Genomic DNA, 57,235 nt, shown 5'->3' on the forward strand with positions numbered 1-57,235 from the left:
AGCTGATAGAAACAGAAGCCACTGGAGCACCTCAAAAACACCATCATACACTAAATCAGTAAGTTGGCAGCATCACCCAGATAGTGAAAGATACGACGCATTGACGTTATTCCTGTCATTAAAAATGGCCTCACCAACGAGGCCATTCATTTATTATCACTTAAAACGGCTTAGCCTGAAGGGGGTCAGGTCAAAGTCAGACGGTTTGTCCTGAGCGAAGTCTGCCGCAATCTCTCCCAGTACAGAAGCAAACTTAAAGCCATGTCCGCTCAGCCCGGTAATGATCAGCGTATTGTCATGTTCCGGCAGAGTATCAATTATAAAGTCCTCATCCGGTGAATTATCGTAAGTGCAGGATGCGCCGTGCAGGCAACAACCAACGCCAGGCAGAATTGTGCGCAGGAATGGGAAGGCTTCAGAACCGTCGCTGGCTACAGCGGCAAATGGCTTACGCTCTTCTGCAGAGTGAATTACCTGTCCGCCATTGTGCTTACCTATTTTCAGCTCGTCGTTTTCAGCCGGGAAACCGTAGTATTGATCGCCATTTGGCAGTTCGCCGGTGAAGGCCGGGAAGTTATTCTTAACGCTGTAGCGCCCATCGGCCTGATACCAGGCGAACACTTTGCGCACAGGTTGTATCGGTAGTTCAGGGACTAAAGCCTGCACCCAGGTACCGGCGCTGATCACTGCTTTCTTCGCGTGGTAGTCACCGTCAGCCGTTTCTACCGTGATGCCATCATCACCGTGATGAATTGCGCTGACCGGGCATTTAAACAGTTGCGCACAGCCTGCTTCTTCCGCCAGACGGATCCAGGTTTTAATTGCTAACTCACTGCGTAAAAAACCGGACTCCGCTTCAAACAGACCGATATAGTTGTCAGGTACGCGAATTTCCGGCCAGCGAGCCATGATGGCGGCTGCATCTAATTGTTCAACGTTAAGTTGCCACTGTTTTGCGCTTTGCGCTGCAGTTGCTAAGAAGGTTGACTCTGCCGGACCGAGGTTGATAACTCCGGAGCGAACAAAAATCGGTTCTTCATTATGGGTGGACAGTTCATCCCACAATGTTTGCGCACGTAGCACCAGCGGAACGTATTTTTCGCCTTCGCCATAAGCATGACGAATTAATCGAGTATCACCGTGGTGGCTGCCCTGTTGATGTGGTGGCATATGCGCATCGATCATCAGAACCTTCAGACCGGCACGAGTGGCATAGTATCCAGCTGCGGCGCCTACCGAACCGCTGCCAATAATGATTAAGTCGTATTTCATCCGCTTCTCTCTGCAATCGCGATAGTAGAAGGGTAAATAACTGACCTGGAATATTCAACCTGGAAATAAGAAAGGCACCGCTAAGGTGCCTTTTGATGGTTGGATGTATCAGGTTTAATGTCGCTGATACTCATTAACCTGGTAATCGCCAGATTCAATTTTGGCGATTCCTGCTTCTAATATCGAAATAAATTGCCTGGCAACATCAGTGGTTAACCAGAGCGTTTGACCAACTTCAGTCCCATCCGGGTCAGGGCGGTTCGGGGTTTGGTAGTGCAAACGCAGCATCAGCGCATCGTAGCTATCAACGGTGCTGATGTCCCACCCTACAAGCGGATGAGTCTGAATGACTTCATTATTCTTTTCCATCATGCCCCCTAATTCGTGTTACTAGACAACGGTTTTCGAGGTTCAATGCGTTTTTTTCTGAAGCAACTTCAGTATATCAATAAATAAGGGTATTCATTGAAAATTTAAAGAGGGAAGGGCATAAATTTTTTGTTTTCAGCGTTATCTGACTAAGAAAACGACATGTTATTCATTTTTTTTTAGTATGTTGCACAATTATTTTGCTGTTTTGGTTAAAAGATAATCGGTGGGTTAATATTAAATTAAATGCTCGTCAGAAGAAATGCGCGATTGATTACAAGATTGCGTGTATAAAAAAGCCGGGGCGACCCGGCAAACAAACATCACTGCATATCATTATTTATTCGTTGATGAACCAGTCATCCGCGCTTTCCCAGGTTTCCTGTAGGATCTCGCTGATGCGTTCTTTGTCCTCTTTGGTCGCGCCAATAACCGACAGATTGTTTGCGCCGGCATAACGGACGGTAACGTTACCTTCGTTATCCGGAAAATGGTGCTGAATACGGCGGGAGAGTTCACCTGCCAGTGCGTCAATTGCACCGGCAGGTAAAGGTGAAGTTTTGGCAATAGTGACTTCAATACGCATAGTAGCCCCCTGTGGAATATACTGTTTATTTATACAGTCATTCGCATCAGTTGGCTACACTTTTTTTAGCTTTTTACTGACCAGCGTACCGTTTCGCCACCCAGGAAAGGTACCAGCGTATCGTCTTCCAGTGCAATGCTCTCAGGAACCAGGTGCTCCACGCGTTCCAGCTCAATAAAGCTCTCATTGACCGGCAAACCATAGAACTGTGGGCCGTTGAGTGAGCAGAAGGCTTCGAAATGGTCCAGCGCATTCATCTCTTCAAACACGGTGGCATAGCTGCCTAGTGCGGTCGGTGCATTAAAGCATCCCGCACAGCCACAGCTTGACTCTTTGCGATGACGTGCGTGCGGCGCTGAGTCGGTACCGAGGAAGGCGCGCGTAAACCCGCTGGCAACCAGTTCACGCAGCGCCTGTTGGTGGACGTTACGTTTGAGGATCGGCAGGCAGTACAGGTGAGGACGAATCCCGCCAACCAGCATGTGGTTGCGGTTAAACATCAGGTGCTGTGGCGTAATAGTCGCTGCCAGAAGCTCGTTACCGTCGCGCACGTATTCGGCAGCATCTTTGGTAGTGATATGCTCGAACACTACTTTCAGCGAGGTCAAACGCTGGCGCAGTGGTTCCATCACCGTTTCAATAAAGCGCGCTTCGCGATCGAAAATATCGATATCTGCATGCGTCACTTCGCCGTGCACCAGCAGCGGCATACCCAATTTTTCCATCCTCTCCAGCACCGGCATGATGGCGTCAATAGAGGTTACGCCATGCGTCGAGTTGGTGGTGGCATTGGCCGGATAGAGTTTTGCTGCGGTGAATACGCCTTCGTTAAATCCACGTTCCAGCTCGTTGGGATCCAGCGTATCCGTTAAGTAGCAGGTCATTAATGGTGTGAAGTCGTGTCCGGCAGGTACCGCGTCAAGAATGCGCTGGCGATAAGCGATAGCCGCGTCAACCGTGGTGACGGGCGGTGCCAGGTTCGGCATGACAATGGCGCGACCATAAATTTCACTGGTGTAGGGTACGACAGTTTTTAACATGTCGCCATCGCGAAAGTGAAGATGCCAGTCGTCTGGGCGGCGGATCTTTAAAACCTGGGATGGTGCAGTCATCAATATGCTCCGGCTGAGGATAGTCTTTTTTGCCGGAAACAAAGGATAAGCGGAAACGTTTTCGTTTGCACGAAAAAAAAGGGCGCATCGGCGCCCTCAGTTTTATTAGTCGGTGAACGGGATGATGATTTCCCCCGGTTTCACCTCAATTCCCTTCGCCAGTTTTTTCGCCAGAGCTTCACCCTGACTGCTGTCATCCTGCAGAATGTAGGCTGGCTGCTGGTTGAAATAGTTACGCAGCGACTGGTTTAAATAAGGCATCAGCGTTTGTAGTACCGACTGCATTTTTTCTGGTGTAACGGTCGCATCCACGACTTCCATCTCTTGCAGATAAATTGCGCCTTTCTCTTTGTTGAATACCGGTAAGGCTTTTAACTTCAGCTTCATGGTCGCTTTTTGACTGCCAAACAGGGAATTCATGTCCAGGTTGGCGTCACCGGTCAGCGTCACTTTATTGGGTTCTTCACGGCCAATCTGACTGGCGAGATTATTTAGTACGATGTGTGCTTCAGCAACGCCGGGCAAGCCGATATCTTTAGAAAAGTTATTATGCTTTGCCAGGGCCTGATTAATTTCTTGCTCGCTAACCGTGTATTGCGTGAGTTGATTACAACCAACCAACAGGCCGCTGACAATCAGTGCAGCGGCAAAAAAAAACTTTTTCATGGGGTTCCTCAACATGATGCATGTGGCGTAATCGTGACACAAAGCATCATCGAGTACCAGCGCCCCGGACGCCAGCAGAAAAAACTGAAAAGCGCCCGGAAGCAGGCTCGGCTATCAGGCGTCTGGCTCCAGCATGCCTCGCGTTGGGCGTTTGAGACTGAACTGCCAGCCCAGTGCCAGGAAGGTGATGAGGCCGATAATACCGAGCATCATCCAGGGCAGTTCAGGCTGTGCCAGGGCCTTGCCCATGTCAAACAGCCAGCCGCCGCCGATATAACCAATCGCGCCACCGATAGCGAGTCCCAGTCGGCTGAAGCCCATATAGCTTCCTCTGGCCCGAGCGTTCGCCAGTGAGGCGCTCAGGGTTTCACGCGCGGGTTCGGCGATGATCGAGCCAATATAGAACGTGCAGATTAGGGTGAATAACTGCTGCAAATTCCCGACCAGACCGATCGGCATCATGCTCAGAGACATCACCAGCAGACCGGCCATCAGGCGATGCTCAAGGCGAAAACGTTTTTCACTCCAGCGGGCAATTGGATAGAGCAGCGTCAATGAGAGGCACGCCTCGATGGCATACATCCATTTCACGGCGGCCGGTGAACCTGCGATGTCGTTCACCATGATTGGCAGCATCAGCATCACCTGTACCGCCAGCATGTAATAGCCTGCCAGCGTCAGCACATAGGTGACAAAGCGCTTGTCATGCATCACGTGGCTCATCCCTTCGCGCACTGGAATTTTCACCGTCGACAGCTTCCATGCCGGGAGCAGCCAGGCGTTAAACGCCGCGCACAGAACGAACAAAATTGCGCCGGTGGCACAGACCAGACGGAAATCGTATTGCAATAACCAACTGCCAAGCAACGCGCCAACCACGGCCCCGGCGCTATCCTGCATCATCAGAATAGAGAAAAAGCGCCCGCGCTTTTCCGGGCGGATCAGTTTAACCACCAGCGCCGAGCGGGGTGGGTCGAATAGTGTACCGCCCAGTCCGGAGAGAAAGCAGGAAAACCACAGCAGCCACGGCTCATGGGCAATGCCCATGGTGGCGAACCCGGCAGCGCGCATCAGCATGCCGGTGACTATCATCGGTTTTGCACCAAAACGGTCCGCAATAGCGCCGCCGAAAATACCCAACCCCTGCTGGATAAATTGACGTAATCCTAGTGCAATACCGACCATCACGGCGGCCCAGCCCATTTGGTCGACGAAACGAATTGAGATCAGCGGGAAAACGACGAAGAAACCCAGCACGACCAGCATATTATCGATGAGAAGGAAGTATTTACCCAGGTTCCTTGCCTGCGAGACTTGCGACATTTCCCCTCCAGGGAAAAACTCGTCACTCTGGATAGAGTTTAAAAGATAAGCACCTCCTATTCTGCGGTGTCGTCATCGCTTTTCCCACCCTTCGCGGGACAATATTTTTTTATCAAAAGTCCGTCTTGATAGAGAGTTTTCATCAAAATGTGTGAATAATTCAAAAAATGGCATTTTGCTCTTTTCACAGGGTGTATTCGCACAGGTATAGTAATGCGAATAGCGTATTGAAGACGTTACGGGAAGGAGTAGGTATAGAATGTTTGGCTATCGCAGTAACGTGCCAAAAGTGCGCTTAACCACCGACCGCCTGGTCGTGCGTTTAGTGCATGAGCGTGATGCCTGGCGTCTGGCAGATTATTACGCAGAAAATCGTCATTTCTTAAAACCCTGGGAACCTATTCGCGATGAAAGCCACTGCTATCCGTCCGGCTGGCAGGCGCGTCTGAGCATGATCTCTGAGTTTCATAAACAGGGCACCGCCTATTATTTTGCGCTGCTCGATCCGGACGAAAAAGAAATTATCGGCGTTGCGAACTTCTCAAACGTGGTGCGGGGATCCTTCCATGCCTGTTATCTCGGCTACTCCATTGCGCAGAAGTGGCAGGGGCAGGGGCTAATGTATGAAGCCTTAACCTCGGCCATCCGTTATATGCAGCGCACGCAACATATTCATCGCATTATGGCTAACTACATGCCACATAATAAACGCAGCGGTGACCTGCTGGCGCGACTGGGTTTTGAAAAAGAAGGGTATGCCAAAGACTACCTGCTGATTGACGGGCAGTGGCGCGATCACGTGCTGACGGCGTTGACCACATCAGAATGGACCCCCGGCCGCTAAGTTTCAGATGCAGCCATGATTAATGGAGAAGACGATGAAATACGAATTAACCGCCACCGAAGCACGAGTGATTGGCTGTTTATTAGAAAAACAAGTGACCACGCCGGAACAGTACCCACTCTCCGTTAATGGAGTCGTAACAGCCTGCAATCAAAAAACGAATCGTGAACCGGTGATGAACCTGTCGGAATCGGACGTGCAGGAGCAACTGGATAACCTGGTTAAGCGACATTTTCTGCGCACGGTGAGCGGCTTTGGCAATCGCGTCACGAAATATGAGCAGCGTTTCTGCAACTCTGAATTTGGCAATCTGAAACTTAGTGCCGCAGAGGTGGCCATAATCACCACACTGCTGCTGCGGGGCGCTCAGACGCCTGGTGAACTGCGTAGCCGCGCATCCCGTATGTACGAATTCAGCGACATGGCCGAAGTGGAGTCGACGCTGGAAAATCTGGCGAACCGGGAAGATGGGCCTTATGTGATCCGCCTGGCGCGTGAGCCGGGCAAACGTGAAAGTCGCTATATGCACCTGTTTTGTGGTGAGGTTGATGAAGCCATTGCCGCGGCAGATGAACTCCCTGCAGCCTCCGGCGATCTGCATGCGCGCGTGGAAGCGCTAGAAACGGAAGTCGCAGAACTTAAGCAGCGACTCGATTCCTTGCTGGCGCACCTGGGAGACTAACGTGAATAAATTACGTATCGGTGTAGTCGGCCTTGGCGGTATTGCACAAAAGGCCTGGCTACCCGTGCTGGGCACCTCCGCGGACTGGACGCTGCAAGGCGCCTTTTCACCTTCGCGCGATAAAGCACAGCGTATCTGTGACACCTGGCGAATACCCTACGTGGATTCATTGAAGAATCTGGCGCAAACCTGCGACGCGGTTTTCGTCCATTCCAGTACCGCGACGCACCATGCGGTAGTTAGTGAATTGCTGAATGCCGGAGTCCACGTGTGCGTGGATAAACCGCTGGCGGAAAATCTGCACGAGGCTGAGCAACTGGTCGAGCTGGCCGCGCGGAAAAAACTCACGCTGATGGTCGGGTTTAACCGTCGATTTGCACCGCTGTACCAGGATCTCAAAACCCAGTTGGGCAGTGCAGCGTCTGTACGTATGGATAAGCACCGTACGGATAGCGTTGGGCCGCACGATCTGCGCTTTACTCTGCTGGACGACTATCTGCACGTGGTCGATACCGCTTTGTGGCTGGCGGGAGGGCAGGCGCAGTTAAATAACGGCACGCTGCTGACCAATGAATCTGGTGCGATGCTCTACGCCGAGCATCATTTTTCTGTCGGTCAAATGCAGATAACGACCAGTATGCATCGCCGTGCCGGTAGCCAGCGCGAGAGCGTGCAGGCGGTGACGGACGGCGGCCTGATTGACGTAACTGATATGCGGGAATGGCGGGAAGAGCGTGGGCAAGGTGTTATTCATAAGCCGATAGCGGGCTGGCAAACGACCTTAGAACAGCGTGGTTTTGCCGGATGTGCGCGTCATTTCATTGAGTGCGTGCAAAATCAAACGGTTCCCCAGACGGCAGGCGAGCAGGCGCTACTGGCCCAGCGTGTTGTTGAAAAGCTGTGGCGGGAGGCGATGGCTGAATAATCCCCTGTAACATCTGGCGGTAGTAATTCATTGTAATCCAGGTACTATATGCCCACTCAAAATAACACCTCTTTTCAACCATAGGCTGGTTTGTCGGCCTGATAAGGTGCCAGGGTGTCGCCATCAGGCACAGCAAAAGTGTCGGATGGCGGCGAGAATGCCTTATCCGACCTACGGGCAGGTTTGTCGGGGTTTTGCCTCAGAGTCTGGAATACAACATAGATGAATTTATTAAAGTCGCTGGCAGCCGTCAGCTCGATGACGATGTTTTCACGTGTGCTGGGTTTTGCGCGTGATGCGATTGTCGCCAGAATCTTTGGTGCAGGGATGGCGACAGATGCCTTTTTTGTGGCATTCAAACTTCCTAACCTGTTGCGCCGAATTTTTGCCGAAGGCGCATTTTCGCAGGCATTTGTGCCGATTCTTGCTGAGTACAAAAGCAAGCAGGGGGAAGATGCTACCCGCGTGTTTGTTGCCTACGTTTCCGGACTGTTGACGCTGGCGCTGGCCGTGGTGACGGTAGCCGGGATGTTGGCTGCGCCATGGGTGATATTAGTTACCGCGCCGGGATTTGCCGACACAGCGGATAAATTTGCGCTGACCACTCAACTGCTGCGGATCACTTTTCCCTATATTCTACTGATTTCACTGGCCTCACTGGTTGGTGCGATCCTTAATACCTGGAACCGCTTTTCCATTCCTGCATTTGCCCCGACCTTTCTGAATATCAGCATGATCGGCTTCGCGCTATTTGCGGCACCCTATTTTAACCCGCCGGTGCTGGCGCTGGCGTGGGCCGTTACGGTTGGCGGCGTGCTACAGCTGATTTATCAGCTTCCGCACTTGAAGAAAATTGGCATGCTGGTGCTGCCGCGCGTGAACTTCCGTGATGCAGGGGCGATGCGTGTCGTCAAGCAAATGGGGCCAGCGATCCTTGGGGTATCGGTCAGTCAGATTTCACTGATCATCAATACGATTTTCGCCTCGTTTCTGGCCTCTGGCTCAGTTTCATGGATGTATTATGCTGACCGTCTGATGGAGTTTCCGTCCGGTGTTCTGGGCGTGGCGCTGGGGACTATCCTGCTGCCATCGCTGTCCAAAAGTTTTTCCAGCGGTAATCATGATGAATATTGTCGCCTGATGGACTGGGGCCTGCGTTTGTGTTTCCTGTTGGCATTACCGAGTGCCGTAGCGTTGGGTATTCTGGCCAAACCGCTGACGGTGTCTCTGTTCCAGTACGGTAAATTTACCGCCTTTGATGCCGCGATGACCCAGCGTGCGCTGGTGGCGTACTCGGTAGGTTTGATTGGCTTGATCGTGGTGAAAGTGTTGGCTCCGGGCTTTTACTCGCGCCAGGATATTAAAACGCCAGTGAAGATTGCCATTGTGACGCTGATTATGACCCAGGTGATGAACCTGGCGTTTATCGGGCCGTTAAAGCATGCCGGATTGTCGCTGTCGATTGGTCTGGCGGCATGTCTGAACGCTTCACTGCTGTACTGGCAACTGCGGAAACAGAAAATCTTTACCCCACAACCGGGCTGGAGCTGGTTCCTGGCGCGTCTGGTGATTTCCGTGCTGGTGATGTCTGCGGTGCTGGTTGGGATGCTCTACATCATGCCGGATTGGTCGCAGGGAACGATGTTGTGGCGTCTGCTGCGTCTGATGGCGGTCGTGGTGGCAGGTATTGCCGCTTACTTCGCAGCACTCGCCGTACTGGGCTTTAAAGTAAAAGAGTTTGTGCGCCGGACGGCGTAATGGATCAATGCCGGATGGCGGCATAACGCCGTATCCGGCCTACAAAAGGCGTAGGCCTGATAAGCAAAACGTTATCAGGCTGATATCAAATAGAGAATTTTTTCCCGCCGCGGTGCGCAGCAGAGGTTTGACCGTTTGCGCCATACAACGCCGGTTCCTGGTGCGGTTTCAGCACTTGTATTGCTTGTTGATTACGCTCGATCTGCCCTTCCAGCAGCCAACCGTTGTGCTGGTTGAGGTCGCGTAAATGCTGTGTTTTCTTGGTGATAGTCTGCCAGCGTTCAGCAATCTCATCATTGGCGCTGCGCGTGGCGTCATGCTCCAGGCGGCGCTGCTGCTCAAGATAATCAAGGGTTGCCAGCAAGGAGCTTTTTTCTTCTGTAATACGCTGTAGCTGGCTGCCGTTGATATGCCCTGCGGAAAGCTGCTGCTGTTCAGCATCCATTACCGTTTTCAGGTCATTGAGGACAGTCGTCATCTGGTCAAGTATTTCTGACAAACGAGTCATACTTTATTTACTCTGTAGGTAGCTCTGCGCCTCGCGAATCAGCGAGTCGGCAATTTTTCCGGTATCCATTTTCAATTCACCGTTACGGATTGCGGTTTTCAGTGCTTCCACGCGTTCCATATTGATGTCATTGGTGCCAGGCTGCATCAGTTTGGCCTGGGCGTCGCTCAGCATGACGCTGGTGCTGGTGGTCGCGGTGGTTTTTTCCTTCCGCGCTTTTTGTACCGGCGCATCGCTGGTTTCACGCGGCTGAACGGTGCTTACTGGCTTCAATGGTGAGGTACGATCAATGCTCATTTTATTTTTCCTCATCGAGGGGTTACGCTATAGCGGCCCGCTGTAATCATTGGTTGTTTATCTATCGGCACACGCTAAAAAATCTTTAACCTATTATAGGTTAATAAGAATATTCCCATCAGAATCGACGACGCCGCTCACCACCTGGCCTGAAATCATCCGCACTCGCGCATTCTGTGCGACAGCGGCGTTGTTCAGCGCTTTACCTTCGGCATTGACCCGAAAGCCATCTCCGTTGGCAATAACCAATACGCGCTGACCGGCCTTGATCCGCCATGCCTGGCGCAACATCGAAAGCTGTATCGGTTGGCCCGGCACCAGATCGCGCAGGCTCACTGCATCCTGCACCTGACTCATATCCAGCACCGCGCGCGGCGGTAGTTGGTCCAGTCGACCACGTTTCAGCGTTACGCTGGCCGGGGTCAGGGTGCTACCTCGCGCTACGGACGCAGCGGCAACAACGTAGTTTCCCGTCGCCTGCACGTTCACCTGCAGATAACGTTTTTCGTTGGCACAGCGAGCCAGCACATTCACATTACCCCACAGTTTTGCGCTACCTGACACGCTTAATGCTGGTTGCTCACAGCTCGGCAGTAAGTTAGGTGACGTTCGGATAGTGACCACCACCTCATCGCTAAATCCGGCCAGGCGCTGGGAAAACCATGCCGTTAGCTGCGAATTCAGGTCTTGTGCCAGCGTCATAGGGCTGAACAGCAATGCTGCCACGACTATTCCACGTTTAAACGTTTGCATCAAAACCTCGCGCTTTTTCAGGTAGTGGCAGGATTTTACCTGTGTGACGCAGTCATCAACGCAACAAATAGCGACGCATTTTGCGTTTATTCCGGCGATAACGCGCGCGTAATGGGATTTAAGCTGTCGGCTGAATTTTGTCATTTGCGGAGGAGATATGCTCGATAAGCTCGACGCCGCCTTACGTTTTCAACAGGAAGCGCTGAATTTGCGCGCCCAACGCCAGGAAATATTGGCGGCCAACATTGCCAATGCCGACACGCCGGGGTATCAGGCGCGCGACCTGGATTTCGCCAGTGAATTAAAAAAAGTCATGGTGCGAGGACGGGAAGAAACCGGCGGCGTTTCGTTGACGCTGACCTCTGCACAACACATTCCGGCCCAGACCGTTTCTGCGCCGTCTACGGAGCTGCTCTACCGTATTCCTGACCAGCCATCTCTTGATGGCAACACGGTAGATATGGACCGGGAGCGCACGCAATTTGCAGACAACAGCCTCAAATATCAAATGGGGCTGACGGCGCTGGGTGGACAAATCAAAGGCATGATGAACGTGCTGCAAGGAGGGAACTAATTCGTGGCGCTGTTAAATATTTTTGATATCGCAGGTTCTGCGCTGACGGCTCAGTCTAAACGCCTGAACGTCGCGGCCAGCAACATGGCGAATGCGGATAGCGTCAGCGGACCCGACGGTCAGCCGTATCGCGCGAAGCAGGTTGTTTTTCAGGTAGATGCTGCGCCAGGTGCGGCAACCGGTGGCGTAAAAGTCGCTGACGTCATTGAAAGTCAGGCGCCGGATAAGCTGGTTTATGAACCCGGTAATCCGCTGGCCGATGCGAATGGCTACGTGAAAATGCCGAATGTGGACGTTGTTGGCGAGATGGTCAACACCATGTCTGCCTCACGTAGCTATCAGGCAAACGTCGAAGTGCTCAACACCGTGAAAAGCTTGATGCTTAAAACGTTGACGCTAGGCCAGTAAAGGAGGCGCACATGTCTATTGCTGTAAAAATGAATGACCCGAGCACGACGGGGGTTAATGCCGCCACGGGGAATAGCTCACTGACGGGCAGCAACGCCGCTGACCTGCAAAGCAGCTTTCTTACGCTGCTGGTTGCACAACTGAAAAACCAGGACCCTACCAACCCGCTGCAAAACAACGAACTGACTACCCAGTTGGCGCAAATCAGTACCGTGAGCGGGATTGAGAAGCTGAACACCACGTTAGGGTCAATCTCCGGGCAGATCGACAACAGTCAGTCGCTGCAGGCCAGTACGCTGATTGGCCACGGGGTCATGATCCCGGGTACCACCATCCTGACCGGTAAAGGGACAGAAGAAGGTGCCAAAACCACGACAACACCATTTGGCGTTGAGCTGCAGCAACCGGCAGATAAGGTTACCGCAACCATTACCGATAAAGACGGCAAAGTGGTGCGCACCATTGACATTGGCGGGTTGAAAGCAGGCGTTCATACCTTTACCTGGGACGGCACCATGACCGATGGCACGGATGCACCAAGCGGTTCTTACAACGTGTCAATTGCTGCCAGTAATGGCGGAACGCAACTGGTGGCCCAGCCGCTTCAGTTTGCGCTGGTGCAGGGCGTTATTCGCAGTAACGGCGGTAATACGCTGGATCTGGGCACCTATGGAACCACCACCCTCGACGAAGTACGGCAGATAATTTAAGCCTTCACACTTATCAGGAGTAAGTCATGGCCTTTTCTCAAGCGGTCAGCGGTCTGAACGCTGCAGCGACCAACCTCGATGTCATTGGTAACAACATCGCCAACTCCGCCACCTACGGTTTTAAATCTGGCACGGCATCTTTTGCCGATATGTTTGCCGGTTCGAAAGTCGGTTTGGGCGTTAAAGTTGCGGGTATTACTCAGGACTTTACCGACGGTACGACCACCAACACCGGACGTGGTCTGGATGTTGCTATCAGCCAGAACGGTTTTTTCCGTATGGTAGACAGCAACGGTTCCGTTTTCTACAGCCGTAACGGTCAGTTCAAACTCGATGAAAACCGCAATATCGTTAACATGCAGGGGCTGCAGCTGACGGGCTATCCGGCTACCGGTACACCGCCAACAGTTCAGCAGGGTGCGAACCCGGCACCGATCACTATCCCGAATACGCTGATGGCGGCTAAATCCACCACCACTGCGTCAATGCAGGTCAACCTGAACTCCACTGACAAGGTCCCTACCAAGACCCCGTTTAACCCAAGCGATGCCGATTCCTACAACAAAAAAGGCAGCGTTACCGTTTTCGATAGCCAGGGTAACGCCCATGACATGAATATTTTTTATGTCAAAACAGGCCCTAACAAATGGGATGTCTACACCCAGGACGCCAGCGTTACGGGTTCAGTTGCCAGCAAGAATGCGGTGATGAACTTTAGTGCTAACGGTACGCTGACTTCTGTGAATAATTATGTTGCAGGGACGGTGCCAGTCGATCCAGCAGATCCGGATGGACCAAAAATCCCCGTTGAAGGTCCAGCTAATGCCCAACCGCAAATTCAGATCTCCACCGGTACGATCAATGGCGCAGTTCCTGCGAACTTCTCTCTGAGTTTCCTGAACTCCATGCAGCAGAACACCGGTGCCAACAACATCGTCGCCACGAATCAGAACGGCTACAAGCCGGGCGATCTGGTGAGCTACCAGATTAACAATGACGGTACGGTGGTCGGTAACTACTCCAACGAACAGCAACAGGTTCTGGGGCAGATCGTGCTGGCAAACTTTGCCAACAACGAAGGTCTGGCGTCTCAGGGCGACAACGTCTGGGCGGCGACTCAGTCTTCCGGCGTGGCGCTACTGGGTACCGCAGGCGAAGGTAACTTCGGCAAGCTGACCAACGGCGCGCTGGAAGCGTCAAACGTGGATTTGAGTAAAGAACTGGTGAATATGATTGTCGCCCAGCGTAACTATCAGTCGAACGCGCAGACCATCAAAACCCAGGATCAGATCCTCAACACGCTGGTCAACCTGCGCTAAGCGCCTGACGGGATGGCTTAATGGATCACGCAATTTATACCGCCATGGGCGCGGCCAGTCAGACGCTGAATCAACAGGCGGTGACGGCCAGCAACCTGGCAAACGCCTCCACGCCAGGGTTTCGTGCGCAGCTCAATGCGCTGCGCGCGGTTCCTGTAGAAGGATTGTCTTTACCGACGCGTACGCTGGTGGTGGCCTCCACGCCGGGGGCCGACATGACGCCGGGTCAGATGGACTATACCTCCCGCCCGCTGGATGTGGCGCTGCAACAAGATGGCTGGTTGGCTGTGCAGACCGCAGACGGTAGCGAAGGGTATACCCGTAACGGCGCTATTCAGGTAAGCCCTACGGGTGAACTGACTATTCAGGGGCATCCGGTAATTGGCGAAGCTGGACCGATAGCCGTACCGGAAGGTTCAGAAGTCACCATTGCGGCGGACGGGACAATTTCTGCACTTAACCCTGGCGATCCGGCTAATACGGTCGCGCCAGTGGGGCGGCTGAAGCTGGTGAAGGCAACAGGGCTTGAAGTGCAACGTGGTGATGACGGTATGTTCCGCCTGACCCAGGCCGCACAGGCTACCCGTGGTGCAACGTTACAGGCTGACCCCAGCATTCGCGTGATGTCGGGCGTGCTGGAAGGCAGTAACGTTAAACCGGTTGCTGCGATGAGCGACATGATCGCCAACGCCCGCCGCTTTGAAATGCAGATGAAAATTATCAGTAGCGTGGATGATAACGCGGGTCGCGCCAACCAACTGCTGTCGATGAGTTAATACAGGACATTTTATGATCAGTTCATTATGGATCGCCAAAACCGGCCTGGATGCGCAGCAAACCAACATGGATGTGATTGCCAACAACCTGGCAAACGTCAGCACCAACGGATTTAAGCGCCAACGTGCCGTATTTGAAGATCTGTTGTACCAGACGATTCGTCAGCCTGGTGCACAGTCTTCTGAGCAGACCACACTGCCGTCTGGTTTGCAGATTGGTACCGGCGTACGTCCGGTTGCGACCGAGCGTTTACACAGCCAGGGTAACCTGTCGCAGACCAACAACAGTAAAGATGTGGCGATTAAAGGCCAGGGCTTTTTCCAGGTCATGTTGCCCGATGGTACGTCCGCTTATACCCGCGACGGTTCTTTCCAGGTGGATCAGAACGGTCAGTTGGTGACGGCGGGTGGTTTTCAGGTTCAGCCTGCCATCACTATTCCGGCTAACTCGCTCAGTATCACCATTGGACGCGACGGTATTGTCAGCGTGACCCAACAGGGGCAGGCGGCGCCTGTTCAGGTCGGGCAGCTTAACCTGACAACCTTCATGAACGATACCGGTCTGGAAAGCATTGGTGAGAATCTGTACACCGAAACGCAGTCATCCGGTGCGCCGAATGAGAGCACGCCAGGGCTGAACGGCGCGGGTCTGCTGTATCAGGGCTATGTTGAAACCTCTAACGTCAACGTGGCGGAAGAGCTGGTAAACATGATCCAGGTTCAGCGCGCTTACGAAATCAACAGTAAAGCGGTATCGACCACCGATCAGATGCTGCAAAAACTGACGCAACTCTAAAGTGGAGTCCGGTGGGGTGAAAACCTCACCGGCACACTGATTTTGAAGATGACCGCAATGCGAAAATACGCGCTTCACCCATACCCAATTTTAGCCCTGCTGGTGGTTTCACTAACAGGATGTGCCTGGATCCCGGCCACGCCGCTCGTGCAGGGAGCAACGTCTGCCCAGCCCGTTCCAGGTCCAACGCCGGTGGCGAATGGCTCAATCTTCCAGTCGGCACAACCGATTAACTATGGTTATCAGCCACTCTTTGAAGACCGTCGTCCACGCAATATTGGCGATACGCTGACCATCGTATTGCAGGAAAACGTCAGCGCGAGCAAAAGCTCTTCGGCGAACGCCAGCCGCGACGGCAAGACAAACTTTGGCTTTGATACCGTACCGCGCTATCTGGAAGGATTGTTCGGTAACGAACGTGCCGACGTAGAAGCCTCCGGCGGTAACTCCTTTAACGGTAAAGGCGGCGCGAACGCCAGAAATACCTTCAGTGGTACGCTGACCGTAACGGTCGATCAGGTACTGGTGAATGGCAACTTACATGTCGTGGGTGAAAAACAGATCGCTATAAATCAGGGCACTGAATTCATCCGCTTCTCCGGGGTTGTAAACCCGCGCACCATCAGTGGCAGCAACTCCGTACCGTCAACCCAGGTTGCGGACGCGCGTATTGAGTACGTCGGTAACGGCTACATCAATGAAGCGCAGAATATGGGCTGGTTGCAGCGTTTCTTCCTTAACTTGTCGCCGATGTAAGCGAGGTACCCAGTGTTTAAATCTTTTGTTGGAATGGTACTGGTGCTGATAACCACCTTTGCGCATGCTGACCGTATTCGTGACCTGACCAGCGTTCAGGGCGTGCGGGAAAACTCGTTGATAGGTTATGGGCTGGTAGTCGGTCTGGATGGTACGGGTGACCAGACCACACAGACGCCGTTTACAACGCAAACGCTCAATAACATGCTTTCGCAGTTGGGGATAACCGTGCCAACTGGCACCAATATGCAGCTGAAAAACGTGGCGGCGGTGATGGTTACCGCGTCATTTCCTGCATTTGGTCGTCAGGGACAAACCATCGACGTAGTGGTCTCCTCTATGGGGAATGCCAAAAGCCTGCGCGGCGGTACGCTGCTGATGACCCCGTTAAAAGGGGTCGATAGTCAGGTATATGCGCTGGCTCAGGGGAATATTTTGGTGGGTGGTGCGGGCGCGGCTGCAGGTGGTAGTAGCGTACAGGTTAACCAGCTCAATGGTGGACGCATTACCAACGGTGCGATTATCGAACGTGAATTACCCAGCCAGTTCGGCGGTGGTAACACCATTAATCTGCAGCTCAATAATGAAGATTTCACGATGGCGCAGCAGATTACCGACACCATCAACCGCTCGCGTGGCTTTGGTAGCGCAACGGCGTTGGATGCCCGAACCATTCAGGTGCGCGTGCCAAGCGGCAACAGCTCGCAGGTGCGTTTCCTCGCTGATATCCAGAATATTGAGGTGAACGTCACGCCGCAGGATGCGAAAGTGATTATCAACTCGCGCACCGGATCTGTTGTCATGAACCGCGAAGTGACGCTGGATAGCTGTGCCGTGGCACAAGGCAACTTGTCGATTACGGTGAACCGCCAGGCGAACGTCAGCCAACCGGACACACCGTTTGGCGGTGGACAAACCGTGGTGACGCCACAAACCCAGATTGACCTGCGCCAAAGCGGTGGTTCACTGCAAAGCGTGCGTTCCAGCGCCAACCTGAACAATGTGGTGCGTGCGCTGAATGCGCTGGGGGCAACGCCGATGGATCTGATGTCCATTCTGCAATCGATGCAGAGCGCGGGTTGCTTACGCGCCAAACTGGAAATCATCTAATGATTGGTGACAGCAAACTGCTGACCAGCGCTGCCTGGGATGCGCAATCACTGAACGAACTGAAAGCGAAAGCGGGTCAGGACCCGGCGGCGAATATCCGTCCGGTCGCCCGTCAGGTTGAAGGGATGTTCGTGCAGATGATGCTGAAAAGCATGCGTGAAGCTCTGCCGAAAGATGGCGTATTTAGCAGCGATTCAACGCGCTTGTATACCAGTATGTATGACCAACAAATTGCGCAGCAAATGACCGCAGGCAAAGGTCTGGGGCTGGCTGAAATGATGGTCAAGCAGATGACTGAAGGGCAAGCGCAACCTGCGGATGACGCGCCGCAGGTGCCGATGAAGTTTTCACTGGAAACGGTGACCAGCTATCAAAATCAGGCACTGACGCAACTGGTCCGCAAAGCCATCCCCCGGGCGACAGAAAGCAATGATGAGCCATTGTCAGGTGACAGCAAAGATTTCCTCGCCCAGCTATCGCTGCCGGCTAAGCTGGCCAGCCAGCAAAGCGGGGTCCCGCATCATCTTATTCTGGCACAGGCGGCGCTGGAATCCGGATGGGGGCAGCGACAAATTCGCCGTGAGAACGGTGAGCCGAGCTTTAACATTTTTGGCGTGAAGGCTTCGGGAAGCTGGAAAGGTCCAACCACTGAAATCACCACAACTGAATATGAGAACGGTGAGGCGAAAAAGGTGAAAGCCAGATTCCGCGTCTATAGCTCTTACCTTGAGGCGTTGTCGGATTATGTCGGTCTGATATCACGTAACCCGCGCTATGCGGCAGTGACCGCTGCCGCGACCGCCGAGCAAGGGGCGCAGGCATTGCAAAATGCGGGTTACGCCACGGACCCTAACTATGCGCGAAAATTAACCAGCATGATCCAGCAGTTGAAATCGATGAGTGAAAAAGTGAGCAAAACCTACAGCACGAACATCGATAATCTCTTTTAAATAGCTCAAGTCTACCGACCTGCTGCCGATAATAACGAGTATTGAAGGATTACAAGGAACCTCCATGTCCAGCTTGATTAATAACGCGATGAGTGGACTCAGCGCAGCGCAGGCCGCGTTGAATACTGCCAGTAACAACATCTCCAGCTATAACGTTGCCGGATATACCCGACAGACGACAATTATGGCGCAAGCGAACAGCACGCTGGGTGCGGGGGGCTGGGTAGGCAATGGTGTCTATGTTTCTGGTGTACAACGTGAATATGACTCCTTTATCACTAACCAGTTGCGAGCAGCGCAGAACCAGAGCAGCGGTCTGACGACACGTTATGAGCAAATGTCAAAAATCGACAATCTGCTCTCCAGCAAAACCAGTTCTATTTCGACCTCCATGCAGGACTTTTTTACCAGCCTGCAAACGCTGGTCAGCAACGCCGAAGATCCGGCGGCACGCCAGGCGCTAATCGGTAAAGCTGATGGATTGGTCAATCAGTTTAAAACGACCGACCAGTATCTTCGCGATCAGGATAAGCAGGTCAATACCGCGATTAAAGCCAGCGTTGATCAGATCAACAACTATTCGAAACAAATTGCCAGCCTCAACGACCAGATTTCTCGTATGACAGGCGTCGGCGCAGGTGCGTCTCCTAACGACCTGCTTGACCAGCGCGATCAACTGGTCAGTGAATTGAATCAGATTGTCGGTGTTGAAGTCAGCGTTCAGGATGGTGGCACTTACAACCTGACCATGGCGAACGGTTATTCGCTGGTACAGGGTAGCAATGCACGCCAACTGGCGGCAGTGCCTTCCAGCGATGATCCTAATCGTACAACTGTGGCCTACGTTGATGGCGTTGCCGGAGCTGTTGAAATTCCGGAGAAACTGCTGAATACCGGTTCACTGGGCGGACTGCTCACCTTCCGTTCTCAGGAGCTGGATCAGACGCGTAATACCCTCGGCCAACTGGCGCTTGCATTTGCCGATGCGTTTAACACCCAGCATAAAGAAGGTTTTGATGCCAACGGCGATCAGGGTAAGGATTTCTTTGCTATCGGCAGCCCGGAAGTCTTCAACAACGCGAAAAATACGGGTACAGGATCGTTAAGCGCTAAGATCACTGACAGCTCCGCCGTGCAGGCGACAGATTATAAAATCGTTTTTGATGGGAAGGACTGGCAGGTTACTCGCCTGGCGGATAATACCAGTTTCAAAGCCACCGTTACCGGTGGAAAAATGTCCTTTGACGGGATGGAAATCACCGTTAATGCTGGCGCGAAAGCTAATGACAGTTTTACTGTAAAACCCGTGAGTAACGCTATCGTTGATATGAAAGTTATGGTGACCGATGAGTCGAAAATCGCCATGGCTCAAGTGTCTAAAAATGATACGGACCCCACCATCGATAAAGGCAAGAGCGACAACCGTAACGGTCAGAAACTGTTAGATCTGCAAACCAAAGCGACTGTCGGCAATAAGACCTTCAACGATGCATATGCCACGCTGGTAAGCGATGTCGGGAACAAAACCGCTACGCTGAAAACCAGCGCCACCACCCAGAACAACGTGGTGACACAGCTTTACCGGCAGCAACAGTCTATTTCCGGCGTTAACCTCGACGAAGAGTACGGTAATTTACAGCGTTTTCAGCAGTATTACCTGGCTAACGCTCAAGTGCTGCAGACCGCGAATGCGTTGTTTGATGCACTGATTAATATCCGCTAAGGGAGAGGGACACAATGCGTATCAGCACCCAGATGATGTACCAGCAGAATATGCGTGGCATCACTAACTCTCAGGCTGAATGGATGAAGTTTGGTGAGCAGATGTCAACGGGCAAACGCGTGATCAACCCATCAGACGATCCGATTGCCGCCTCGCAGGCCGTGGTACTTTCTCAGGCTCAGGCGCAGAACAGCCAATATACGCTGGCACGCTCATTCGCGACGCAAAAGGTGTCGCTGGAAGAGAATGTTTTGAGCCAGGTGACGACGGCAATTCAGGCTGCACAGGAAAAAATCGTTTATGCCGGGAACGGAACGTTAAGTGATGACGACCGTGCATCGCTGGCCACCGACCTACAGGGGATCCGCGATCAGCTGATGAACCTGGCAAACAGTACCGACGGTAATGGTCGCTATATTTTCGGTGGATATAAAACAGAATCCGCACCGTTTGCCCAGGCAGATGGCGCTTACAGCGGCGGTACAACAAACGTTACCCAACAGGTCGATGCCTCCCGAACCATGGTGATTGGTCATACTGGCGATAAAGTATTCGCCAACCTGACCAGCAACGCTGTACCGGAACCTGGTGGCGGCACTCAGGAAAAGAACCTGTTTAAAATGCTGGATACCGCTATTGATGCGCTCAAAACCCCTATTGCGGGTGATGACGTTGCAAAAGCTACCGCCGCTGCTGCCATTGATAAAACCAACCGTGGTTTAAAGAATTCACTCAATAATGTTTTGAGCGTCCGTGCAGAATTAGGTACGCAGCTGAGTGAACTAAGCTCGCTGGATTCACTGGGCGCCGATCGTGCATTAGGCCAAACTCAGCAGATGAGTAATCTGGTGGATGTTGACTGGAACGCCGCGATCTCGTCTTATGTCATGCAGCAGGCTGCGCTACAGGCATCCTATAAAGCGTTCACCGATATGCAGGGAATGTCGTTGTTCCAGCTCAATCGTTAACGCCTCGTTTTGAAACATATCTTGAAACTGGGTATGTTTGTCTGCCCGCTCCTTTAACACCCCGGAGCGGGCATTTTTTTAGGCAACCGACGTCTTACTAAGCGACGGGTTCCCCGTCAGTCTTATGACCAACGCAATTGCACTGCTGAAGGTAGCCAACACAACGACACCTTCCCAATTTGCCAGGGCGTAGACCTGACTTCCGAGAACTGAACCCAGCGCCATACCGATAAACACCATCGTAAACAGCAGAGCGTTCAGTCGTCCTCGTGCCAGAGGCTCCAGGCTATAGACCAGATTCTGGTGGGCAACCAGGCTGGATTGCAATCCGAGATCAAAACCTACAGCCGAAAGGGCGATGAGCAGCCACTGCCCCTGAACGGGCAGGGCGGGTAACAAAAACATCAGTGCGAAAGATACCGTTACCAGCAAAGCACCCAATTGCGTCACTTTTGCCGCACCCACTTTATCGGCAAGATGGCCCGCCATCGGTGCGGCAAGCGCTCCGGCTGCTCCCGCGATACCAAAAGCACCCGCTATAGCGCTACCCATGTGGTAATGCTCAGATAACATCACCGCCAGCGTAGACCAGAAGGCGCTAAAAGCAATGGACAGAAAGCCTTGTGCCAGTGCTGCGCGGCGCAAGGTGGAATATCGTTGCCAAAGTTGCGCCATTGAGAGCATTAATGATGGATAGCTCAACGTGGAATGGACCGTAAAGCGAGGCAGTACTTTCCACATAATCGCGGTAATTACGGCAATGCTGACGGCAGCGAGTTGGTACATCTCGCGCCAGCCAAACGCTTCGCCCACCAGTCCACTGACGGTACGTGAGAGTAAAATCCCCAACAGAAGGCCCGTCATCACTGTGCCCACCGTTTTTCCCTGCTTGCCTTCGGGCGCCAGTATTGCCGCCGCAGGCACAATATCTTGTGCCATGGTTGCCGCCATTCCCATCAGCAGGCTCACCAGTAATAGCGAATGCAACTGACCGGTAAAGCTACAGGCCAGCAGCAGCGCGGCAAGAGAGATGCTTTTCAGCAGGATTAATGTCCGGCGGTCATAACGATCGCCTAATGGCAATAAAAACAATATACCTAACGCATATCCCGCCTGGGTCAGCGTCGGGACCAACCCCATACCGGTGAGACTTAAGGCCAGATCCTGACCCATTAAAGGCAGAAGAGGCTGGGCGTAGTAGATAGCGGCCACGCTGAATCCGGCGCCCATTGCCAGAACAAAAATGACCCAACGGGAAAGTGCGGTATGTGTGTTCACAAATGATTCCTCAATCACAGGATGTGCGGTTATTTTTATCCTTCAGCGAGTGGCGCGGTAGCGAGCGCAGTGGTAAAACAGTTATACGTCAGACGTATGATGAAACTGAAAATGATAAAAAATGAGCGTATAGACAGGGTGGAGCTGATGCGTACGTTTGTACGTATTGTCGAAGCAGGATCGCTTTCGGCAGCGGCAAAACAGATAGGGACGACGCAGGCGACCGTTAGCAGACGGCTGCAATCGCTGGAAACGCTGCTGGGTGTGAAACTGCTTATGCGTACCACGCATGCGATGAAATTGACCGACGATGGTGAAAGAGGCTATCAGCATGCTAAGAAGATTATTGATGCCTGGCTGGCGCTGGAAGATGGACTTAATGTCACAGAAGATGAACCGGTGGGGACGTTGCGAGTCCGCGCACCGCATGCGTTCGGGCAACAACAACTACTTGAGCCGCTTTTGCAGTTTCTTTCGCGCTATCCCCAGTTGGCAGTCGAGTGGATGCTCAACGATAAAACCGTTGATTTTCTGAGCGATAATATTGACTGCGCGATCAGGGTTGGTGCTGAGGTGGATCCGGCCACGGTTTCCGTTTTACTGGCTGAAGTTCCCCGTAGTATGGTAGCGAGTCCAGGACTGCTGGAGCAATATAGCGAGCTTTCTCATCCTGAGCAGTTATCAGCGCTGCCCTGGATTGCCGTGAACACGTTTTTTCAGCATAGCGTTTCGTTGTTGCACCAATTGCGTAATGAGCCAGTCACGTTGAATATTTCACCCAGGTTAAGTACCGACAGTATTTATGTCGCCAGAAATGCCGCGCTGGCAGGGTTGGGAGTGACTATTGTTTCAAGCTGGATGGTGGCGGAGGATATTGCCAATGGACGTCTGGTTGCGTTGCTACCTGAGTGGCATGCGGCGCCGTTGCCTGTACATTTGGTTTATCCATGGGCGCGTTACTATCCGACCCGCTTACGCAAGTTTCTGGCCCTAATGAAGGATGTTATGCCGCAGCTGACGGGGATGAAAGGCGTAGATCAGATATAAAAAAAAGCCGACCCGAAGGCCGGCTTTGATATTGATTATGGCTTACTCAACAGGCTGTGGACGTGTTGCTGGCGCAGTCGCTTGATGCGTTGCGCTGTGTCCACCAGCGGCACCTTTGCCTTCAAAGGCGAATGCCGGACGCTGCCAGTCGCTATGACGCGGCGCTTCTGGCACATATTCCGGTGCAGGAGCGCGGGTCATTGGCGCGGTTGCATGGCTGTGCAGGTGTTCAGCATCAGCGCTTGCTGCGACAACTTCAGCCTTAACGACTTCAGTTTCGACGACAGGCGCGGCAACAACGTCTTTCGGCGCTGCAACCTCTTCAACAACTGGCGCTGTTTCCACAACTTCAGCAATCTCTTCAACCACTTCTGGCTGGGGAATAACAACCTCTGCAGGCTCTTCGGCAACCGGTGCAGTCACAACGTCAGCCACAGGTTCGGCTTCAGCGGCGATTTCTTCTGCTACGGGCGCATCAGATGCAGCGATAATTTGCGGTTGTTCCTCGACAGGGGTCGCAATCACTTCCGGATGCGTGGTTTCAACCTGTGTGGTTTCAACAACGGCGGCCTGAGGCTCAGCTACGACAACCTCTGGTCGCACGGCTTCAACCGGCGCAGGGGCATCCACAATGTGTTCAACGGCAGCGGCAGCAACCTGAGGCTCTACGGCGACAGGTGCAGCTTGCTGCTGGACCATTTCCTGTTCGCGCTGTTCTTCAACCTGCTGATCCTGAGGACGTGCAACAGGGTAGCGGATCCAAACTTTACCGGACGCTAATTCAGGAGATGCGCAGGCGACCGTTAACGGCATCGGCGACTGAACCGGATAACGCTCGTCACGGTAACGACGACGACGCTGTCCACTGACGCGCAGATGGCGAGGAGAGCGGCGAGAACGACGCGGCATACCGTTGGAGTCACGAGCTTCGCTGTTGTCTTCCTGCTCAGTCGCAACGACGGCTGGCAGATCAACTTTCGCCAGTTCGGTGCGCTGTGCTGGTACCGGCTGTTCTGTTGGTTGAGCAACAGCAGTTTCAGCGATTGCAGCAACAGTAGCCACTTCGGCTTCAACCGCCGGGCTGTCTGTGAAACGAACTTTCTGAGTCAACTGACGCTGTTTGCGGCGGGTTTGAGGCTGACGTACGCGCTCTTCCTGCTCGGTATCTTGCACAGGTTGTTCAGCCTGGTTCAGCTCTTTAACTTCCTGCTGAGCCTGACGCTTGTCATCGTTACGACGGCGGTTGCGTTCGCGACGCGGCGCCTGCTGTTCATCACCGGATTTCGCTTTGTCTGCAACATCAGTGGTTTGCTGGCGGTTATCGCGAGCTTCCGCATTTTGCTGCTGGGACTGACGACGATTACGGCGGTTATCTTCACGGTTTTCGCCGTTTTCTGAACGTTCGCTACGGTTGTCGCGGTCACCGCGATTATCACGGTTATCACGACGATCGTTACGGTCGCGACGATTGTTCTGACGCGGTTTACGACGATCCTGCTGGCGTTCGGTTTTCTCTTCAGCTTTCGGCGCAGGTTGTTCAACCGGTTTCACTTCTTCGCTACCACCGAAGATGGACTTCAGTGCGCCAAAGAAACGGCTAATCAAACCGGGTTGTGCGGCAACGGCTGCGGTTGCTGCTGCAGCTTTAGGCGCGGTGGCTTTCGCGGCAGGTTCCTGCAGAGCAGGGGCTGGCGGAACGTCTGGCATGGCGAAGGTGGCCAGCGCCGGTTGCTCAGGCTGTTTACGCTCGACGTACTCTTCTTCCGTCGGCAATGCCATTGCCTCTTCATGCAGTTTCGGCAGCAGGTAGCTCAGGGTCGGTGTTTCTTCCCCTTTACGTACGCGCAGCACAGAATAGTGCGGGGTTTCCATCTGATCGTTTGGCACGATCACACAGCGCACGCCATTCTGACGCGTTTCGATAGCATTAACCGCGGTACGTTTTTCGTTGAGCAGGTAAGAGGCGATCGGCACAGGAACAATAGCGTGAACTTCTTGCGTATTTTCTTTCAGTGCTTCTTCTTCGATCAGACGCAGAATAGACAGCGACAGTGATTCGTTATCACGTACGGTACCGGTGCCGGAACAACGCGGGCACACGTGATGGCTGGATTCACCCAGAGACGGGCTCAGACGCTGACGAGACATCTCCAGCAGACCGAAGCGAGAAATATGACTGATCTGAATACGCGCTCTGTCCTGGCGTACGGCCTCGCGCAGACGGTTTTCAACCGCGCGCTGGTGGCGAACCGGCGTCATATCAATGAAGTCGATTACAATCAGACCGCCGAGGTCGCGCAGACGCAGCTGACGGGCAATTTCATCGGCTGCTTCAAGGTTAGTGTTGAACGCTGTTTCTTCGATGTCGCCGCCGCGAGTTGCGCGTGCGGAGTTGATATCGATAGCGGTCAGTGCCTCTGTGCTGTCAATAACGATTGAGCCGCCGGACGGCAGACGTACTTCGCGCTGGAACGCGGATTCAATCTGAGACTCGATCTGATAGTGGCTGAACAGTGGGATTTCACCGGTGTACAGTTTGATTTTGCTGCTGAAATCCGGACGACCCAGTGCGGCGATGTGCTGACGCGCCATCTCCATCACTTTCGGGTTATCGATAAGGATTTCGCCGATGTCCTGACGTAAGTAGTCACGGAAAGCGCGAACGATAACGTTGCTTTCCTGGTGGATCAGGAATGGAGCAGGGCGGCTGTCAGCGGCTTTTTGAATCGCTTCCCAGTGCTTCAGGCGGAAGCTCAGGTCCCACTGCAGTGCTTCGGCGGATTTGCCGACCCCTGCGGTACGCACGATAAGCCCCATGCCATCAGGCAGTTCCAGGCTTGCCAGCGCTTCTTTTAATTCGGTACGGTCGTCGCCTTCAATGCGACGGGAGATACCGCCCGCGCGTGGGTTGTTCGGCATCAGAACCAGATAACTACCCGCCAGGCTGATAAAGGTAGTCAGCGCAGCGCCTTTATTGCCGCGTTCTTCTTTATCGATCTGAACGATGACTTCCTGACCTTCGCGCAACACGTCTTTAATGTTGGGACGACCATGGGAGTTGTAGTTAGCGGGGAAGTATTCGCGGGCAATTTCTTTTAACGGGAGGAAACCGTGACGTTCAGCGCCGTAATCAACAAAAGCAGCTTCCAGACTCGGTTCAATACGGGTAATTTTGCCTTTATAGATGTTGGCTTTTTTCTGTTCGTGTCCAGGACTTTCGATATCCAGATCGTACAGACGTTGCCCATCTACAAGGGCGACACGCAACTCTTCCTGCTGAGTTGCGTTAATTAACATTCTTTTCATCGTAACTTACTCATTATTCTTACATTGACGACTAAGCTGCGGGCAGAGTAATGCCTTTCCGGGTGTGAACCGATGGCCTCGTGTCTATTCGCGTCGCCAACCTCACGGTTATCGTCAGCTCAAAGAGGCGCAGAGTGTCGGTTGCCTGCATTTCATACGGAAACACAGCGCAATTATCAGGGGAACAGTCTGGGTGTTACTCTCCAGAAAAGCTTCCATATTACCGGTAAGGACTGCAACCCGCAGCCCGCTAACTGCCTGAAAGATCAATACGTCTTACGCCATTGCTGCGTTGATGATCGGTCGGGCAAAATTGGGTCATTCCGGAAAAGTTCTTGTTTTAACAAGATTCAACACGGAAACAACTTCATTATTCCACTGCTAACCTTGTTATAGCAAGATGACTTTTGCCATTTATCACCCGGTTACTCACAGTTTTTTCACTTCCGCGTAGTGATTGCTTTAATAACCACCAAATCGGCTATGTCAAACTTAAGTAATAAGGTATAGCAGTTAATATAAGCATAGAAAAATGTGTGGCGCGAATCTTGATGGCTATTTAAAATCGGCCCCCATGAAAACAGAGACTCCAGCCGTAAAAACAGTTGCCATTACTGCAGACGAAGCAGGGCAACGCATCGACAACTTTTTGCGCACCCAGCTTAAGGGCGTGCCAAAAAGTATGATTTATCGCATTTTGCGTAAAGGCGAAGTGCGGGTGAACAAAAAACGCATTAAACCCGAGTACAAACTCGAAGACGGGGATATTGTGCGTATTCCACCTGTGCGTGTCGCTGAACGTGAAGAAGAGGCCATTTCGCCAAACCTGCAGAAGGTCGCGGCGCTGACCGACGTCATTTTATATGAAGATGACCACATTCTGGTGCTTAACAAACCTTCAGGTACGGCCGTACATGGCGGAAGCGGGTTAAGCTTTGGCGTCATTGAAGGATTACGTGCGTTGCGACCGGAAGCGCGTTTCCTTGAACTGGTGCATCGCCTCGACCGGGATACCTCCGGCGTTTTGCTGGTGGCTAAAAAACGCTCAGCCTTGCGTTCATTGCATGAACAACTGCGTGAAAAAGGCATGCAGAAAGACTATCTCGCGCTGGTTCGAGGCCAATGGCAGTCGCATGTCAAAACCGTGCAGGCGCCGCTGTTAAAGAACATTCTGCAAAGCGGCGAGCGTATCGTGCGGGTGAACCAGGAAGGCAAACCGTCAGAAACACGTTTTAAAGTGGAAGAGCGCTATGCGTTTGCCACGCTTGTGCGCTGTAGCCCGGTGACCGGACGTACGCACCAGATTCGTGTGCATACCCAGTATGCCGGTCATCCAATTGCTTTTGACGATCGCTACGGTGACCGTGAGTTCGATAAGCAACTGGCGGATACGGGGTTGAATCGGCTTTTCCTGCACGCCGCAGCGTTGAAATTTACCCATCCGGGAACGGGTGAAGTGATGCGTATTGAAGCGCCGATGGATAAGCAATTGAAGCGCTGCCTCGAGGTTTTACGCAGTAAAGCCTGATGCGCGTTGCTTATCAGGCCTACAATCGTGTGATGCACCGTAGGCCTGATAAGACGCATCGCGTCGCCCATCAGGCAGATCAATCAGGCATTCAACGGGTTCATCTCTTCCCGCCGCAGCATTTGACACAACGCGATAAGCGGCAAACCGATCAAGGTATTTGGGTCACGACCCTCCAGGCGTTCAAAGAGTGCAATACCTAACCCTTCACTTTTGAAACTACCTGCACAATGGAGCGGACGCTCTTTGCGCAGATAATCATCAATTTCCGCCTCGCTTAAATGACGGAAATGGACGTCAAAAGGTTCTACTTCAGTTTGTAAATGTCCGGTCGCAGAATTATACAGCGCCAGTCCAGTGTAAAACGTCACAATATTGCCACGGGCTTTGAGTAATTGTTGGCGCGCATTTTCTTCAGTTAATGGTTTGCCGGTTATTTCACCATCAAGAACACAAATTTGATCGGAGCCAATAATCAGATGCGATGGGTAACGGTGGGCGAGAGATTGCGCTTTTTTCTGCGCCAGTCGCAAGACTAAATGGCGTGGTGCTTCGCCGGGCAACGGCGTTTCATCAACCTCTGGCGCTGCGCATTCAAACGGGATTGCCAGTTTTTCGAGTAAAGCGCGACGCCAGGGTGAGGTAGAAGCAAGAATAAGTTGAGGCATATTTTTTCCCTCGCATATAGCGTATTGATGAGAGCCATTTTAAACTATGGACTTCGACCTACAAGCTGGCTGTAGTGGCTTGTCTTGAGCGATTTTAAGTCGATGACCCGCAATGTGTGCGAATTATTGGCAAAAGGCAACCACAGGCTGCCTTTTTCTTTGACTATATGACGTTACAAAGTTAATATGCGCGCCCTATGCAAAAGGTAAAATTACCCCTGACTCTTGATCCGGTTCGTACGGCTCAAAAACGCCTCGATTATGAAGGTATCTATACTTCTGATCTGGTTGAGCGCGTCGCCGATTCTGTAGTCAGTGTGGACAGTGATGTGGAATGCTCCATGTCGTTCGCTATCGATAACCAGCGTCTCGCCGTTATAACCGGTGATGCGAAGGTATCGGTTACGCTCGAATGTCAGCGTTGCGGGAAACCGTTCCCACTTCATGTTCACACAACATATTGTTTTAGTCCTGTCCGTTCTGACGAGCAGGCTGAAGCACTCCCGGAAGCGTATGAGCCGATTGAGGTTAACGAATTCGGTGAAATCGATCTGCTTGCAATGGTTGAAGATGAGATTATCCTCTCCTTGCCGGTAGTTCCGGTGCATGATTCTGAACACTGTGAAGTGTCCGAGGCGGACATGGTCTTTGGCGAATTGCCTGATGAAGCGCAAAAACCAAACCCATTTGCCGTATTAGCCAGCTTAAAGCGTAAGTAATTGAGGAGTAAGGTCCATGGCCGTACAACAGAATAAACCAACCCGTTCCAAACGTGGCATGCGTCGTTCTCATGACGCTCTGACCGCAGTCACCAGCCTGTCTGTAGACAAAACTTCTGGTGAACAACACCTGCGTCACCACATCACTGCCGACGGTTTCTACCGTGGCCGTAAGGTAATCGCTAAGTAATCACGCATGACTCAATGGCTTTCCCACTTCTGGTGAGAAAGACAAAGAGTGAACGCGTGATGAAGCTTAGTGAGGCTTTCCCCGGGTGACTGGGGAAACACCTAACCGGGCAGCGACGATACCTTGACACGTCTAACCCTGGCGTTAGATGTCATGGGGGGAGATTTTGGCCCTACCGTGACAGTGCCTGCAGCATTGCAGGCACTGAATTCTAATTCGCAACTCACACTTCTTTTAGTCGGGGATCCCGATACAATCACGCCATTACTTGCCAAAGCTGACTTCGAACAACGTTCGCGTCTGCAGATTATCCCTGCTCAGTCAGTTATTGCCAGTGATGCCCGGCCCTCGCAAGCTATTCGCGCCAGTCGTGGAAGCTCAATGCGTGTTGCCCTGGAGCTCGTGAAAGAAGGTCAGGCACAAGCTTGTGTCAGCGCCGGTAATACGGGCGCACTCATGGGACTTGCGAAGTTATTGCTCAAACCTCTTGAGGGGATTGAGCGTCCTGCGTTGGTGACGGTGTTACCCCATCAGCAAAAGGGCAAAACGGTGGTGCTGGATTTGGGCGCCAACGTAGATTGTGATAGCACGATGTTGGTGCAATTTGCCGTCATGGGTTCCGTGCTGGCAGAAGAGGTTGTTGGCATTGCCAATCCTCGCGTAGCGTTACTCAACATCGGCGAAGAAGAAACGAAAGGTCTCGACAGTATTCGAGATGCTTCAGCTGTGCTAAAAACGATCCCTTCCATTAATTATATCGGCTATCTTGAAGCCAATGAGTTACTGACTGGCAAAACCGATGTGTTGGTCTGTGACGGTTTTACAGGTAATGTCACATTAAAGACGATGGAAGGTGTTGTCAGAATGTTCCTTTCACTGCTGAAATCTCAGGGTGAGGGCAAAAAACGGTCGTGGTGGCTTCTGTTATTAAAACGTTGGTTACAAAAAAGCCTGACAAGGCGATTTAGTCACCTCAACCCCGACCAGTATAATGGCGCCTGTCTGTTAGGATTGCGCGGCACGGTGATTAAGAGTCATGGTGCGGCCAATCAGCGAGCATTTGAAGTCGCGATTGAACAGGCAGTGCAGGCGGTGCAGCGACAAGTTCCTCAGCGAATTGCCGCTCGCCTGGAATCTGTATACCCAGCTGGATTCGAACTGCTGGACGGTGGCGAAAGCGCAAAATCACGAGCACACAGATAACGGTGCGTTTGTGAATGTGGCCAACGTATCAGCGATTTGCTCGTAGCGGTATATAACCAAAAAGTGACTGAGCGTACATGTATACGAAGATTATTGGTACTGGCAGCTATCTGCCTGAACAAGTGCGTACTAACGCCGATTTGGAAAAAATGGTTGAGACATCTGATGAGTGGATCGTCACTCGTACAGGTATCCGTGAACGCCATATTGCAGCGCCAAATGAAACAGTTGCGACGATGGGCTTTGCCGCCGCAAACCGTGCGATTGAAATGGCGGGCATCGACAAAGAACAAATTGGTCTGATTGTGGTTGCTACCACATCATCCACTCACGCATTTCCAAGCGCGGCGTGCCAGATCCAAAGTATGCTGGGGATCAAAGGCTGTCCGGCGTTTGACGTTGCAGCCGCTTGTGCTGGCTTCACTTACGCCCTGAGCGTTGCCGACCAGTACGTTAAATCTGGCGCAGTTAAGCATGCTCTGGTCGTTGGCTCCGATGTCCTGGCCCGTACCTGCGATCCAACCGATCGCGGAACGATCATCATTTTCGGTGATGGGGCTGGTGCGGTTGTACTGAGCGCATCAGAAGAGCCAGGCATTCTCTCCACGCATCTGCACGCTGACGGTCGCTACGGCGAACTGTTGACGCTGCCTAACGCCGATCGCGTGAACCCGGAAAACCCGATCCACCTGACGATGGCGGGTAACGAAGTATTTAAAGTCGCGGTGACCGAGCTTGCGCACATCGTTGATGAAACGCTGGAAGCCAATAATCTCGACCGTTCTGCGCTGGACTGGCTGGTGCCGCATCAGGCTAACCTGCGCATTATCAGCGCGACAGCTAAAAAGCTGGGTATGTCGATGGATAATGTTGTCGTGACGCTCGACAGACATGGTAATACCTCTGCTGCCTCCGTACCGTGCGCGCTGGACGAAGCCGTCCGCGACGGGCGTATTAAAGCTGGGCAGTTGATATTGCTTGAAGCCTTCGGGGGTGGATTCACCTGGGGCTCCGCGCTGGTTCGTTTCTAGTATAAGGATTTAAACATGACGCAATTTGCATTTGTGTTTCCGGGGCAGGGTTCCCAGGCCGTTGGGATGTTGTCTGAAATGGCAGCAACCTACCCAATTGTTGAAGAAACATTTGCTGAAGCATCAGCTGCACTGGGCTATGATCTGTGGGCGTTGACTCAGCAAGGTCCGGCTGAAGAACTGAATAAAACCTGGCAGACGCAGCCCGCGCTGTTGACCGCATCCGTTGCGCTTTATCGCGTATGGCAGCAGCAGGGGGGTAAAACACCTGCGCTGATGGCGGGTCACAGCCTGGGCGAATATTCTGCGCTGGTATGTGCGGGTGTTATCGGTTTTGCCGATGCCGTACGTCTGGTTGAACTGCGTGGCAAATTCATGCAGGAAGCGGTTCCGGAAGGCACTGGCGGCATGTCTGCTATTATCGGTCTGGACGATGCCGCTATCGCTAAAGCGTGCGAAGAGTCTGCCGAAGGCCAGGTGGTTTCACCGGTAAACTTTAACTCACCGGGTCAGGTGGTTATTGCCGGGCATAAAGAAGCCGTAGAACGTGCTGGTGTTGCCTGTAAAGCCGCGGGCGCTAAGCGTGCGCTGCCGCTGCCGGTCAGCGTTCCTTCTCACTGCGCGCTGATGAAGCCTGCTGCTGAGAAACTGGCCGTTGAGCTGCAGAAAATCACCTTTAACGCACCGACTGTTCCGGTTGTGAACAACGTTGATGTGAAGTGTGAAACTACGGCAGACGCAATTCGCGATGCGCTGGTTCGTCAGCTGTATAGCCCGGTTCAGTGGACTAAAACCGTTGAATTTATGGCATCCCAGGGCGTAGAGCACCTGTATGAAGTCGGTCCGGGTAAAGTTCTGACCGGTCTGACGAAACGTATTGTTGATACCCTGACTGCTTCGGCACTGAATGAGCCGGCGGCACTGTCTGCGGCGCTAGAGCAATAAAAGAGGAAGACCATGAGTTTTGAAGGAAAAATCGCGCTGGTTACCGGTGCAAGCCGTGGCATTGGCCGCGCAATTGCTGAGACACTCGTTGCCCGTGGCGCGAAAGTTATCGGTACTGCTACCAGCGAAAGCGGCGCGCAGGCCATTAGCGATTACTTAGGTGCAAATGGTAAAGGTCTGATGTTGAATGTGACCGATCCGGCATCTATCGAATCTGTTCTGGAAAATATTCGCGCAGAATTTGGTGAAGTCGATATCCTGGTCAATAATGCCGGGATTACTCGTGATAACCTGTTAATGCGCATGAAAGATGACGAGTGGAACGATATCATCGAAACCAACCTGTCATCTGTTTTCCGTCTGTCAAAAGCGGTAATGCGAGCTATGATGAAAAAGCGTCATGGGCGTATTATCACTATCGGTTCTGTGGTTGGTACCATGGGAAATGCGGGTCAGGCTAACTACGCTGCGGCGAAAGCGGGTCTGATCGGCTTCAGTAAATCACTGGCGCGCGAAGTTGCGTCTCGTGGCATTACTGTAAACGTTGTTGCTCCGGGCTTTATTGAAACGGACATGACGCGTGCGCTGTCTGATGATCAGCGTGCGGGTATTCTGGCGCAGGTTCCTGCGGGTCGCCTCGGCGGCGCTCAGGAAATCGCCAGTGCGGTTGCATTTTTAGCTTCTGACGAAGCAAGTTACATCACAGGTGAGACTTTGCACGTCAACGGCGGGATGTACATGGTTTAACCACGATGAAAAATATTTGCGTTATTGTAGGTCTTGGCCTCAAAATAACGTAAAATCGTGGTAAGACCTGCCGGGATTTAGTTGCAAATTTTTCAACATTTTATACACTACGAAAACCATCGCGAAAGCGAGTTTTGATAGGAAATTTAAGAGTATGAGCACTATCGAAGAACGCGTTAAGAAAATTATCGGCGAACAGCTGGGCGTTAAGCAGGAAGAAGTAACCAACAATGCTTCCTTCGTTGAAGACCTGGGCGCAGATTCTCTTGACACCGTTGAGCTGGTAATGGCTCTGGAAGAAGAGTTTGATACTGAGATTCCGGACGAAGAAGCTGAGAAAATCACTACCGTTCAGGCTGCCATTGATTACATCAACGGCCACCAGGCGTAAGTGAACATCTCCAGGCGGTCATTCGACCGCCTGAGTTTTATCTTTTTATCCCACTTGAATTATTTTCCCTCCCTGGAGGACAACCGTGTCTAAGCGTCGTGTAGTTGTGACCGGACTGGGCATGTTGTCTCCTGTCGGCAATACCGTAGAGTCTACCTGGAAAGCTCTCCTTGCCGGTCAGAGTGGCATCAGCCTGATCGACCATTTCGATACTAGCGCCTATGCAACGAAATTTGCTGGCTTAGTAAAGGATTTTAACTGTGAAGACATTATCTCGCGCAAAGAACAGCGCAAGATGGATGCCTTCATTCAATATGGAATTGTCGCTGGCGTTCAGGCCATGCAGGATTCTGGCCTCGAAATTACGGAAGAGAACGCTCATCGTATTGGCGCCGCTATCGGCTCTGGTATTGGCGGTCTCGGTCTTATCGAAGAAAACCATACCTCACTGGTAAACGGTGGACCGCGTAAGATCAGCCCGTTCTTCGTTCCGTCGACGATTGTTAACATGGTGGCTGGTCACCTGACCATCATGTACGGCCTGCAAGGGCCAAGCATCTCCATCGCGACCGCCTGTACTTCAGGCGTGCATAACATCGGTCATGCCGCACGTATCATTGCATACGGCGATGCAGACGCGATGGTTGCGGGTGGTGCTGAAAAAGCCAGTACGCCGTTGGGTGTGGGTGGCTTTGGCGCGGCACGTGCACTGTCTACGCGTAATGATAACCCGCAAGCGGCAAGCCGCCCGTGGGACAAAGAGCGTGACGGCTTTGTGCTGGGCGACGGCGCTGGCATGGTGGTACTGGAAGAGTACGAGCATGCAAAAGCGCGCGGTGCAAAAATCTATGCTGAAGTCGTTGGCTTCGGTATGAGCAGCGATGCTTACCACATGACGTCGCCACCGGAAAACGGTGCAGGCGCTGCGCTGGCAATGGTCAACGCACTGCGCGATGCGGCTATTGAAGCGGGTCAGATCGGCTATGTCAACGCACATGGTACGTCTACGCCTGCAGGCGATAAAGCTGAAACCCAGGCAGTGAAATCTGTCTTTGGCGATGCGGCAAGCCGTGTGATGGTAAGCTCCACCAAATCCATGACCGGACACCTGTTGGGTGCGGCGGGCGCGGTAGAGTCTATCTTCTCTATCCTGGCGCTGCGCGATCAGGCTATTCCGCCAACCATCAACCTGGATAATCCGGATGAAGGTTGTGACCTGGACTTCGTACCTCACGAAGCGCGTCAGGTTAGTGGTCTGGAGTATGCGCTGTGTAACTCCTTTGGCTTCGGTGGTACCAACGGATCTTTGATCTTTAAAAAGATTTAAGTCCGTCAGGTGATGCGCTAGCATCGATAGCAAATTGAAAAGGTCCGCTTGTCGGGCCTTTTTTTATTCGGTTTTCCGCCCTTGTCCTGTGTTACTCATCCTGCCAAACTAGCGGACCAGAAATAAGGAGCCACCATGTTCTTAATTAATGGCTGCGAGCAAGATATGCTGGCCGCAAGCGATCGAGCGGCCCAATTTGGTGATGGCTGTTTTACCACTGCCTGTATTATCGACGGTGAAATCCCTCTCTTTGCAGCGCATCTTGAGCGTTTACAAGACGCTTGCCAAAAACTGCTGATCTCTTTTGAAGATTGGTCCGAGCTGCAAAATGAAATGAAAATGCTGGCGAAAGGGCACGTACGCGGTGTGTTGAAAGTGATTATCAGCCGTGGCAGTGGAGGCCGGGGTTACAGTGGCAAAAATTGTCATAGTGCCACACGCATCCTCTCCGTTTCAGCCTGGCCCGATCATTACCATCGTTGGCGGCAAGAAGGTATTACGCTGGCGCTAAGCCCAGTGCGGCTGGGACGTAATCCACTGCTTGCCGGGCTTAAACACCTGAATCGACTGGAGCAGGTGTTGATTCGCTCTCATCTTGAACAGACGGACGCCGATGAAGCGCTGGTTCTTGACAGCGAGGGATGGGTTACGGAATGCTGTGCGGCTAATTTGTTCTGGCGTAAAGGCGATGCTGTTTACACGCCCCGGCTGGATCAGGCCGGAGTGAACGGTATTATGCGACAATTCTGTATCCGGATGCTGGCACAATCGCCATTCAGTATTGTCGAAGTGTATGCCGGGTTGGAGGAGGTAATGCAGGCTGATGAAATCGTCGTCTGTAACGCGTTAATGCCCATTATTCCCGTGCGTGCCTGTGGCGACACGTTGTTGTCTTCACGTTTGTTATTCGATTATTTAGCCCCACTTTGTGAGCACCCGAATTAGTCATGAAAAAACTGTTACTTGTTGTCCTGTTATTGCTGGTTGTGCTGGGCATTGCCGCTGGAGTGGGAATGTGGAAAGTTCGCCATCTGGCGGACAGCAAATTATTGATTAAAGAAGAAACGATTTTTACGCTGAAAGCGGGGACGGGCCGTCTGGCTCTCGGCGAACAGCTGTATGCAGACAAAGTTATCAATCGTCCGCGCGTGTTCCAGTGGCTGCTGCGTGTGGAGCCCGAGCTGTCGCATTTTAAGGCCGGAACATATCGCTTCACGCCTGACATGACGGTGCGGGATATGCTGCAACTACTGGAAAGCGGCAAAGAGGCGCAGTTCCCGTTACGTCTGGTTGAAGGGATGCGCCTGAGCGATTATCTCAAACAGCTGCGTGATGCCCCGTATATCAAACATACGTTAAGCGACGATAGCTATGAGACCGTGGCCGAGGCACTTAAGCTGGAAAACCCGCAATGGGTAGAAGGCTGGTTCTGGCCAGATACCTGGATGTATACCGCCAATACTACTGACGTAGCGTTGCTAAAACGCGCGCATCAGAAAATGGTTAAAGCGGTGGATACTGTCTGGGAGGGGCGCGCTGATGGCCTGCCTTATCAGGACAAAAATCAGCTAGTAACCATGGCTTCTATTATTGAAAAAGAAACTGCGGTCGCCAGCGAGCGCGACCAGGTGGCTTCGGTCTTTATTAACCGCTTACGTATCGGTATGCGTTTACAAACCGATCCGACCGTGATTTACGGGATGGGTACACGGTATAATGGCAAATTGTCGCGTGTGGATTTAGACACCCCGACCGCCTATAACACCTATACCATTACGGGACTGCCGCCTGGCCCGATTGCCATGCCGGGAGAGGCTTCATTGCAGGCCGCGGCGCATCCGGCAAAAACGCCGTATCTCTATTTTGTGGCTGACGGTAAAGGCGGCCACACGTTTAACACCAATCTTGCCAGCCATAACCGGTCCGTGCAGGATTACCTGAAAGTGCTTAAGGAAAAAAATGGGCAGTAACTATATCGTCATTGAAGGCCTGGAAGGCGCCGGAAAAACCACCGCGCGTAACGTGGTGGTGGAGACACTTGAGCAACTCGGTATTCGTGACATGGTTTTCACCCGTGAACCTGGTGGAACGCAGCTGGCTGAGAAACTAAGAAGTCTGGTGCTGGATATTAAATCGGTCGGTGACGAGGTCATTACCGATAAAGCCGAAGTTCTGATGTTTTACGCGGCGCGTGTACAGTTGGTCGAAACCGTTATTAAACCTGCACTGGCGAAAGGCGCGTGGGTAATTGGCGATCGTCACGATCTGTCGACCCAGGCGTATCAGGGCGGCGGACGCGGTATCGATCAAAACATGCTGGCAACCCTGCGTGATGCGGTGCTTGGTGATTTTCGTCCGGACCTGACGATCTATCTGGATGTGACGCCAGAAGTCGGGTTGAAGCGTGCCCGTGCCCGCGGTGAGCTGGATCGTATTGAGCAGGAATCTTTCGACTTCTTTAATCGCACTCGCGCGCGTTATCTTGAGCTGGCAGCCAAAGACGTCAGCATTCGTACTATAGACGCTACGCAGCCGTTGGAGGCTGTGATGGCTGATATCCGTCATACCATCACCCAATGGGTGAAGGAGCAGGGCGCATGAAATGGTACCCATGGTTACGACCGGATTTTGAAAAACTGGTAGCCAGCTACCAGACGGGTCGTGGTCACCATGCGTTACTGATTCAGGCGTTACCCGGAATGGGCGACGACGCGCTGATTTACGCCCTCAGCCGCTATTTAATGTGCCAGCAGCCGGAAGGGCATAAAAGCTGTGGACAGTGCCGCGGCTGTCAGCTAATGCAGGCGGGGACGCACCCTGACTACTATTCGCTGCTGCCGGAAAAAGGCAAAAGCACGCTGGGGGTTGATGCGGTACGCGAAGTCAGTGAAAAGCTGTACGAGCATTCGCGTCTCGGCGGCGCGAAGGTCGTGTGGATCCCGGATGCTGCCCAGTTAACTGATGCCGCCGCCAACGCCTTGCTGAAAACGCTGGAAGAACCTCCGGCACAAACCTGGTTTTTCCTCGCCAGCACAGAGCCAGCTCGCTTGCTGGCGACATTACGCAGCCGTTGTCGGTTACATCATCTTGCACCACCGCCGGAGTCGTATGCGATTTCCTGGCTTGCTCGTGAAGTGACTGCGTCGTCAGAAGCGCTGCTGAGCGCGTTACGCCTGAGTGCAGGTTCGCCAGGCGCGGCACTTACGTTGTTACAGGCTGAAAGCTGGGCGCACCGCACAGATTTTTGTGCGGCACTGGTGAACACATTAAACACAGGCGACTGGTATATACTGCTCGCGGCGTTAAACCACGATCAGGCTGCCGCCCGTTTACACTGGCTGGCAACGTTGTTGACCGATGCGTTGAAACGTCCGTATGGCGTTTCCCATTTAACGAATCCTGATGCGCTGGACCTGATATCTTCTATCGCAGAACGGTTATCCGTTGCCCAGATACAGGCGATACTCGGTGACGTTTGTCATTGTCGTCAGCAACTGCTGAACGTGACGGGCGTAAACCGTGAGCTGGTGTTAACCGATCTTATTCTTCGTATTGAGCATTACCTGCAACCAGGCTCCGTACTGCCTGTTCCCCATCTTTGAGAGAGACATTATGTTTTTAGTCGACTCACACTGCCATCTTGATGGCCTGGATTATCAATCTCTGCATAAGGACGTGGACGACGTGCTGGCGAAAGCGGCCGCACGCGATGTGAAATTCTGTCTTGCCGTTGCGACCACTCTGCCAGGATACCGCAGTATGCGCGAACTGGTCGGTGAGCGTGACAATGTGGTTTTTTCCTGCGGCGTGCATCCGTTAAATCAGGATGAAACCTATGATGTTGAGGACCTGCGTCGTTTTGCCGCCGAAGAGGGGGTTGTGGCGATGGGAGAAACCGGGCTGGACTATTTTTACACGCCGGAAACAAAGGTGCGCCAGCAGGAATCTTTTATCCACCATATTCAGATCGGCCGTGAGTTACAGAAGCCGGTTATCGTGCATACCCGCGATGCGCGAGCCGATACGCTGTCTATTCTGCGCGAAGAAAAAGTGACGGATTGTGGCGGCGTACTACACTGTTTTACAGAGGACAGAGAAACGGCGGGCAAATTGCTGGACCTTGGATTCTATATCTCGTTTTCCGGCATCGTCACGTTCCGAAATGCAGAGCAGCTCCGTGATGCCGCCCGCTATGTTCCTCTGGACCGGTTATTGGTCGAGACGGATTCTCCCTACCTTGCGCCTGTACCGCATCGTGGAAAAGAGAACCAGCCCGCCATGACTCGTGACGTTGCAGAGTACATGGCCGTAGTGAAAGGTGTTGCCGTTGAAGAAGTGGCGCAGGCAACCACTGATAACTTTGCCCGCCTGTTTCACATCGACGCTTCTCGCCTGCAATCTGTTCGTTAACTGACTTTTTTTAAAGCTCGTAATTAATCACTAATGCGAGTAAAGTTCACCGCCACAAAATGGGCGGTGAATAATCAGTTTGACACATTCAGAAACTCATTTTATCGGAATGTGCGGATTTTGCGGCCATTCACGACTGAACTGTGATAGCCGTCAAACAAAAACAAACTGAATTATTTTACTCTGTGTAATAAATAAAGGGTACTTAGATGCCCTGTACACGGCGAGGTTCTCCCCCCTCGCCAATGCGTGAGAACGTAGAATACACAAAGTCAATCAAGCTGCATCAAGGCGGCAAGTGAGTGAATTGCAGGAGCTTACCAGAGTAAGTGACTGGGATGAACGAGCGCAGCCCACCCTGAGGCGGTTTGAAGGATGAAGTGTATAAGCACAAATACTCAGGAGCACTCCTAATTATGTTTAAGAATGCATTTGCTAACCTGCAAAAGGTCGGTAAATCGCTGATGCTGCCGGTATCTGTACTCCCGATTGCAGGTATCCTGCTGGGTGTCGGTTCCGCTAACTTCAGCTGGCTGCCAGCCGTTGTATCGCACGTAATGGCAGAAGCAGGCGGTTCTGTTTTTGCGAACATGCCGCTGATTTTTGCTATCGGTGTTGCGTTAGGCTTCACTAATAATGACGGTGTATCTGCACTGGCATCCGTTGTTGCTTACGGCATCATGGTTAAGACCATGGCTGTTGTTGCGCCGCTGGTTCTGCATTTACCTGCTGAAGAGATCGCCGCTAAACACCTTGCTGATACGGGTGTTCTCGGGGGGATTATCTCCGGTGCGATTGCAGCGTATATGTTCAACCGTTTCTACCGTATCAAATTGCCTGAGTATCTTGGCTTCTTTGCGGGTAAGCGCTTCGTTCCTATCATTTCTGGTCTGGCTGCCATCTTCACAGGTGTGGTTCTGTCCTTCATTTGGCCACCGATCGGTACTGCTATTCAGACGTTCTCCCAGTGGGCTGCATACCAGAACCCGGTCGTGGCGTTCGGTATCTATGGCTTCATTGAACGCTGCCTGGTACCGTTTGGTCTGCACCATATCTGGAACGTTCCATTCCAGATGCAGATCGGTGAGTACACTAACGCTGCGGGTCAGGTGTTCCACGGTGATATTCCTCGCTACATGGCGGGTGACCCGACTGCGGGCAAACTGTCCGGTGGCTTCCTGTTCAAAATGTACGGTCTGCCGGCTGCCGCTATCGCTATCTGGCACTCTGCTAAACCAGAAAACCGCGCGAAAGTGGGCGGTATCATGATCTCCGCGGCGCTGACCTCGTTCCTGACCGGTATTACCGAGCCGATCGAGTTCTCCTTCATGTTCGTGGCGCCGATCCTGTACATCATCCACGCGATTCTGGCTGGTCTGGCATTCCCGATCTGTATCCTGCTGGGTATGCGCGACGGTACGTCGTTCTCCCACGGTCTGATCGACTTTATCGTTCTGTCCGGTAACAGCAGCAAACTGTGGCTGTTCCCGATTGTCGGAATCGGTTATGCGATTGTTTACTACACCATCTTCCGTGTGCTGATCAAAGCGCTGGACCTGAAAACGCCAGGTCGTGAAGATGCTACCGAAGACAGCAAAGCAGGTGCGTCCGGCGAAATGGCTCCGGCTCTGGTTGCGGCATTCGGCGGTAAAGAAAACATCACTAACCTTGATGCGTGCATCACCCGTCTGCGTGTCAGCGTGGCTGACGTTGCCAAAGTGGATCAGGCTGGCCTGAAGAAACTGGGTGCGGCAGGCGTTGTGGTAGCTGGTTCCGGTGTTCAGGCTATCTTCGGGACTAAGTCCGATAACCTGAAAACTGAAATGGATGAGTACATCCGTAACAGCTAAGCAGTAAGAAGTTGGGGAGAACTAAGGCAGCCTGCGGGCTGCCTTTTTTATTGCATTAATTAGCCTGAACGTGAATCGGTGCGGTGGCAGCGAACAGCCATGGACGTGCCTCTGCGTTCACGCGCGGGGATAACGTCTCTCTGACCTGCTGGTGGTAATCATCAATCCACTGTTTCTCAGCATCACTCAGCAGATGCAGTTCAACCAGATTCAAATCAATCGGTACCAGCGTCAGCGTTGAGAAACGACAAAAACCAGGACGACTGTTGATAATCTCCACCTGATTCTCAATACGGATCCCATACTGTCCGGCCAGATAATAACCCGGCTCGATGGTGATGATATTGCCTGCGACCAGTGGCCACGGGTTTACTTTTTTGGCGATGCGATGGGGTTGCTCATGAATAAGCAACTGGTGACCCACGCCGTGTCCCGTGCCATGATCAAAATCCAGTCCCAGCTCCCACAATGCCCGGCGGCTAAAGGCATCCAGTTGATGGCCCTGAGTCCCGCTGGGAAACTGCAGCGAAATAAGCGACAAAAAGCCTTTCAACACGGCGGTGTAATGTAGGCGACGTTGCGGATCCTGTGGGCCAAATGCGAGGGTACGCGTCGTATCCGTCGTACCATTGTGGTACTGGCCTCCGGAATCATTCAGATACATGGCCTGCGAGGTAATTGGCGTATTGGTCTTTTCACTGGAGTGGTAATGGCACATTGCGGCATTGCTGGCAGAGGCCGAAATAGTGCTGAAACTTTGCTCGATAAATCCCGGCTGCTGTTGGCGAAATTCCAGTTGCTTGGCCTGCGCTTCCAGCTCGGTGACCGGATTGCCTGCCGCTTCGCGCAAAGGAACTTCATGGGCCAGCCAGGCAAGGAAGTTTACCCAGGCTGCGCCATCTTGTTCATGGCATTCCCGATAGCCTGCCAGTTCAACGTCATTTTTGTGGGATTTCATCAGAGTGATGGGATCGGGCGCCCAAAGAACGTTGCCACCGTGTTCTTCAATGGCAAAACGCAACGCGACCGGGGCGTAGTCTTTATCGACCAGGAAACGCTTCCCATTAGCTAACTGCTGGCAGCGAGTCAGAAAATTCTCTTGCGGGGCAAGAGTAAGCGTATCCAGCAGTGATGCGGGAAGCTGTTGCGTTTTATTGCTATCCACAAACCATTCCAGCTCACCGCTGCGATGGAGCAGGGCAAACGAAAACGGCACTGGCACCATGGCCAGATCCGAACCGCGTACATTCAATAACCATGCAATGTTATCCGGCAGGGTAATTGCCAGCACGTCAGCCTGGTGTTGAGCGAGTTGTTCCACGACGCGGGCACGCTTTTGCGTGCTGCTTTCCCCGCTGATTTCAATGGGCATTTCACGAATGATGCCGCAGGGGGCTGCCGGTCGGTCTAGCCATACCTGGTCAAAAGGATCTTGCTCAAGAGGCACCAGCTTGCAATGTGTTGCCGACAAGGCTTCAAACTGGCTGTTGACCATCAGCATTGGTTCAAAGCCGATACGTGTACCCGCTGCAGCGTGAGACTGCAAATAGTCGGCCAGCGGCTCATCGTGTAAATGATGAATTTCAAAATCATCCAGCGAGACTTCATTGCGTACCTGGACCTGATAGCGTCCATCGACAAACATTAACGCGCGATCCCGAAGGACCAACGCGAGGCCGGCAGAGCCGCTAAAACCGGTCAGCCAGGCCAGTTTATTGTCATGCGGCGTACAATCTTCACTTTGATGAGCATCGGCGCGCGGAACAATCATGCCATCCAGCCCCTGCGCTATCAGCAGGTTGCGCAGGGCGGAAAGAGGAGTTGAGTTGTGCATAGTTACCTTCAGGTCTTAACGGAACGGCGGTTCGTTGAATGTACGTAATTTACGGGAGTGCAGTCGGTCGCCTTCAGCACGCAGACGATCGATAGCCCGGATACCTATTTGCAGATGCTCAGAAATGGCACCTTCATAAAAACGGTTGGCCTGACCAGGCAGTTTGATCTCACCGTGCAGTGGCTTGTCGGAAACGCACAGCAGCGTGCCGTAAGGAACGCGGAAACGGTATCCCTGGGCGGCGATGGTGGCGCTTTCCATATCGATAGCCACCGCTCGGCTGAGGTTAAAGCGTAGCGCAGAAGCGGAATAGCGTAGCTCCCAGTTACGATCGTCGGTGGTGACGACGGTACCGGTACGCAGGCGCTGTTTAACCTCTTCGCCGGGCATACCGCTGACTTCTTTGGTGGCGTCATACAGTGCGCGCTGCACTTCCGCTATGCTCGGAATTGGAATATCTGGCGGCAGTACGGCATCCAACACGTGGTCGTCACGCAGATAAGCGTGGGCCAGAACATAGTCGCCAATCGCCTGGCTTTCACGCAGTCCGCCACAGTGACCAATCATCAGCCAGACGTCAGGACGCAGTACGGCCAGATGATCGCAAATGGTTTTGGCGTTAGACGGGCCAACGCCGATATTGACCAGTGTGATCCCCTGACCGTCGGCGGTGATTAAATGCCAGGCGGGCATCTGATGTTTCTTCCAGGCGAGATCGGAGATCGCTTCTTCAGGCGCTTCAGTTTCAGCGGTGATCCAGATCCCGCCCGCGCAAGAAAGCGCGATATACGGGCTGTCCGGGTCGAGGATCTGGCTGCACCCCCAACGCACAAACTCATCGACATAGCGGGTGTAGTTGGTGAACAGCACAAACGGCTGAAAATGTTCAACCGGCGTTCCCGTGTAATGACGCAGTCGTGCCAGCGAAAAATCGACTCGTCGGGCGTCGAAGTGCGACAACGGGGAGAATTCCGCCGGATGATAGGTACCGTCGGCTGTTTCATCGCCAATCTGTGACAGCTCGGTTGTGGGGAAATGGCGCGTTAGGCCGGCGCTCATCGAGCGGTCGAGCGTCAGTTCAGAACCGTCAATGACATACGGATAGGGGATTTCATGCTGCGACGGCTCGACGGAGATATGCGCATCATAATCCTGATACAGCAGCGTGAGTTGTTCTTCAAGATACGGACGAAAAAGCGACGGACGGGTAATCGTAGTGGTGTAGCAGCCCGCATGGGTAAAACGACCATAGGCGCGGGTTTTCGGGGGATTGGTGGCGCTGCCATCCCAGGTGACACACAGTGATGGGTAAACAAAAAGACCGTTATGGCGGGCGATTACGTCAGGGAGCGTCCCTGTTTCAATATACTTACCAATGGCGCTACGCAGTGCTTTAACCGACTGCTCGTACAGCGCGTCCAGTTTATCCAGTGCCTGAGCCGGGGTCAGGCTGGAGCCCTTATTGTTCATGTCTGTCTCCTTGTTCCACAGATGTACTGCTCTCCCGATAGTATGTCACAGGAATGTGAAACAAAAGTCAGACGTTGAAGAAGATTGTGCGAAGACCGGACGGCCTCCGCACCCGGGCTTAACCGTGCTGCTTATCCCGCATCAGCAATGCTGTAGTGGCGGAAATAAGACAACCCGCCATCAGATAAATGGCCACACTGTGCCAGTCTCCGCCGGAGAATGTTACCAGTGCAGCAGCAATGAAGGGGGTAAAACCGCCGCCAACCACGCTTGCTACCTGATAACCAACGCCTGCGCCGCTGTAGCGATAGCTTGCGCCAAACAAACCGGTAAACATAGGTTGCTGCACGCAGACCACCATATCGTGTGCAATGTTGGCCAACATAATCGCGAAGAACACGATCCAGAAAATGGATTGCGCTTCTAACGCCATAAAGAACGGGAATGCGCTGAGCGTCCCGACCAGTGCGCCGGTAATGTAAACGCGCCGGCGACCAAAACGGTCGGCGAGCCAGGCGAAGCAGGGGATGGTCAGACAGCTCAGCCCACCCACCAACAAGCCGATATTCAGAAAAAGTTCACGGGGTAAGCCCAGATTCTGCGTGGAGTAATTTAGGGCAAACGCGGTGACGATATACATCGTCAGCAGTTCACACAGGCGCAGAGCGATAATTTTCAAAAAGGCACATGGATGACGGATTAACGCCTCGACTACCGGTAGTCTCTTTTTCTCTGGTTGCGGTGCCTGCTGCTGCTGTTCGAATTCGGCTGATTCATCCATTCGGTTACGCATCCACAACGCGCCCAATACCAGCACGATGCTGAACAGGAATGGAATACGCCAGCCCCAACTCAGGAACTGCTCATCGGTGGTTTGCGAGCTAATCAGCGAGACCAGACCGGTAGAAAGCAGTAGCCCGACGCCATAACCGACCTGAACACCGCTGCTGTAGAAGGCTTTTTTATTTTTCGGCGCACTTTCGACCGAGAGCAACGCCGCGCCGCCCCATTCACCGCCAACGGCGAACCCCTGAATAGCACGCAGCGTCACCAGCAGAACGGGAGCCCACCAGCCAATGGTGTCAAAGGAAGGAATAATCCCTATCAGTGCAGTGGCGATCCCCATCATCCAGACGGTGAGCATCAGCATACGTTTACGCCCCAGGCGATCGCCGAAGTGGCCAAAGATCACCCCGCCTAACGGGCGGAACAAAAATCCGACGCCAAAGGTAGCAAATGCGGCTAGTGTTCCCATCGCCGGGCTGACTTGCGGGAAGAACTCGCGGTTAAAGACCAGTGCGGCAGTGATGCCGTAAAGCAGAAAATCATACCAGTCGACCACGGCACCCGCGAAGCTACCAAGCGCAGCGCGTCGGGCGCGGTTAAGTGAAGAGGCGTCCTGTTGGGGACCCGTGGAGGTGAGGGAGGAATCCATAGTTATCCTGTCTGTACTGTTTTTTAGTTATTAGTATTTGAGTTGGGTTACACACATTGCAGTCGCAATATTAACGACCGTATGAGATTACCGCGACAGACGGGAAGTGAAAACGATTATCTCCCTCATCTGATGGCAACATGAAAAATAAGATGAATGAGAAATCTGAACCTGGTGGAATCGTGGCCTGTCAGGAGTGTTCTGATTTCAGGCGGAGCATTAGGAGCGCTGTATTTGGGGAAGTTATAAACCCACTTTCATAATGGTATACGGAGATTCGGTGAAACCACATCGCTCATAAGCACGAATCGCACGCCCGTTATCTCCGTGGACTTATAAGCGAAGCTCCAGTGCCTTTTCTGATTTAGCTTCTTTTGTAAGATGTTTGATGAGCTCATCAGCTAATCCCATCCCACGATACTCCGGGGCGATATAAAAGCTTTGGATCCACCAGTAGTCATTTCCATGAACATCACTCCATTCTTTTACGACAGAGGTATTGGCGATCACTGTTCCTGAAGAATCTTCCATGACCCAATATTTTGAACGTGGGTTTTCACAAAACGCCGAGGAAACGCCACGCTCCATAGCAACAAGGTCAATCACTGAACCTTCAGATTCTTGTGCTTCCTGAGTGGTGAATTCGATGATTTTGTTGATATCGTCAGGGGTAGCTGGTCGAATAAAGTAGTTCATAAGTCTGGCTCTCATTAGCGTTGCATCGACCCGTTGAACTCACAGCACGGAGCGGACATTGCTGACTGAGCTGAAGGTCCGCTGTGAGCGAGAAGCTGACGCTCACTCCATGCCAGATATGCTGTAATGCAAATAAGAGCGTCCATAAAACCCTAATCATTCAGGAAGGAAAGAGTATTTATTTTTGAGTTAGCGTAAATATAATATCCAGAAGAAATAAAATCGTTATAAATATAGTAGTTAAAATAACAGTCAGGCGCTCTTTCTTGATTGGTATCGACACGATTAATCCCCTCAGAGGAAAATGAAGTCTAATAATGTTTTTGACATCTTTGCAAATTAATTAATCAGAAACTTCACCCAAAATAATGACGTAATATAAACGCAGCTAAAACGCCACTGATTACCGTTATAGGCATTGAAAATCGCATTGCGATAAATAACGTTATGCCTAACGCGATCAGGTCGGCAGGTGCTCCGGATGCAAAAAAAGGAGCGATAAATGCCAGCATGACGCAGCCTGGTGAGGATTTCAGCACCACCATCGCCCTCGGGGTGAGAACCCTGTTGTGTAATATCAGGTAGGCTGTTACACGGGTTGCATAGGTGGTCAATGCCATCAGTACAATAGCAATAACGGTCTGATAATTAAGCATCATCACCTCCCATTAAGGCAGCCGTCATTAGCCCTGCCAGTGGACCGGCAATGACATACCAAAGGCCGGAAACAAAATGGCACACCGCAACTGAGACGAGCAAACTGATTATCCATGGCACGGCTTTTCGCCAGCCATTCCACATACCTCTGACCAATACAAGAAAGACAGCCGGGAAGGCCATATCAAAACCATACTGATGAACGTCGCCGAGTACTGGGCCAATTAACGCCCCGACGGTGGTGCAGAAAACCCACATCGAATAAAAAGACAACGAAACGCCCAGATAATAGGGCATGCTAAAATACACTGTGTTTTTATATTTTTTGCTGTGTGCGTCATTATAACTCAACGCCCAACTCTCATCCGTCATTAAAAAAAGCGCCGGTAAGACTTTTCGTTTCGGAAAGCGAGAAAGCAGCGGGACCAGCGTTGCGCCCATTAAAATATGGCGACTGTTAACCAACAGTGTCACCGCCATAATCAGTAGAAAAGAGGGTGGAGATGTCCAGATTTGTATCGCAGCAAACTCCGATCCTCCCGCAAAATTCAGTCCTGTCATCAGCGGGACTTCCAGACTATTGAGTCCCTTTTGGCTTGCCTGAGCGCCCAGCACCAGAGCAAAGGGGACCACACCCAGCAGGACTGGCAGGCCATCTTTCAGGCCGCGACGAAACTCTTTTGCCGTACTGCCAGCCTCATCCTGAAAGGGAATGTCAGTCCTTACATCAACTTGCTGTTCACTCATTCTTTTGGCTCATTTCAACATTTCAAAACCTGGCGTCAGAATAAATTATGTGACACTATGAGTAAATATAAATAGTGTCACATTACACTTTTGGTGATTTTATGCGTGAACGCTCCCCATGGCAGCCCAGACTTGCACAAAACAGCACATCTCCCACTGACCAGTTGGTACAGGCGTTGTCAGAAGATATCCTTTCGGGCTTACTGAGCCACGGCGCGCGCTTACCGGCACACCGTAATTTAGCGGATACACTAGGCATCGCGCTGGGTACAGTAACCAAAGCGTACGGTATCCTGGAGAAACGCGGACTCGTCAGAAGCGTTAAGGGTAGCGGCATGTTCGTTGCCCTGGCCAATTCACGGAACAGAACATTTATCGACCTGTCACAGAACACGCCTCCAGCAGCATTAACTTCCCGCTCACTGAGCACTACGTTAACTACCATCGCCCGTCGACCTGACATGGATATGTTTAATACTTACGCTCCGGCCGCAGGACATGACGAGCATCGGCGATTGCTTGCACAGTGGTTTAACGGGTTGGGGATCCCGGCAGATTATCAACAACTCATTTTAACCAACGGTGCTCAACACGCGCTTTCTGTGGCACTCTCGACCGTCTGCGAACCCTTTGGCCGACTGTACGTGGAGGCCCAAACCTATTCAGGTCTGATCCAGCTTTCACGGTTACTCAAGCTCACGCTAGTGGGGATCCCTATGGATGACGAAGGCATGGACGTATCCGCTCTGGAACGCAGTCTGGATGAACATGCAGAAAAAGGCGGTGCGGTGTATGTCACGCCACTGCTACAAAGCCCTTCGACGCGCATCATGAGCCTTGCCCGCCGTCTGGAACTGATCCGGGTTTGTCGGGAGAGAGGAATAACGATCATTGAGGATGACGTGTACCGACTGGGACGTGATGCCGGATTGCCGCAAATAGCCAGATTAGCCCCTGATATCACTTTGTACGTTAACAGCTTATCTAAAATTCTAAATCCGGCACTGCGGATTGGTGGGCTGCTGGTACCGGAGGCGTTATATTCACGCGCGGAATCCATGCTAAGAGCCACGGCGATGATGGTCTCCCCCTTAAGCAGCGCCATCATGGAGCAATGGTTGATCGATGGAACGGCAGAAACTGTCACACTGGCCATTGAACAAGAAACGAAGCGTCGCTACGAACTTGCGACAGACATTCTGGGGGCGCATGTCTACCGTTCAGGACAGCCCAGCTTTCATATCTGGATGCCGTTTTCACGAGAAGAAGCGCAGTCGTTCTACAAAGCCGCGCTGGCGGCAGGTATTAAAGTGACGGCACCGGCGTCTACTGAAGTGAGTGAACAGTCGGATCAGTCCGGGATCCGTTTGTGTATCGGAGGAACAGAGTTTGACCAGCTAACTCAAGCTCTGTTAACGCTCAGGGGAATTGCCGAACAGCTTAAACAGCAACCAGACCCTTTCCCTCTTTTCAGGTTATGAATGACAGATGGCCTTAAATAAAAAACCGATGACGGTGGTTAGTATTGGTCTTATAAGTCTGCCCTCTCTGTTCCTCATCATCCAGGCATGGATAATGCTCTTGGCAACTTCCGTTCCTGGCACGGAGCGGACGTTGTTGACTGAGCTGAAGGTCCGCTGTGAGCGAAGAGCAGACTAAACCCGGCCAACTGACTCTTAACGGGGCCGCAGAAATTTTGCGTCTGAGCTTTCGAAGCCCCTTCCCTGAAGACAGAAAATTTCTGTGTGCTGTGGAGACATTATATCTTTGCCTTAGGTATAAATAATTTTATTCCACATGAAATTTACATTATTTTATTTATCTGCTTTTCTAACTCAGACTGCACTCCTTACTGAAATCAGGAGGCAGTCATGCCATTTGTTATTTATGTGTTCACTATCAGTGCCTTTGCGCTCGGACTCGCGGAATTTGTCCCTATTGGACTGACCGACGTCATGGCTCAGGGGTTGGGGGTGGGTGTGGAGCAGACCGGTGCAGCGGTTACGACCTATGCGCTGGGGGCAACGTTCGCGGCACCCGTACTGTCTGCGCTGACCGCAAGCTGGAACCGTAAGAATGTGATGCTTACCACCGCCGTTGTGTTTACCGCCGGTAGTCTGGCGGCCGCGTTTGCCGCCACATTACCTCAGCTACTGTTGGCGCGGTTCATTGCTGGTCTGGGACACGGCCTGTTTCTGGCTGCGGCATCCAGTACCGCTGCTCGTCTGGCTGGACCAGGTAAAGCAGGCAGAGCGGTGGCTGTGGTATTTGGTGGCTTTACTCTGGCGATGGCAATCGGCGTGCCGCTAAGTACATGGCTGGGAGGCGTGGTCTCATGGCGTCCAGTTCTCGGCGCTATTGCCGCTTTCGGCGCGTTCGGATTCCTTGGACTGTTGTTCGGTATGAAAGACCCCGTACGCAGCGTGCCCGGTGAACATAGTGGCTCAGCAATGCAGAATATTAGCATGCTGTTTAACCGTAAGTTGCTGGTCGGCGCGCTGGTTACGGTGCTGGCGTATGCAGGCTCGTTTACGGCTTACACCTTTATCGCACCTATTCTGACGCAGGTGACAGGCGTAACCGGAGCAACGGTGAGTCTGTTTATGCTGGTTTATGGTATTACCGCTGCGGTAGGCAACATTCTGGGTGGAAAACTCACCGACAGCATGGGGGTGAATCGTGCCAATATACTCATTATTAGCGGCATTGTTATTGTCGTGCTGGGTATGTGGCTGCTGGCTTCCTCACCAGCGAGCATGGGTATTCTGGTTGCGCTGCTGGGTATGCTGACATTTGCCGCAGTGCCGGCACTGCAGGCCCGTCTGATTGGTGTTGCTGAGCAGCATGCTCCTCATGCGCATGGCGTTGCTGCCGGCCTGAATATCGCGGGCTTCAACTCCGGTATCGCGCTGGGTTCGGTACTGGGCGGTCTTACCATCACACACGCCGGTATTGTGTATACCGGTATCAGCGGTGCGATTGTTTCTCTGCTCGGCCTACTGTTGCTGCTTGCACAAATCCGTCGCCGTCACAGCAGTAAATTTCAGCAGGCTTAAATCCTGTGCCAGGAAAGGGAGTTAATATGCTTACCCGTGAAAATATGCTCAATGGCGCATTTGTCAGAGCGCATGAAACGCTGCTCCCGGCACACATGCGCTGGGACGCTGAAAAAATACGGGCATCAATGTACTCCACTCTGGAGGAGCGCCCGATGGGCGCTCCTGTGTGGATATTTGCCTACGGGTCATTGATGTGGAATCCCGTGCTGGCGATTGAAGAAATGCAACGGGCCCGTCTGAAAGGATGGCAGCGCAGTTTCTGTATCCGGCTGATATCCGGACGAGCCACCCCTGATATCCCCGGCAGAATGTTATCTCTTGACGAGGGCGGAATAACCGACGGTATGGCGTTCAGACTGCCGGAATCGACCCTGATACATGAGCTGGAAATGGTCTGGACGCGAGAGATGATTACCGGCCTATACCGTCCGGTCTGGGTAGAAATTTCGCTCGGAAACGGTGAGGAAATTCAGGCGCTAGCTTTCGTATCAGACAGATTGCATCCGCATTATGAACAGGACAATCTTACTGCGACCGTGGCGTCGAGCATCGCATCTGCCCGTGGAGACATTGGCACGAATGCAGATTATGTATGGAAACTGCAGGCCACTCTGGGTGCGTTGGGAATACGGGATAATTACGTGAGTGAACTAGCCCTTGCTCTGTATGAGGCTCCCTGTAACGATAAACTTCATCAGCGAGGCGCTTCACTATGAGCCATCTGAGCCACCTGCGAACGTTTCTTGAGGCCTATCGCTCTGGCTCCTTTTCAAAGGCGGCAGAGCTACCGGGCATCACTCAGCCCGCGGCGTCACAGCATATCCAGTCTCTTGAGACTCTGGTTGGTAAGCGTCTGTTCATCAGGCAGGCCAGAGGCGTGACGGCAACCGAAGCTGCGGATGAGCTTGCTCGCTCCGTTTCACCCTTCATTGATGGTCTGGAAGAAAAACTATCGTCTTTCCGGTCAGGCCCTGTGCGTGGGGGAACAATTAATCTGGCAGGACCTCCGGATTTTATTCATTCCCGGCTTGGGGCTGTAATGGCTCCATTGATGAAGGAGGGGTATCGCCTACGCTTTCATACCGGCAATAAGCAACGTATTTATTCCCTTTTGCATGACGGGAGCGCCGATCTCGCTGTTACCGCCTCCATGCCTGATGACCGTCTGTACGGCTATGCACATCTTCTGACTGAACGCATGCTTCTTGTTCATGCTCCTGCCATGTCAGAGGTCATCGGATCAAAACCTGGTGCTGAAACGCTTGCCTCATTACCGCTGATTGCTTATGACGAAGAGTTGCCGCTGATTAGAGCGCTCTGGGCCACAATGTTTCAGAGAGCTCCTGAGATACAGGCTGCGTTTACCATTCCGGATTTACGTATTATCCGCGACCTGGTCTGCGACGGACATGGATGGACGGTGTTACCGGATTATCACTGTGAAAATGACCTGAAAAGCGGGCGTCTGATTTCAGTTACACCTGCAGATCTCGCCCCGACTAATCATCTTTATCTGGTCTGGAACAAAAGGACGGCTAATAACAGCCGAACCGCCTATGTCCGGGATTACATACTTAAAGCGTTTCCGCGTTGATGTATGAGGCGAATGATTGACGACGCGTATCATAAGTTACGTATGTCCGCTCCTGGCAGGGAGCAGACAGGCGTGCTGGACTAGAAGGTCTGCTTTGAGCGAGGAGCGGACTCTTTCGTGGTAATTCCAGCACTCATAATGCCGGATTAAAATTTATCAGTTGGTTTGAGACGCCTCAATTAACCTAACTTCAGACTTCAATCTCGGCATCATGGCTTCCAGTCCGTTTGGCAGCATTTTCCGGCCTTATACAGGGCTTCAAGTGGCATTTCCGGCTGGCTTTCCAGGAAGCCACATTTGCTAGTTCTTACGCCCTGTCGCCAGTTCCAGCGATGACAGGTGACGCCCGTGTCGTCACACCAGATTACCTCCCCAAGCCTCGGAGCTCTCCACGTATGGTTGACCCTCTTTCAGGTGTCAAACGGTTCACAGCCATCGGCAACAATGAGTCGTGGTGAACCACAATAGGCTTCCAGATTTTCATTACCATCAGGAATTGCATAGCGGAGACTCACTGCGTTATAAAGGTCTATCACAGGGTCAATTGTTGCCATAAAACCGTCGCGTATCACTCGTTTACCGGGAGTGACGTATCTGCCTGGGTCTCACAGAGTTATGTCTCCCTGTTCCGCATGCTGATTGACTTTATTTTCTGGTACAAGAAGCTCGCAACTGGGGGAATTGCTGCCGTTGTCCAGCTACAACTTCTTCAACCGTTCTTCGGGCTTGGTCTGTCAGCCACGCTTCTGCATGAGGCCATTAGCCCCCTCATGGTGTTCATTACGCTGGGTGTAATCCTCTGCGTTATGGGCACCCGTAAAGTTTCCCGGTAATCTTTTGTCTGCTAAGCGCTGGCAGACCAGACTCTTTTTGAATAAGGAACCACTATGTTTACTGGCCTGAGTGCATTTCCGCTGACCCCCCTGGATAACGGCGATATCGATGAAAGCCGATTCACATCTCTGATTGAAAATCTGGCTGACGCCGGAGTTGATTCAATTGGCGCTCTGGGATCTACTGGGAGCTATGCTTATCTGACCCGCGAACAACGTTTCGCTGCGACAAAGCTTGCCGTTAGTGCAGCAGGGGATATCCCGGTAATAACAAGCATTGGATCTGTTCGTACCGAGGATGTTATGAGTCTGGCGGAAGACGCACAGCGGGCAGGTGTCAGTGGAGTGTTGCTTGCCCCCGTAACCTATCAGCCACTTACCGATGCGGAGGTTTTCCGTCTATATCAGCGGGTGACAGCAGAGTTATCGGTCCCGCTTTGCATTTATGATAACGCGGCAACCACTGGATTCAATTTCAGCGATGACCTGCTGATAGCTCTGTCGCACCTTGACAACATAGGCTCCATCAAACTCGGGGAATTTCCTGCCGATCCGATTCAGGCTGGTCAGCGTGTTCAGCATCTGAAAAGCCAGATGGCAAAGGGGGTGACGCTAGGAATAAGTGGCGATGCTCAGGCGATTGCTGGCTTGTTAGCTGGTTGTGATACCTGGTACTCGGTACTAGGCGGGTTGTTCCCACATTATACGCTGGATCTTACCCGTACCGCTTTACGCGGGGATGACTCGGAGACCAGACAGATGAACATAGCACTTGAGCCATTGTGGACGTTCTACCGCCGCCACGGCAGCCTCCGGGTTATTGCCAGTGTCGCCGAGATTAAGGGAATCGTTCAGGCCCCCTGTCTGCCATTCCCCCTTCAGACGCTAACTGGAAAAGAACGAGCATCTCTCGAAGCTCTGATGGAACAATTTAGTTTCCTTGATCTTTCGAATGGACAGGGCCTACCTGTTATACCAGTTAGGCCAGAAAGCCATTAGATAATATTTAAATCATGAACGTCCGCTGTTGGCACACCGCGGACGTCGGTATGGAACAACCCAGCGCCCGTTAATATTAAGCGGAAAGATGAATTAGCGTGTCTCCCCGTTTCGTCATCCTCTTCGCGTTTTACTTAATCCTGCCTTTGTTGCTGTGCATACAGCGACGTGTTATCACTCGGTAAACTGCATTTCACGGGTTGCTATGGTGCAGAGAGTAATCCCTGAACACCGTTGTCTGCGGTTTATGAACCGATGATTCATATGGTTTTGACTGGTTCTAAACGCATGATGGTTGATGACAGAACGCTGCAACATGATCCAGCCCAGAACCGTTGAAATGTTACCTGGGCGGAGTGAAGTCATCGTAGCACGAGTGATATAACCGGCGACCTGTTGAAGCCATGGTACCATTACAGACTGTATCATCTACCTCACTACACACATCGGCCTGCCAGATACCGGTTCGGGGTGTATCTCCGTATCCACGCTGAATACGGTTCTCAGCAATCCAGGGTTCATCACCACTTCTGGTGTGCCTTGCGCCATAACATGTCCGTTCGCCATGACCACCAGATGGTCGCAGTACCGGCTGGCCTGATTAAGGTCGTGCAGCACGGCGACTACCGTTTTCCCCTGAGCCCGGAGTTCCCCCATTAGCCGCATCAGTTCCACCTGGTGATTGATATCGAGATAGGTGGTTGGCTCATCGAGTAGTACAACGGGCGTATCCTGCGCCAGGACCATCGCCAGAAATGCGCGCTGTCGCTGACCGCCAGAAAGATCAGTTAACCGTCGTTCGGCAAGATGTTGGATCCGCGTCTGGCTCATAGCATCATGGACCCGCGTATTGTCTTCAACGGAGAGACGCCCCCAGAGTGACAACCACGGGTTGCGACCGTACGAAACAAGCTCCTGGACGGTGATCCCCTCGGGAGTTAAATGGTGCTGGGGCAGCAGCGCCAGCCTGCGGGCTAGCTGGCGTGATGAGAGCGTATTGATGGCACTATCGCCGAGAAATACGCCACCGGACTGCGGTGTTAACAGTCGTGAAAAACAGTTTAACAACGTTGACTTCCCGCAGCCGTTAGGGCCGAGCAGGGCAGTTGTCTTCCCCGCTGGTAGGGCGAGTGAAACGCCATCAAGCACCTTGTTTGTTCCGTAACAGACCGTCAGATTTTCAGTTCGTAATGTCATTTATCGCATTCTCACAAGCAGCCAGACAAACCATGGTGCACCGATAATGGCGGTCAGCACGCCAGCCGGAAGCTCCAGCGGAGGATGAATAATTCGCGCCAGCAGGTCGGCAACCACCAGCAGCAACGCACCTGTCATGGCTGAAACGGGCAGCAGCCAGCGGTGACGTCCACCGGTAATGCTGCGCACCATGTGCGGCACCACAAGACCAATAAAGCTAATTGGGCCGCAGACGGCCACGCCGGTCGATGTCATGGCTACGGCCAGTAGCAAAGCCTGGATCCGAATACGCGGCACCGACACACCGAGCGTGGCGGCGCGCGCATCGCCCAATGCCAGGAGGTCGAGATCGCGGCAAAAACGCAGACTCAGCGGCAGAAACAAAATCAGCAGTGGGGCGGCTATTTTCACAAAGCTCCAGTCACGGCCCCATAAGCTGCCGGTCAGCCACAGCAGGGCGCTGTTCACATCCTGCGGGTGCGAGAGCATCAGATAATCCGTCAGGCTGGCCCAGCAGGCAGAGAGCGCAACACCCGTGAGCGCCAGCTTCATCGGCTGGCTGGTGTTCGCCAGTATTCTCAGCAGGATCAGGCCCGCCATGCCACCGGCAAAGGCCAGCAGCGGCAGAGCAATCACCGGTAGTGACGGTAAAAGAAGCAGTGCGCCTATAGAGGCAAGACTGGCGGCATGGTTTACGCCGAGGATATCCGGTGATGCCAAAGGGTTACGCACGATCCCTTGCACCAGCACGCCTGCCACCGCGAGGGCTGCACCGACAAGCAGCGCCAGTAGCAGTCGCGGCAGGCGGTACGCCGTTAATACGTAATGATATTCGCGCCCGGTCTGCCAGTCGCTCAGCAGAGCACGCCAGGGAATGGCGATCACCCCC

Annotated in this window: 57 protein-coding genes and 2 pseudogenes (1 of these 59 only partly in view); 38 read left to right on the forward strand and 21 right to left on the reverse strand. The window is 52.6% G+C overall.

Annotation, left to right across the window (positions count from 1 at the left end; all coding sequences use genetic code 11):
• Positions 1-156: 156 nt before the first annotated feature.
• The 6 genes from solA to mdtH all read right to left on the reverse strand — a co-directional run bounded on the left by solA (position 157) and on the right by mdtH (position 5,328).
• On the reverse strand, positions 157-1,272 hold the full coding sequence (gene solA, locus OGX92_RS20305; protein ID WP_003832138.1) for an N-methyl-L-tryptophan oxidase: 1,116 nt from the start codon (positions 1,270-1,272) through the stop codon (positions 157-159).
• Positions 1,273-1,386: 114 nt separating this feature from the next.
• Positions 1,387-1,641, reverse strand: coding sequence for a biofilm formation regulator BssS (gene bssS, locus OGX92_RS20310; protein WP_003036154.1), 255 nt, complete (start codon positions 1,639-1,641; stop codon positions 1,387-1,389).
• A 340-nt stretch (positions 1,642-1,981) separates the two neighbouring features.
• Entirely contained in the window at positions 1,982-2,227 is a 246-nt protein-coding gene (dinI, locus tag OGX92_RS20315; protein ID WP_003036157.1) for a DNA damage-inducible protein I, read from the reverse strand.
• A 65-nt stretch (positions 2,228-2,292) separates the two neighbouring features.
• Positions 2,293-3,339, reverse strand: a complete 1,047-nt coding sequence (gene pyrC, locus OGX92_RS20320; RefSeq protein WP_148362129.1) for a dihydroorotase — start codon at positions 3,337-3,339, stop codon at positions 2,293-2,295.
• Between the two features lie 105 nt (positions 3,340-3,444).
• The gene (locus OGX92_RS20325) at positions 3,445-4,005 is read right to left on the reverse strand and encodes a lipoprotein (protein WP_020996498.1); all 561 of its coding nucleotides are present in this window, start codon (positions 4,003-4,005) and stop codon (positions 3,445-3,447) included.
• A gap of 114 nt (positions 4,006-4,119) precedes the next feature.
• Complete coding sequence (gene mdtH / locus OGX92_RS20330) at positions 4,120-5,328, reverse strand: multidrug efflux MFS transporter MdtH (RefSeq protein WP_003832142.1); 1,209 nt, start codon at positions 5,326-5,328, stop codon at positions 4,120-4,122.
• Between the two features lie 259 nt (positions 5,329-5,587).
• Between mdtH and rimJ the strand changes: the two genes are divergently transcribed.
• The 4 genes from rimJ (at position 5,588) to murJ (ending at position 9,537) form a co-directional block, all read left to right on the forward strand.
• Positions 5,588-6,172: a ribosomal protein S5-alanine N-acetyltransferase gene (gene rimJ, locus OGX92_RS20335; protein WP_003832145.1), complete on the forward strand. Its 585-nt coding sequence runs from the start codon at positions 5,588-5,590 to the stop codon at positions 6,170-6,172.
• A 34-nt stretch (positions 6,173-6,206) separates the two neighbouring features.
• The gene (locus OGX92_RS20340; protein ID WP_126318503.1) at positions 6,207-6,854 is read left to right on the forward strand and encodes a YceH family protein; all 648 of its coding nucleotides are present in this window, start codon (positions 6,207-6,209) and stop codon (positions 6,852-6,854) included.
• A 1-nt stretch (position 6,855) separates the two neighbouring features.
• A complete protein-coding gene (locus OGX92_RS20345; protein ID WP_003832149.1) occupies positions 6,856-7,779 on the forward strand; it encodes a Gfo/Idh/MocA family protein in 924 nt (307 codons plus the stop codon).
• Positions 7,780-8,001: 222 nt separating this feature from the next.
• The gene (gene murJ, locus OGX92_RS20350; protein ID WP_003832150.1) at positions 8,002-9,537 is read left to right on the forward strand and encodes a murein biosynthesis integral membrane protein MurJ; all 1,536 of its coding nucleotides are present in this window, start codon (positions 8,002-8,004) and stop codon (positions 9,535-9,537) included.
• An 85-nt stretch (positions 9,538-9,622) separates the two neighbouring features.
• Here murJ and flgN read toward each other — a convergent pair whose 3' ends face one another.
• The 3 genes from flgN to flgA form a co-directional block, all read right to left on the reverse strand.
• Complete coding sequence (gene flgN / locus OGX92_RS20355) at positions 9,623-10,045, reverse strand: flagella biosynthesis chaperone FlgN (protein ID WP_003036178.1); 423 nt, start codon at positions 10,043-10,045, stop codon at positions 9,623-9,625.
• 3 nt (positions 10,046-10,048) lie between these two features.
• The gene (flgM, locus tag OGX92_RS20360) at positions 10,049-10,342 is read right to left on the reverse strand and encodes a flagellar biosynthesis anti-sigma factor FlgM (protein ID WP_003832153.1); all 294 of its coding nucleotides are present in this window, start codon (positions 10,340-10,342) and stop codon (positions 10,049-10,051) included.
• Positions 10,343-10,435: 93 nt separating this feature from the next.
• Entirely contained in the window at positions 10,436-11,095 is a 660-nt protein-coding gene (gene flgA, locus OGX92_RS20365; protein WP_003832155.1) for a flagellar basal body P-ring formation chaperone FlgA, read from the reverse strand.
• 157 nt (positions 11,096-11,252) lie between these two features.
• On the opposite strand from flgA, the gene flgB reads away from it, so the two are divergent.
• The 11 genes from flgB (at position 11,253) to flgL (ending at position 21,185) form a co-directional block, all read left to right on the forward strand.
• A complete protein-coding gene (gene flgB / locus OGX92_RS20370) occupies positions 11,253-11,669 on the forward strand; it encodes a flagellar basal body rod protein FlgB (RefSeq protein WP_003036189.1) in 417 nt (138 codons plus the stop codon).
• Positions 11,670-11,672: 3 nt separating this feature from the next.
• On the forward strand, positions 11,673-12,077 hold the full coding sequence (flgC, locus tag OGX92_RS20375) for a flagellar basal body rod protein FlgC (protein WP_003036191.1): 405 nt from the start codon (positions 11,673-11,675) through the stop codon (positions 12,075-12,077).
• Positions 12,078-12,088: 11 nt separating this feature from the next.
• The gene (flgD, locus tag OGX92_RS20380; RefSeq protein WP_003832158.1) at positions 12,089-12,787 is read left to right on the forward strand and encodes a flagellar hook assembly protein FlgD; all 699 of its coding nucleotides are present in this window, start codon (positions 12,089-12,091) and stop codon (positions 12,785-12,787) included.
• A 26-nt stretch (positions 12,788-12,813) separates the two neighbouring features.
• Complete coding sequence (gene flgE, locus OGX92_RS20385; RefSeq protein ID WP_164562943.1) at positions 12,814-14,106, forward strand: flagellar hook protein FlgE; 1,293 nt, start codon at positions 12,814-12,816, stop codon at positions 14,104-14,106.
• 20 nt (positions 14,107-14,126) lie between these two features.
• Positions 14,127-14,882, forward strand: coding sequence for a flagellar basal body rod protein FlgF (locus OGX92_RS20390; RefSeq protein WP_003832161.1), 756 nt, complete (start codon positions 14,127-14,129; stop codon positions 14,880-14,882).
• A 13-nt stretch (positions 14,883-14,895) separates the two neighbouring features.
• Positions 14,896-15,678 (forward strand): flagellar basal-body rod protein FlgG, encoded by a 783-nt coding sequence (gene flgG, locus OGX92_RS20395; protein ID WP_003036202.1) that lies wholly within the window; start codon positions 14,896-14,898, stop codon positions 15,676-15,678.
• Between the two features lie 57 nt (positions 15,679-15,735).
• A complete protein-coding gene (locus tag OGX92_RS20400) occupies positions 15,736-16,434 on the forward strand; it encodes a flagellar basal body L-ring protein FlgH (protein WP_032934415.1) in 699 nt (232 codons plus the stop codon).
• Positions 16,435-16,467: 33 nt separating this feature from the next.
• Positions 16,468-17,544, forward strand: a complete 1,077-nt coding sequence (locus tag OGX92_RS20405) for a flagellar basal body P-ring protein FlgI (protein ID WP_032934416.1) — start codon at positions 16,468-16,470, stop codon at positions 17,542-17,544.
• On the forward strand, positions 17,544-18,494 hold the full coding sequence (gene flgJ / locus OGX92_RS20410) for a flagellar assembly peptidoglycan hydrolase FlgJ (RefSeq protein ID WP_016152632.1): 951 nt from the start codon (positions 17,544-17,546) through the stop codon (positions 18,492-18,494). Before OGX92_RS20405 ends, flgJ begins: the two co-directional genes overlap by 1 nt.
• A 64-nt stretch (positions 18,495-18,558) precedes the next feature.
• Positions 18,559-20,217 (forward strand): flagellar hook-associated protein FlgK, encoded by a 1,659-nt coding sequence (gene flgK / locus OGX92_RS20415; protein ID WP_003832167.1) that lies wholly within the window; start codon positions 18,559-18,561, stop codon positions 20,215-20,217.
• 14 nt (positions 20,218-20,231) lie between these two features.
• Positions 20,232-21,185, forward strand: a complete 954-nt coding sequence (gene flgL / locus OGX92_RS20420) for a flagellar hook-associated protein FlgL (protein ID WP_032942958.1) — start codon at positions 20,232-20,234, stop codon at positions 21,183-21,185.
• A 78-nt stretch (positions 21,186-21,263) separates the two neighbouring features.
• On the opposite strand, the gene OGX92_RS20425 is transcribed toward flgL, so the two are convergent.
• Entirely contained in the window at positions 21,264-22,463 is a 1,200-nt protein-coding gene (locus OGX92_RS20425) for an MFS transporter (RefSeq protein ID WP_100272646.1), read from the reverse strand.
• Positions 22,464-22,484: 21 nt separating this feature from the next.
• On the opposite strand from OGX92_RS20425, the gene OGX92_RS20430 reads away from it, so the two are divergent.
• Positions 22,485-23,510 carry a LysR family transcriptional regulator gene (locus OGX92_RS20430; RefSeq protein ID WP_286587004.1) on the forward strand — a complete coding sequence of 342 codons (1,026 nt, stop codon included), beginning with the start codon at positions 22,485-22,487 and terminating at the stop codon, positions 23,508-23,510.
• A gap of 42 nt (positions 23,511-23,552) precedes the next feature.
• On the opposite strand, the gene rne is transcribed toward OGX92_RS20430, so the two are convergent.
• Positions 23,553-26,816 (reverse strand): ribonuclease E, encoded by a 3,264-nt coding sequence (gene rne / locus OGX92_RS20435; RefSeq protein ID WP_003832172.1) that lies wholly within the window; start codon positions 26,814-26,816, stop codon positions 23,553-23,555.
• 574 nt (positions 26,817-27,390) lie between these two features.
• Between rne and rluC the strand changes: the two genes are divergently transcribed.
• Positions 27,391-28,344: a 23S rRNA pseudouridine(955/2504/2580) synthase RluC gene (gene rluC, locus OGX92_RS20440; protein WP_003036228.1), complete on the forward strand. Its 954-nt coding sequence runs from the start codon at positions 27,391-27,393 to the stop codon at positions 28,342-28,344.
• An 83-nt stretch (positions 28,345-28,427) separates the two neighbouring features.
• Here rluC and OGX92_RS20445 read toward each other — a convergent pair whose 3' ends face one another.
• Positions 28,428-29,012, reverse strand: a complete 585-nt coding sequence (locus OGX92_RS20445; RefSeq protein WP_003832177.1) for a Maf family protein — start codon at positions 29,010-29,012, stop codon at positions 28,428-28,430.
• Positions 29,013-29,209: 197 nt separating this feature from the next.
• Here OGX92_RS20445 and yceD point away from each other — a divergent pair, with 197 nt between their 5' ends.
• The 14 genes from yceD (at position 29,210) to ptsG (ending at position 41,825) form a co-directional block, all read left to right on the forward strand.
• Positions 29,210-29,731, forward strand: coding sequence for a 23S rRNA accumulation protein YceD (gene yceD / locus OGX92_RS20450; RefSeq protein ID WP_003036239.1), 522 nt, complete (start codon positions 29,210-29,212; stop codon positions 29,729-29,731).
• Between the two features lie 16 nt (positions 29,732-29,747).
• Entirely contained in the window at positions 29,748-29,921 is a 174-nt protein-coding gene (rpmF, locus tag OGX92_RS20455) for a 50S ribosomal protein L32 (RefSeq protein WP_003036242.1), read from the forward strand.
• 123 nt (positions 29,922-30,044) lie between these two features.
• On the forward strand, positions 30,045-31,124 hold the full coding sequence (plsX, locus tag OGX92_RS20460) for a phosphate acyltransferase PlsX (protein WP_071846967.1): 1,080 nt from the start codon (positions 30,045-30,047) through the stop codon (positions 31,122-31,124).
• A gap of 77 nt (positions 31,125-31,201) precedes the next feature.
• The gene (gene fabH, locus OGX92_RS20465; protein ID WP_003832181.1) at positions 31,202-32,155 is read left to right on the forward strand and encodes a beta-ketoacyl-ACP synthase III; all 954 of its coding nucleotides are present in this window, start codon (positions 31,202-31,204) and stop codon (positions 32,153-32,155) included.
• Positions 32,156-32,170: 15 nt separating this feature from the next.
• Positions 32,171-33,100 (forward strand): ACP S-malonyltransferase, encoded by a 930-nt coding sequence (gene fabD, locus OGX92_RS20470; protein ID WP_240389258.1) that lies wholly within the window; start codon positions 32,171-32,173, stop codon positions 33,098-33,100.
• 12 nt (positions 33,101-33,112) lie between these two features.
• Positions 33,113-33,847 carry a 3-oxoacyl-ACP reductase FabG gene (fabG, locus tag OGX92_RS20475; RefSeq protein ID WP_003036255.1) on the forward strand — a complete coding sequence of 245 codons (735 nt, stop codon included), beginning with the start codon at positions 33,113-33,115 and terminating at the stop codon, positions 33,845-33,847.
• Positions 33,848-34,001: 154 nt separating this feature from the next.
• A complete protein-coding gene (gene acpP, locus OGX92_RS20480) occupies positions 34,002-34,238 on the forward strand; it encodes an acyl carrier protein (RefSeq protein WP_000103754.1) in 237 nt (78 codons plus the stop codon).
• A gap of 85 nt (positions 34,239-34,323) precedes the next feature.
• Positions 34,324-35,565, forward strand: coding sequence for a beta-ketoacyl-ACP synthase II (fabF, locus tag OGX92_RS20485; protein ID WP_003036260.1), 1,242 nt, complete (start codon positions 34,324-34,326; stop codon positions 35,563-35,565).
• A 135-nt stretch (positions 35,566-35,700) separates the two neighbouring features.
• Positions 35,701-36,510, forward strand: coding sequence for an aminodeoxychorismate lyase (gene pabC, locus OGX92_RS20490; protein ID WP_286587005.1), 810 nt, complete (start codon positions 35,701-35,703; stop codon positions 36,508-36,510).
• Between the two features lie 2 nt (positions 36,511-36,512).
• Entirely contained in the window at positions 36,513-37,535 is a 1,023-nt protein-coding gene (yceG, locus tag OGX92_RS20495; RefSeq protein WP_008784373.1) for a cell division protein YceG, read from the forward strand.
• The gene (tmk, locus tag OGX92_RS20500; protein WP_003832189.1) at positions 37,525-38,166 is read left to right on the forward strand and encodes a dTMP kinase; all 642 of its coding nucleotides are present in this window, start codon (positions 37,525-37,527) and stop codon (positions 38,164-38,166) included. The genes yceG and tmk overlap by 11 nt, the downstream gene beginning before the upstream one ends.
• Complete coding sequence (gene holB, locus OGX92_RS20505) at positions 38,163-39,167, forward strand: DNA polymerase III subunit delta' (RefSeq protein ID WP_003832190.1); 1,005 nt, start codon at positions 38,163-38,165, stop codon at positions 39,165-39,167. The genes tmk and holB overlap by 4 nt, the downstream gene beginning before the upstream one ends.
• 10 nt (positions 39,168-39,177) lie before the next feature.
• Positions 39,178-39,975, forward strand: a complete 798-nt coding sequence (locus OGX92_RS20510; protein WP_240389259.1) for a metal-dependent hydrolase — start codon at positions 39,178-39,180, stop codon at positions 39,973-39,975.
• A 416-nt stretch (positions 39,976-40,391) separates the two neighbouring features.
• On the forward strand, positions 40,392-41,825 hold the full coding sequence (gene ptsG / locus OGX92_RS20515) for a PTS glucose transporter subunit IIBC (protein ID WP_003036277.1): 1,434 nt from the start codon (positions 40,392-40,394) through the stop codon (positions 41,823-41,825).
• A 55-nt stretch (positions 41,826-41,880) separates the two neighbouring features.
• Here the strand turns inward: ptsG and OGX92_RS20520 are convergent, their stop codons facing one another.
• From OGX92_RS20520 to OGX92_RS20545, 6 genes are all read right to left on the reverse strand, one after another.
• Positions 41,881-43,659, reverse strand: coding sequence for an aminopeptidase P family protein (locus OGX92_RS20520; protein ID WP_286587006.1), 1,779 nt, complete (start codon positions 43,657-43,659; stop codon positions 41,881-41,883).
• Between the two features lie 15 nt (positions 43,660-43,674).
• Positions 43,675-45,129 carry an AMP nucleosidase gene (locus OGX92_RS20525; protein ID WP_032942969.1) on the reverse strand — a complete coding sequence of 485 codons (1,455 nt, stop codon included), beginning with the start codon at positions 45,127-45,129 and terminating at the stop codon, positions 43,675-43,677.
• Positions 45,130-45,247: 118 nt separating this feature from the next.
• Complete coding sequence (gene shiA, locus OGX92_RS20530; protein WP_286587007.1) at positions 45,248-46,564, reverse strand: shikimate transporter; 1,317 nt, start codon at positions 46,562-46,564, stop codon at positions 45,248-45,250.
• A 333-nt stretch (positions 46,565-46,897) separates the two neighbouring features.
• Positions 46,898-47,260 carry a GNAT family N-acetyltransferase gene (locus OGX92_RS20535; RefSeq protein WP_003832200.1) on the reverse strand — a complete coding sequence of 121 codons (363 nt, stop codon included), beginning with the start codon at positions 47,258-47,260 and terminating at the stop codon, positions 46,898-46,900.
• 356 nt (positions 47,261-47,616) lie between these two features.
• Positions 47,617-47,919 carry an AzlD family protein gene (locus tag OGX92_RS20540; protein ID WP_226804163.1) on the reverse strand — a complete coding sequence of 101 codons (303 nt, stop codon included), beginning with the start codon at positions 47,917-47,919 and terminating at the stop codon, positions 47,617-47,619.
• Positions 47,909-48,664, reverse strand: a complete 756-nt coding sequence (locus OGX92_RS20545) for an AzlC family ABC transporter permease (protein ID WP_223116431.1) — start codon at positions 48,662-48,664, stop codon at positions 47,909-47,911. Before OGX92_RS20545 ends, OGX92_RS20540 begins: the two co-directional genes overlap by 11 nt.
• A 101-nt stretch (positions 48,665-48,765) precedes the next feature.
• On the opposite strand from OGX92_RS20545, the gene OGX92_RS20550 reads away from it, so the two are divergent.
• The 4 genes from OGX92_RS20550 to OGX92_RS20565 all read left to right on the forward strand — a co-directional run bounded on the left by OGX92_RS20550 (position 48,766) and on the right by OGX92_RS20565 (position 53,317).
• Entirely contained in the window at positions 48,766-50,145 is a 1,380-nt protein-coding gene (locus OGX92_RS20550) for an aminotransferase-like domain-containing protein (protein WP_240389262.1), read from the forward strand.
• A gap of 390 nt (positions 50,146-50,535) precedes the next feature.
• A complete protein-coding gene (locus OGX92_RS20555) occupies positions 50,536-51,720 on the forward strand; it encodes an MFS transporter (RefSeq protein ID WP_191221602.1) in 1,185 nt (394 codons plus the stop codon).
• A gap of 26 nt (positions 51,721-51,746) precedes the next feature.
• Complete coding sequence (locus OGX92_RS20560; protein ID WP_240389263.1) at positions 51,747-52,439, forward strand: gamma-glutamylcyclotransferase; 693 nt, start codon at positions 51,747-51,749, stop codon at positions 52,437-52,439.
• Positions 52,436-53,317, forward strand: coding sequence for a LysR family transcriptional regulator (locus OGX92_RS20565; protein WP_286587008.1), 882 nt, complete (start codon positions 52,436-52,438; stop codon positions 53,315-53,317). The genes OGX92_RS20560 and OGX92_RS20565 overlap by 4 nt, the downstream gene beginning before the upstream one ends.
• 156 nt (positions 53,318-53,473) lie before the next feature.
• On the opposite strand, the pseudogene OGX92_RS20570 reads toward OGX92_RS20565, so the two are convergent.
• Positions 53,474-53,895 (reverse strand): annotated as a pseudogene (locus tag OGX92_RS20570) (B3/B4 domain-containing protein); the annotation flags it as partial.
• A 12-nt stretch (positions 53,896-53,907) separates the two neighbouring features.
• On the opposite strand from OGX92_RS20570, the pseudogene OGX92_RS20575 reads away from it, so the two are divergent.
• From OGX92_RS20575 to OGX92_RS20585, 3 genes and pseudogenes are all read left to right on the forward strand, one after another.
• Positions 53,908-54,150 (forward strand): annotated as a pseudogene (locus OGX92_RS20575) (EamA family transporter); the annotation flags it as partial.
• Between the two features lie 54 nt (positions 54,151-54,204).
• Positions 54,205-55,149, forward strand: a complete 945-nt coding sequence (locus OGX92_RS20580) for a dihydrodipicolinate synthase family protein (protein WP_191221599.1) — start codon at positions 54,205-54,207, stop codon at positions 55,147-55,149.
• 264 nt (positions 55,150-55,413) lie between these two features.
• Positions 55,414-55,488: an AraC family transcriptional regulator gene (locus OGX92_RS20585; RefSeq protein WP_231133698.1), complete on the forward strand. Its 75-nt coding sequence runs from the start codon at positions 55,414-55,416 to the stop codon at positions 55,486-55,488.
• A gap of 90 nt (positions 55,489-55,578) precedes the next feature.
• On the opposite strand, the gene fecE is transcribed toward OGX92_RS20585, so the two are convergent.
• Positions 55,579-56,346 carry a Fe(3+) dicitrate ABC transporter ATP-binding protein FecE gene (fecE, locus tag OGX92_RS20590; RefSeq protein WP_003832212.1) on the reverse strand — a complete coding sequence of 256 codons (768 nt, stop codon included), beginning with the start codon at positions 56,344-56,346 and terminating at the stop codon, positions 55,579-55,581.
• Positions 56,347-57,235: the 3' portion of a Fe(3+) dicitrate ABC transporter permease subunit FecD gene (fecD, locus tag OGX92_RS20595; RefSeq protein WP_240389264.1), read on the reverse strand. 68 nt of this gene lie beyond the right edge of the window; 889 of the gene's 957 nt are visible here — the last part of the coding sequence; the start codon falls outside the window, past its right edge — the gene reads right to left on this strand; the stop codon is at positions 56,347-56,349.

Origin of the sequence: Citrobacter sp. Cpo089 (assembly GCF_030332695.1) — a bacterium.
Lineage (GTDB): Bacteria > Pseudomonadota > Gammaproteobacteria > Enterobacterales > Enterobacteriaceae > Citrobacter > Citrobacter portucalensis.

What these genes read in the sequence shown, in the direction of transcription:
- flgD (WP_003832158.1), top strand. Translation starts at nt 12,089, where the DNA reads ATGTCTATTGCTGTAAAAATGAATGACCCGAGCACGACGGGGGTTAAT.
- fabD (WP_240389258.1), top strand. Translation starts at nt 32,171, where the DNA reads ATGACGCAATTTGCATTTGTGTTTCCGGGGCAGGGTTCCCAGGCCGTT.
- OGX92_RS20555 (WP_191221602.1), top strand. Translation starts at nt 50,536, where the DNA reads ATGCCATTTGTTATTTATGTGTTCACTATCAGTGCCTTTGCGCTCGGA.
- OGX92_RS20565 (WP_286587008.1), top strand. Translation starts at nt 52,436, where the DNA reads ATGAGCCATCTGAGCCACCTGCGAACGTTTCTTGAGGCCTATCGCTCT.
- rne (WP_003832172.1), bottom strand. Translation starts at nt 26,816, where the DNA reads ATGAAAAGAATGTTAATTAACGCAACTCAGCAGGAAGAGTTGCGTGTC.
- OGX92_RS20525 (WP_032942969.1), bottom strand. Translation starts at nt 45,129, where the DNA reads ATGAACAATAAGGGCTCCAGCCTGACCCCGGCTCAGGCACTGGATAAA.
- flgB (WP_003036189.1), top strand. Translation starts at nt 11,253, where the DNA reads ATGCTCGATAAGCTCGACGCCGCCTTACGTTTTCAACAGGAAGCGCTG.
- mdtH (WP_003832142.1), bottom strand. Translation starts at nt 5,328, where the DNA reads ATGTCGCAAGTCTCGCAGGCAAGGAACCTGGGTAAATACTTCCTTCTC.
- yceD (WP_003036239.1), top strand. Translation starts at nt 29,210, where the DNA reads ATGCAAAAGGTAAAATTACCCCTGACTCTTGATCCGGTTCGTACGGCT.
- flgJ (WP_016152632.1), top strand. Translation starts at nt 17,544, where the DNA reads ATGATTGGTGACAGCAAACTGCTGACCAGCGCTGCCTGGGATGCGCAA.
- tmk (WP_003832189.1), top strand. Translation starts at nt 37,525, where the DNA reads ATGGGCAGTAACTATATCGTCATTGAAGGCCTGGAAGGCGCCGGAAAA.
- OGX92_RS20510 (WP_240389259.1), top strand. Translation starts at nt 39,178, where the DNA reads ATGTTTTTAGTCGACTCACACTGCCATCTTGATGGCCTGGATTATCAA.
- yceG (WP_008784373.1), top strand. Translation starts at nt 36,513, where the DNA reads ATGAAAAAACTGTTACTTGTTGTCCTGTTATTGCTGGTTGTGCTGGGC.
- OGX92_RS20390 (WP_003832161.1), top strand. Translation starts at nt 14,127, where the DNA reads ATGGATCACGCAATTTATACCGCCATGGGCGCGGCCAGTCAGACGCTG.
- OGX92_RS20340 (WP_126318503.1), top strand. Translation starts at nt 6,207, where the DNA reads ATGAAATACGAATTAACCGCCACCGAAGCACGAGTGATTGGCTGTTTA.
- OGX92_RS20445 (WP_003832177.1), bottom strand. Translation starts at nt 29,012, where the DNA reads ATGCCTCAACTTATTCTTGCTTCTACCTCACCCTGGCGTCGCGCTTTA.
- OGX92_RS20430 (WP_286587004.1), top strand. Translation starts at nt 22,485, where the DNA reads ATGTGCGGTTATTTTTATCCTTCAGCGAGTGGCGCGGTAGCGAGCGCA.
- OGX92_RS20560 (WP_240389263.1), top strand. Translation starts at nt 51,747, where the DNA reads ATGCTTACCCGTGAAAATATGCTCAATGGCGCATTTGTCAGAGCGCAT.
- OGX92_RS20550 (WP_240389262.1), top strand. Translation starts at nt 48,766, where the DNA reads ATGCGTGAACGCTCCCCATGGCAGCCCAGACTTGCACAAAACAGCACA.
- acpP (WP_000103754.1), top strand. Translation starts at nt 34,002, where the DNA reads ATGAGCACTATCGAAGAACGCGTTAAGAAAATTATCGGCGAACAGCTG.
- murJ (WP_003832150.1), top strand. Translation starts at nt 8,002, where the DNA reads ATGAATTTATTAAAGTCGCTGGCAGCCGTCAGCTCGATGACGATGTTT.
- pabC (WP_286587005.1), top strand. Translation starts at nt 35,701, where the DNA reads ATGTTCTTAATTAATGGCTGCGAGCAAGATATGCTGGCCGCAAGCGAT.
- OGX92_RS20580 (WP_191221599.1), top strand. Translation starts at nt 54,205, where the DNA reads ATGTTTACTGGCCTGAGTGCATTTCCGCTGACCCCCCTGGATAACGGC.
- holB (WP_003832190.1), top strand. Translation starts at nt 38,163, where the DNA reads ATGAAATGGTACCCATGGTTACGACCGGATTTTGAAAAACTGGTAGCC.
- pyrC (WP_148362129.1), bottom strand. Translation starts at nt 3,339, where the DNA reads ATGACTGCACCATCCCAGGTTTTAAAGATCCGCCGCCCAGACGACTGG.
- flgE (WP_164562943.1), top strand. Translation starts at nt 12,814, where the DNA reads ATGGCCTTTTCTCAAGCGGTCAGCGGTCTGAACGCTGCAGCGACCAAC.
- flgN (WP_003036178.1), bottom strand. Translation starts at nt 10,045, where the DNA reads ATGACTCGTTTGTCAGAAATACTTGACCAGATGACGACTGTCCTCAAT.
- bssS (WP_003036154.1), bottom strand. Translation starts at nt 1,641, where the DNA reads ATGGAAAAGAATAATGAAGTCATTCAGACTCATCCGCTTGTAGGGTGG.
- flgG (WP_003036202.1), top strand. Translation starts at nt 14,896, where the DNA reads ATGATCAGTTCATTATGGATCGCCAAAACCGGCCTGGATGCGCAGCAA.
- dinI (WP_003036157.1), bottom strand. Translation starts at nt 2,227, where the DNA reads ATGCGTATTGAAGTCACTATTGCCAAAACTTCACCTTTACCTGCCGGT.
- solA (WP_003832138.1), bottom strand. Translation starts at nt 1,272, where the DNA reads ATGAAATACGACTTAATCATTATTGGCAGCGGTTCGGTAGGCGCCGCA.
- shiA (WP_286587007.1), bottom strand. Translation starts at nt 46,564, where the DNA reads ATGGATTCCTCCCTCACCTCCACGGGTCCCCAACAGGACGCCTCTTCA.
- OGX92_RS20325 (WP_020996498.1), bottom strand. Translation starts at nt 4,005, where the DNA reads ATGAAAAAGTTTTTTTTTGCCGCTGCACTGATTGTCAGCGGCCTGTTG.
- flgA (WP_003832155.1), bottom strand. Translation starts at nt 11,095, where the DNA reads ATGCAAACGTTTAAACGTGGAATAGTCGTGGCAGCATTGCTGTTCAGC.
- flgL (WP_032942958.1), top strand. Translation starts at nt 20,232, where the DNA reads ATGCGTATCAGCACCCAGATGATGTACCAGCAGAATATGCGTGGCATC.
- OGX92_RS20520 (WP_286587006.1), bottom strand. Translation starts at nt 43,659, where the DNA reads ATGCACAACTCAACTCCTCTTTCCGCCCTGCGCAACCTGCTGATAGCG.
- OGX92_RS20405 (WP_032934416.1), top strand. Translation starts at nt 16,468, where the DNA reads ATGGTACTGGTGCTGATAACCACCTTTGCGCATGCTGACCGTATTCGT.
- ptsG (WP_003036277.1), top strand. Translation starts at nt 40,392, where the DNA reads ATGTTTAAGAATGCATTTGCTAACCTGCAAAAGGTCGGTAAATCGCTG.
- OGX92_RS20540 (WP_226804163.1), bottom strand. Translation starts at nt 47,919, where the DNA reads ATGATGCTTAATTATCAGACCGTTATTGCTATTGTACTGATGGCATTG.
- flgK (WP_003832167.1), top strand. Translation starts at nt 18,559, where the DNA reads ATGTCCAGCTTGATTAATAACGCGATGAGTGGACTCAGCGCAGCGCAG.
- rpmF (WP_003036242.1), top strand. Translation starts at nt 29,748, where the DNA reads ATGGCCGTACAACAGAATAAACCAACCCGTTCCAAACGTGGCATGCGT.
- OGX92_RS20545 (WP_223116431.1), bottom strand. Translation starts at nt 48,664, where the DNA reads ATGAGTGAACAGCAAGTTGATGTAAGGACTGACATTCCCTTTCAGGAT.
- rluC (WP_003036228.1), top strand. Translation starts at nt 27,391, where the DNA reads ATGAAAACAGAGACTCCAGCCGTAAAAACAGTTGCCATTACTGCAGAC.
- fecE (WP_003832212.1), bottom strand. Translation starts at nt 56,346, where the DNA reads ATGACATTACGAACTGAAAATCTGACGGTCTGTTACGGAACAAACAAG.
- fabH (WP_003832181.1), top strand. Translation starts at nt 31,202, where the DNA reads ATGTATACGAAGATTATTGGTACTGGCAGCTATCTGCCTGAACAAGTG.
- fabG (WP_003036255.1), top strand. Translation starts at nt 33,113, where the DNA reads ATGAGTTTTGAAGGAAAAATCGCGCTGGTTACCGGTGCAAGCCGTGGC.
- OGX92_RS20400 (WP_032934415.1), top strand. Translation starts at nt 15,736, where the DNA reads ATGCGAAAATACGCGCTTCACCCATACCCAATTTTAGCCCTGCTGGTG.
- flgM (WP_003832153.1), bottom strand. Translation starts at nt 10,342, where the DNA reads ATGAGCATTGATCGTACCTCACCATTGAAGCCAGTAAGCACCGTTCAG.
- rimJ (WP_003832145.1), top strand. Translation starts at nt 5,588, where the DNA reads ATGTTTGGCTATCGCAGTAACGTGCCAAAAGTGCGCTTAACCACCGAC.
- OGX92_RS20535 (WP_003832200.1), bottom strand. Translation starts at nt 47,260, where the DNA reads ATGAACTACTTTATTCGACCAGCTACCCCTGACGATATCAACAAAATC.